The sequence below is a fragment of the Stenotrophomonas sp. CFBP8994 genome (assembly GCF_034044835.1).
GTDB classification, from domain to species: Bacteria; Pseudomonadota; Gammaproteobacteria; order Xanthomonadales; family Xanthomonadaceae; genus Stenotrophomonas; species Stenotrophomonas rhizophila_A.
The window spans coordinates 733,717-791,387 of record NZ_JAXCWT010000002.1 but is presented as its reverse complement, the minus strand read 5'-3'; the positions used below and the strand labels follow the sequence as shown (position 1 = coordinate 791,387).

Below are 57,671 nucleotides of genomic sequence, written 5' to 3'. Positions count from 1 at the left end.
TGGTGCTGGCCAGCGAGGTGTTCTCGGCTTCGCCGCTGTCCAGCGGTGAACGCAACGCGCTGCAGCAGCGTGCGCTGCTCGCTTCGCGGCTGGCCGCCAAGCTGCTGCCCGATTCCAGCGCCGAACTGGGCGCGACCGCCGCACTGCTGGCCGATATCGGCCTGCTGCTGCCCGGCGTGCGCAACGAGCGCAGTGAGCCGGCCGACGACGCCGACCCGCGCCCGGGCCACAGCGAAGCCGGTGCCTACCTGCTGGGGCTGTGGGGCCTGCCGATGCCGATCATCGAGGCGGTGGCCTTCCACCTGCAGCCGCAGCGTTCCAACACGCGCAGCTTCTGGGTGACCGGTGCGGTGCACGTGGCGCTGGCGCTGGTCAACGGCGACCCGGTGGACGAGGACTACCTGCAGCGCGCGGGCGTGCTGGCCAAGCTGCCGCAGTGGCGGGACCATGCCAATGGGTTGATGGGGTTGGCTACGGCTGACGCTTGAGAGATTGAAAGGCCGGCCAACGGCCGGCGCTACCAAAAGCCGACCTTTGCAGGTCGGCTTTTTTCTTTGCCCTGCGGGCAAAGAAAGAGGGCGACCCTTGCGGGCCGCCCTCTTTTTATTGCACCAGCGGTTCGATGGATCAGAACTTCTGGGTGTACTTCATGTACAGGAAGCGGCCGATATCGAAACCGCCGTAGTAGGCGAAGCTCGAGTTCTGCTGCGAGTACATCAGCGGACCCTTGTGGTCGAACACGTTGTTCGCGCCCAGGGCGATGGTGGCATCCCACGGTGCCTTCCAGCTGACCTGCAGGTCGTGGAAGGTGTTGGAGCCGGTCTTGCGCAGCGGAGCGGTCTCGCCGTAAGCGATGCGGTCCGGATCGGTGCAGCCGATCGCGATGCACGGCTCGTTGAGGCCCGAGTAGTAGCGCGCGGTGTAGTTCACACCGAAGCTGCCCAGCGACCAGTTGACGCCCAGGTTCGAGCGTACGCGGAACAGCGCATCCTGACCGACGCGGCCGATCATGATGTCGTCGCCAGCGGCGTTCTGTGCGGCTTCGTCGTACTTGGACAGGTAGCTGGTCTGCCAGTCAATGGCGAACTGACCGATGGCCAGCTCCGGCAGGCGGTACTTGATGCCCAGGTCGTAACCTTCGGTGTCCATCTTGCCGAGGTTGGCGGTGCCGTAGGTGATCGCGCTGATGTGGCCATCGGCCGCACGGGTCACGCTGCCGCAACGGCTGGAATCACCCAGCACGTAGCAATCACGCAGGATGCGATCGACGGAGTCGTCGATGATCATGTTGCTGATTTCGTAGCGGTACCAGTCCAGCGAGATGTCCAGGCCCTGCACCCAACGCGGGCTCCAGACCAGACCGACGGTCTTGCTCTTGGAGGTTTCCGGCGCCAGGTTCGGGTTGGCACCCGAGATGAACTGGTCACCCGACTGGCACGGCGTGGTCGAGCACGGGACGTTGCCCTGGCCCAGCTGCACGTAGTCGGCCGGAGCGCCACCAGCAAGGCAGGCGGCATTGCCGGCCACGCTGCCCGACACGCCAACGGCGCACGGATCGGTGTAACGCTCGAAGCTCGAGCTCAGACCGCCGTACAGGTCGGCGATGGTCGGAGCGCGGAAGCCCTCGGCGTAGGTGCCGCGGACCAGCAGCTCGTCGATCGGACGCCAGGTCAGGCCGAACTTGCTGTTGGTGGTGCCACCGAAGTTGCTGTAGTCCGAATAACGGCTCGCAAGGTTCAGGGTCAGTTCCTTGGCGAACGCCATGTCGGCCAGGATCGGCACGTTCAGTTCGAGGTAGACCTCGTTCAGATCGTACTCACCCTGGGTCGGCTTCTGGCCCAGGCCGGTGGACATGCCCGACTGTGCGAAGGCGTCCGGCACGTAGCTGCCTTCTTCCTTGCGGTGCTCCACGCCCACGGCGAAGCCGAGGTCACCGGCCGGCAGGGTCACGATGGAACCCGACAGGTTGGCGGTGAAGCTGGTGGTCTTGGTCACGCCACGGGTGGTGTAGGTCGGGAACAGGAAGTCCTGCAGCTCCGGATCCGCCAGCGAACCCTGGCCTGCAACGCCGTACGGCAGCAGCGGGTTCCACGGACGGCAGTCGCCCAGTGCGATCGGGTTGGCAGCGGTACCGCACTGTGCCACGCCCTGCGCGTTGATGAAGGACGCACCCAGGGCCTGCTCGGAAGCGATCAGGCTCATGTCGCCGCGCTGGGTCTTGATCGACTCATTGCGGTTCCACAGCGCGCCGACGTCCCAATCGAAGGACTTGCCGGCCAGCTCGAAGTAGCCGCTGATGGTCGGCGCGAAGCGCAGGGTCTTCAGCTGGCTGTCGGTGGTACGCGGCACTTCCCACAGGCGGCGACGGAAGTCGACGTTCTGGCCAACCGGGTTGAAGGCGCTTTCAGCGGTCAGCGGGGTGCCGAACGAGGACGACTGGTACGGGTAGCCGGCGATCTGCTGGAACGTGTTGCGCTCGTTGTAGAGCACATCGGTGTTCAGGCTGATGGTGTCGGTGAAGTCGTAGGTGCCGTTGATGTACAGCGACTTGCGCTCGATACCGGTCAGCAGGCTCATCTGCTCGTTGGAGTTGGCGTACTCCTCGGCGGTCAGCGTGTGGTAGTCGTTCGGGTTGTTCGGGTTGCCACCCTGGTTCAGGGTCTGCCACACGGCGGTCTTGGAATCGGCGCAGTTGACCTGCAGCGGGTTGCACCAGCTGCCGTACTGGCTGATCGGGCTGCCATCGGCGGCCACCGAGTTCGGACCACGGCCGCCATCACGGCTGTACCAACGGTCCTTGGCCCACACCGGATCCTGCTTGGAGTATTCGGCCGACAGGGTCAGGCTGCCGCGTTCGCCGGTAGCACCCAGGGTCATCGAGTACTGCTGGTTCTCGCCGTCGCCCTGGTCGTACTGACCGAAGTAGACGTTGACTTCACCGCCGTCAAAGTTCTTGCGGGTGATCACGTTGACCACGCCGGCGATGGCGTCGGAACCGTAGATCGAGGAGGCGCCGTCCTTCAGGACTTCAATGCGCTCAACGGCCGACATCGGGATCTGGCTCAGATCCTGGTAGCCGCCGGTGGTGGCGCCGAGGCGCTTGCCGTTCATCAGCACCAGGGTGCGCTGGGCGCCCAGGTTGCGGATGTCGACGTAGTAACCGCCCACGTTCTCGCCCGAAGACAGGGAGTCCGAACGCGAGATGGCCGGCGAGCCGGCCGAGGTCAGGTTGTTCAGCACGTCTGCGACGTTCGAGAAACCCTGCTTTTCCAGGGTTTCACGGGTCATCGTCAGGATCGGCTGCTGGGTCTCCATGTTGGCGCCGCGAATACGCGAGCCGGTGACCGAGATGCGATCCAGGTCAGTGGTGCCGGAGGCTGCTTCCTGTGCCGAAGCGAAGCTCGGCACGAGCGCCAGCGCAATGCCGGCCGGCAGAAGACCCAGCCGCACTGCGGGAGTACGAAAATTCATCAATCTCTCCAAGGTACGTTAGTAGCGTGTTAAACCGCCTCGGAAAGTTACGATTGCGTTACCGTTAATTATTTGCGCGATGCCACCGGACTCTTTGCCGACTTTGGCGAAAGCGATCCGCCAGTCTGCCGGAAGCCCGATGCCGACTGGCCATAACGGGCGCGGAACGCACGCGCGAAGCTGCAACAGTTGTCGAAGCCGCTGGCGGCGGCCACTTCGCCGATCATCATGTTGGTGTCGCGCAGCAGGTCCGCGGCGCGCTCCAGGCGCAGGCGCGCCGACAGCGACTGCGGGCTCTCTTCGTACAGGCTCTGGAACGTCTTGGACAGGTACCAGCTGGAGAAGTTGGTCAGCTCGGCCAGTTCGCCGATGCGCACCACCCGGTGGCTGTTGCCTTCCAGGTACAGGCGCGCGCGCTGCATGCGGCCGAACACCTGGCGCTTGCGGATGCGCGAACGGCCCGGGCAGCGCTGCACGCCGGTGGCCATGCCACGCTGCATCGAGGCCAGGTGCAGCAGCACCGGGCGCAGGGCCTGCGCGGGCTGGCCACTGGCCAGCGCATCGCGCCACAGGCGCAGCGCCACCCGCACTTCACCTCGGCTCATGCTGCCGCGGCCGGCGTACAGGCTGCAGTCGGCCAGTTCACCCAACGCGCGCAGGGCTTCCGGGGCCAGGCTCAGGCCGATGCACAGGCCATCGCGGCCGGCCTGGATCATCGGCTTGGATTCTTTCTCGAACGCGATCCACTCGCGCTGGCGCAGGCGGAAGCGGCCTTCCTTGGATTCCACCCACGCACTGCCACGCAGCTGCATCCACACGGTGAAGGTGGTGCCAGCGGTCTGCAGGCTGCCCAGCCGGGCCACGCCCAGGCAGGTGGGCAGGGGACCGTCGTCGACGATCTTGTCCAGGGAGAGCGATTGGCCGCGATCGGCGAGGGAAAGCTGACGCATGACGTACACCGGGGTTTGCCGTTACGGGGCAACCGTTTTGCCAAGTCAGGCGGTCTGCGTCAGGACGTTTCGACGAGATTGATGCGAATTCGTCACGACGCCCTTACGAAAGAAGTACGACGACTACTTTCCTTTCCAGAACAACAGGTTGGGCACCGACGAGAACACCGGGCGGGGCGGTTCGGGCAGCGTCATCACCCCGATGTCGGCGCCGTCGGCGACCGCCAGGGCCAGGTACAGGGCGCTGCCATCGGGCTGCGCGCTGAAGCCGTTGCCGGCGCTGAGCCGATCGGCGTCCAGGCAGTACTCCGCCCCCTGCGACGGGCTGTTGATCCGTGCGAACACGGTGGAGCAGTCGGCCCGGCTGGACAGGTAATCCAGGCTGCCATCGCGGGCCACCGCCCAGGTGCGGTAGCGCCAACGCGACGGCCGGTCCTCGCTGACCTGCTGGATGCTGGCCGGATCCAGGCGCAGATCGGCCGACCACAGCCCGCCCGCGGCCAGCCGGGTGAACAGCACGCGCTGGTGGGCCGCATCCAGCCGCGCCTGGGACACCCCATCGACGTGGCCCAGCAGTTTCCACGGCGTGGTGCGCCGATCGAACAGCGACAGGCGCATGCGCTCGTCGTGATCGCGTTCCACGACCAGCACGTGGTCGTTGTCACCGGCGTACAGGGCCTGCAGGGGCTGCGCCACCGGCACCGGCAGCGCCACGATCTGTTCGTCGCGCGGCGACACCTCGTAGATCACCGGCCGCGCCTGGGCATCACGGCCCGATACCAGCAGATGGGTGCTGTCGGGCGACCAGTCGGCGGATTGCCGGGTTTCAGGACGCAGGCCTTCCACCGGCCGCAGCGAGTCGGGGCGCGACAGGTCCGCCCACCACAGGCCGTAATTGCCGGAACGATCGGAGGTGAACACTAGTTGCCGGCCATCGGGCGCCAGCATCGGCTGGCCATCGCGGCCATTGGAGGGGAACAGGCGTTCGGGCGTGCCGGGACGGCCGTCCTTCACCGGCACGCGGAACAGGCCGAACTGCGCCTTGCGGTGCACGAAGGCCAGCATGTTATTGCTGCGCGACAACGCCGGCGACTGCGCGTCGTCCAGGCCCACATCGCGCAGCGTGCGCGTTTCAGTATCCAGTTCGTACAGGCGTGCTTCGCTGTCCACGCGGCGCCCGAACACGATGTGCCGGCTGTCGCCCCGCCAGGCCCAGCCACGGATTTCGGCCGAATCGTTGGTCAGCTGCTCGGGCACGCCGCCGCTGGCCGGGAGGCGCCAGAGGTCGCCGATCTGCGGGTTGCGCACGAACACGATCCAGCGGCCGTCCGGCGAGAAACGCGGGGCGTAGTCGAAGCTGTCGTCGGCAACCTGGTAGTCCACCGGGGTCCATGCACCGCTGGCGATGTCCAGCACGCGGATGCCGCGATAGGCATGGCGGCCGGACAGCGAGCCGAACACCAGGCCACGCCCGTTGGGCGTCCAGTCGAAGCTGAGCAACTCGGTGCCGTCGCAGCGCGTGACGTGGCGGATCGCACCCCCGGTCGCACTGGCGATCAGCACTTCGCAGCTGCCCTCTGGCCCGAACCGCGCAAACGCGATATCGCGGCCGTTCGGCGACCAGTTCGGGAAGCGGTCTGAATGGCCCGCAGGCGTATCGGTCAGCAGGCGCGCGGGCGCGTTGCCGGAGGTCTGCACCTTGATCGCACTGCCGCCGCCAGTTGCATCGTCGGCCTCGTAAGCCACCTGCGATCCATCCGGCGACACGGTCGGGTAGGTCTCGAAGCCGGCCGTGGCGGTAATCAAACGATACGGGCGCTGCGGGCTGCCGACCACGCGGCTGCCGTCTTCCAGCACGCCACTGCCTTCAGGCCCGCGCGGCGGGCGCTGCAGCAGCAGTGCGGCCATCACCAGCAGGGCGATGAACATGCCCAGGCCGATGGCAAGGAACACATAGCGCCGGTTGCGCCGCCAGCGGCTGCGTGGGCGCGGCGCAGGGGTTGCCGCGGCGAACACGGCGGCCAGCGCATCGCGTTCGTCTTCGTTGGGCGCGGCATCGACGCCCGGGTCGGGCTCCACCAGCACCGACACCGGCTGCAGCAGGCGGTAGCCGGTCTTGGCGATGGTTTCGATATAGGCTGTGCCGCCGTCGTCGTCGCGCGAGAACGCCTTGCGCAGCTGGGTGATGGCCTGGGTCAGCACATCGTTGGTGGGCAGCGTGTCCGGCCAGACCTCGGCGAACAGTTCCTCGCGGGTCACCACCGCACCGGGCACGCGCATGAGCACCTTGAGCACACCCAGCGCCTTGGGCGTGAGCCGGCGCGGACGACGCGCGCCCTCCACCACCACCTCACGCGACGACAGCGTGATGGTGCAATCGCCGATCCTCAGGCGGTCGGCAGCGGGTGTCTCACTATCCAGGCTGATCATTCCGGCGCTACGTAATACAACTGAACAACAGGAACGCAGCATTCATCGAATCAACCACAGATCGAACGAACCGCCAGATTCCGCACACGCCATCAGTGCAAAGGGCAAAGTCACTGAAGCGCGCGAATACTAGCCTATGCCGGTTAACTGCGCCTGTGCGCGCAGAGGACATCAGGCCTCTCTCGCCGACGAATCCACATAAACTGCTTCAACATTCGCGCCACTTGGCGCGAATTTTTTATCTGCGATTCAGCAAATTTTTAACGTTGATTCAGTAACTTTTTATCGACGATTCAGTTTCGGGCGTTGCGGATCATGGTCAATCCGACCAGTCGCGACACCACCAACGCTACGTACATCACGCCTGCGAACTGTTCCAGCATCACCAGTGCGCGTGCTTGTGGATGCACCGGCACCACGTCGCTCAGGCCCACCCCGGACAACAAACTGAAGCTGAGATAAAGCAGCTCCATCCAGGTGCGCAGTTCGCTCTCGCTGGTGGCCACGAAGCTGCCCGGGAACCACTGCTGGCAGACGGCGAACGCGAAGGCGAACGCCCAGGCCAGCAGCGTGAAGGTCGCGCCCGCGGCGAACAGCTCGTCACGGGTCACCTTGTGGTCCTGCAGCATGTAGGCGATCAGGCTGCCGGCCGTATAGAAATACAGCAGGCATTCCAGCAGCTGCGCGGTGGTGACCAGCGCCGGCCGCCCCAGCAGTGCCCCGGACAGGGAGAACACCACGGAGGGAATGGCCAACAGCAACGCCACCCACATGCCCAGCGGGCTGCGCCGCACCACCCACAACGCCAGGCCAAGCACTGCGATGCCGAACGCGCCGAACAGCGCGCGGCCGGCCCCGGACTCGTCCATGGCCGGGTACAGCAATACGCCCAGCAGCTGCACCCCCAGCAACCAGGCCGAAGGGTGCCGACGGGCGATGGCCAGCCATCGGGTGGTGCGCGCTATGGCCATCGTGGTGTCCCTGCCCCTGTGTCGATGGTCGAAGCTTAACGGCTGTCGCGCCCAGGCGGCATGACGGCCGCCCCGGCCGCGTAGTCGCGCACGTCCTGGGTGATCTTCATCGAACAGAAGTGCGGGCCGCACATCGAGCAGAAATGGGCCTCCTTGTGGGCGTCCTTGGGCAACGTTTCGTCATGGAACCCGCGCGCCTTCTCCGGATCCAGGCCCAGGTGGAACTGGTCTTCCCAGCGGAACTCGAAGCGCGCCCTGCTCAGCGCGTTGTCGCGCACCTGCGCACCCGGGTGGCCCTTGGCCAGGTCGGCGGCGTGGGCCGCGATGCGGTAAGCCATGATGCCGTCGCGCACGTCCTGGCGGTTGGGCAGGCCCAGGTGCTCCTTGGGGGTGACGTAACAGAGCATGGCGGTGCCGTACCAGCCGATCATCGCCGCGCCGATTGCGCTGGTGATGTGGTCGTAGCCCGGCGCGATGTCGGTGGTGAGCGGCCCCAGCGTGTAGAACGGCGCCTCGCCGCACTCACGCAGCTGCTTGTCCATGTTCTCCTTGATCAGCTGCATCGGCACATGGCCGGGGCCTTCGATCATGGTCTGCACATCGTGCTTCCAGGCAATCCTGCTCAGCTCGCCCAACGCTTCCAGTTCGCCGAACTGCGCGGCATCGTTGGCGTCGGCGATGCAGCCGGGGCGCAGGCCATCCCCCAGCGAGAAAGTCACGTCGTAGGCCTTCATGATCTCGCAGATGTCCTCGAAATGCGTGTACAGGAAGTTCTCGCGCTGATGGGCCAGGCACCACTTGGCCATGATCGAGCCGCCGCGCGAGACGATGCCGGTCACCCGCCGCGCGGTGAGCGGCACATGGCGCAGCAGCACGCCGGCATGGATGGTGAAATAGTCCACGCCCTGCTCGGCCTGCTCGATGAGCGTATCGCGGAAGATTTCCCAGCTCAGGTCTTCGGCACGGCCATCGACCTTTTCCAGCGCCTGGTAGATCGGCACGGTGCCGATCGCCACCGGCGAGTTGCGCAGGATCCATTCGCGGGTTTCATGGATGTGCTTGCCGGTGGACAGGTCCATCACGGTGTCACCGCCCCAGCGGATCGCCCACACCAGTTTCTCCACTTCCTCGGCAATGCCCGAGGACACCGCGCTGTTGCCGATGTTGGCGTTGATCTTGGTCAGGAAGTTGCGGCCGATGATCATCGGCTCGCTCTCGGGGTGGTTGATGTTGTTGGGCAGCACTGCGCGCCCGCGCGCGATTTCCTCGCGCACGAACTCCGGCGTGATCGAGGCGGGGATGGAGGCACCAAACGACTGGCCGGGGTGCTGCATCAGCAGCGCCTCGTCGCGGATGGCCTCGAGGCGCTGGTTCTCGCGGATCGCCACGAACTCCATTTCCGGAGTGATGATGCCGCGCCGGGCATAATGCATCTGGGTGACGTTGGCGCCGGCCACCGCGCGTCGCGGTTGCAGCCGTGACGGGAAGCGCACCGCGTCCAGCCGCGCATCGATTTCGCGCGAACGCCCGAACGCCGAGCTGGGCCGGGCCAGCAGTTCGGTGTCGCCACGCTCGGCGACCCAGCCGGCACGCAGGGTCGGCAAGCCGGTGGACAGGTCGATGCGGGCCTCGGGGTCGGTGTACGGGCCGGAGGTGTCGTACACGGTCAGCGGGGCGTTGCCGCCACTCAGTGCAATCTCGCGCATCGGCACCTGCAGGTCGCAGCGCGAGCCGGGCACGTGGATCTTGCGTGAGCCGGGAATGGGTCGGGTGACCGACTCGGACAGCTGCTGGGCCTGTTGCTGCAGGGCGGAAGGGTGTGCGTTCATCGGGCATCGTCCTGGGTTGTCGGTGCGAGGGTTCGCACGGCGAGGGACGAAGCGGCGGCGCACGGCCGGCGCACGGCGCGCGGATCCCCGGCGGGGGGCTGGGCGGCGCGGTGCATCGGCTGTTGCGAAGCTTCCCTACGCCGGTATCAACCGGATCAGGTTCGAAGGGACTGTCTCAACCGAGGCCACATGGCCGCGGTACCCCCGCTTCGGGGCGGATTAGACCACACCTGCACCGGAAGTGTGAACAGCCATGTCATGCCGCCTTGGCTAGACTGCCGCGCATGGTATTTCGACTCTCCATCGCCCTGGTGGTACTGCTGGTGCTGGCCGCTGGGGTGGCACCCGACCCGTTCAACGAAATCGTGCGCGGCGGGCTGGTGCACATCGTCCGCAGTGCCGGCTGGCTGTACCTGCTGGTGGTGTTCATCACGCTCTCGTTCCTGCTCTATCTCGCATTCGGGCGGCTGGGCTCGCTGCGGATCGGCGGTGAAGATGCCGAACCGGATTTCTCCAACGCCAGCTGGATGTCGATGCTGTTCGCCGCGGGCATGGGCATCGGCCTGGTGTTCTGGGGCGCGGCCGAACCGGTCTCGCACTTCGTCACCCCACCCGAAGGCCTGCCCCCGCAGAGCATGGAAGCGGCACGCGCCTCGATGCGCTATGCGTTCTTCCACTGGGGCCTGCACCCGTGGGCGATCTACGCACTGATCGGGCTGGCGATGGCCTGGTTCCAGTTCAACCGCAACGGCCGCGGATTGATCAGCGACCTGCTGCAACCGCTGATCGGCGCGCACCACCGGGGGTGGATCGGCACCGTGGTGAATGTTGCCGCGGTGGTGGCCACCGCGATCGGCGTGGCCACCACGCTGGGCTTTGGCACCATCCAGATCGCCGCCGGGCTGGACCGCGTGTTCGGCCTGCACGCCGGCGCGCCGCTGCAGCTGACCATCATCGCCGTCGCCTTCGTGCTGTACATGGCCTCTACCGCCAGCGGCGTGCACCGTGGCATCAAGTGGCTCTCCAACTTCAACCTCGGCCTGGCTGCCGTGCTGCTGGCGCTGGTGCTGGTGCTCGGCCCCACTGCCTTCATCTTCGATACCTTCACCACCACCATTGGCGCCTACCTCAACCAGCTGGTGACCATGAGCCTGCGCATGTCGCCATTCTCGGGCAGCACCTGGGTGGCCGACTGGACGATCTTCTACTGGGCGTGGTGGATTGCCTGGGCACCTTTCGTGGGCTCGTTCATCGCCCGCGTCTCGCGCGGGCGCAGCATCCGCGAGTTCGTGCTCGGCGTGGTGATCGCACCCAGCGTGCTCGGCTTCCTGTGGTTCTCGGTGTTCGGCGGCACCGCGCTGTGGTCGCAGATCTTCGGCCATGTGGACCTGGTGCAGGCACTGGGCACCGGCTACGAAACCGTGCTGTTCACCATGTTCGACAGCCTGCCGCTGCCCACCGTGCTCTCGGTGATCGCACTGGTGCTGCTGATGATCTTCTTCGTCACTTCGGCAGACTCGGCGGTGCTGGTACTGGCCAGCATGTCCACCGACGAAGCCGGCGACCCGCCATTGTCGCGGAAGATCACCTGGGGCGTGGCGATTGCCCTGATCGCCGCCGTGCTGTTGCTGGCCGGCGGCCTGGACGCGCTGCAGGGCATGATCACCATCGCCGCCCTGCCCTTCGCACTGCTGATGCTGGCCGTCATGTGGTCGCTGTACCGCGTGCTCGACATGGAGTACGCGCTACAGCGTCGACGCGCATTGCGCGCGCGGCGGATGATGGATGCCTGGATCGAGCGCGAGATCGCCGCGCAGGAAGAGACGCGTGATGAGGCGTTGCGGGCGGATACTTAGCGCGTAAGAGCAGCGTTTCAGTTCTTACTGGCAGGGGGCGACCGTCGGGTAGCCACGCTCCGGGACACGCCGTAAACCGCCCTCCGGGCCCCGGCCCAGCCGCCAGCGGCTGGGCGTTCAGTCGCACGCGAGGCAGTGCCTCGCAAGCAGTGCGCCTTCACCCTTGGGGGCTTGGCAAAAACATCCATGTTTTTGACAGTCCCTCCGGTGGCTACCCGCCGGCCGCCCCCGACAGATGGTCGCCTGCGGATACGAAAATCAGACACGCATGGCGTGTCCCTACGCGGTGCGCTGGTAGGTTCGGTTCCCGAACGAACGCACGGAATACACCACCGTCCGGTAACGCATGGAAATGATCGGCACTGCCGTTGATCTTCCCGTGGCCACCGACACACCGTCGAGGGTCGGCGGGGGCGGGGTTGCGGGACTGTAGAAAACATGGATGTTTTCTACAAGCCTCCAGGGATGGATTCACGGCGTGTCCCGCAACCCCGCCCCCGCCGGCCCAGCTCAGGGCATGCGAGAACCAAAGGCTGTTCGCAAAGATGCATGAAGCAGCCACGCAAGGCGTGGCTACACCGGACTGCTCAGTATCCGGCTGCTTGCCCATCCTTGCGACTTTCCGAAGCACCGTAATACACCCCGGTTTCCGGGTCGCGCATGATCGCCTGGTACCCACCGTACGGACCGTCAGCGAACGTCACGCGGTGCCCCTTGCGCATCAACGCGCGCACCGTTTCATACGGATAGCCGGTTTCGAGATTCACCTCGCCACCGTCGCTCATCGCCGTGGCCTGCCCGGTCGGTTCGGTCGAGCCTTCATGCTGGATGCGCGGCGCATCGCCGGCTTCCTGCAGGTTCATGCCGAAGTCCACCAGGTTCATCACGATCTGCGCGTGCCCCTGCGGCTGCATCGCACCGCCCATCACGCCAAAGCTCATCCACGGCTTGCCGTCCTTGGTCACGAAGCCCGGAATGATGGTCTGGAACGGACGCTTGCCCGGCGCATAGCCATTGGGGTGGTCCTTGCGCAGCACGAACATCTCGCCGCGATCCTGCAGGATGAAACCCAGCCCCGGCGGCGCCATGCCGCTGCCCATGCCGCGGTAGTTGGACTGGATCAGTGACACCATCATCCCGTCCGCATCGGCCACCGTCATGTAGATCGTGTCGCCCTCTTCCAGCTGCTTCGGCGTGCCCGGCTGCACCTCGCGCAGTGCCTTGTCCATTGAAATCAGCTTGCGCCGCTCGGCCGCGTATTCCTTCGACACCAGCTTGGCCACCGGCGCCGGCTGGAACGCCGGATCGGTGTAGAAGCGCGCACGGTCCGCGAAGGCCAGCTTCTTGGCTTCCACGAACAGGTGCACATGCTCCGGCGAGCCGAACGGAATCTTCGAGAAGTCGTACCCCTCCAGCACGTTCAGGATCTGCAGCGCCGCGATACCCTGGCTGTTCGGCGGCAGCTCCCACACGTCATACCCCCGGTAGTTGCTGCTCACCGGCTCCACCCACTCGCCGTGGTGGCTGGCCATGTCGTCGTAGCTCAGGTAACCGCCATTGGCCTTGAAGTAGGTGCCGATCGTGCGCGCGATGTCGCCCTTGTAGAACGCGTCGCGGCCGCCCTGCGCGATCTGCTCCAGCGTGTTGGCCAGGTTCGGGTTCTTCCACAGCTCACCCTTGCGCGGCGCGTGCCCGTTGATCGTGAACTGCTCCTTGAAGCCTGGGTACTGCGACAGCTTGGGCACCGACCGGTCCCAGTAGTAGGCGATCACCTCCGCCACCGGGTGGCCCTCGCGCGCGTAGCGGATCGCCGGCGCCAGGTTGTCGGACATCGGCTTGCGGCCGAAGCGGTCATGCAGCGCGAACCAGCCATCCACCGCGCCCGGCACCGACACCGGCAGTGGGCCCGTGGCCGGGATGTCCTTCAACCCCCGGCGCTGGAACTCGGCCAGGGTCAGCGACTTCGGCGAACGGCCCGAGCCGTTGTAGCCGTACAGCTTCTGCGTTTTCGGATCCCACACGATCGCGAACAGGTCCCCGCCCACCCCGTTTCCGGTGGGCTCCATCAGCCCCAGCGCGGCATTGGCCGCGATCGCCGCATCCACCGCCGAGCCGCCGCCCTTCATCACATCCAGCGCGATCTGCGTGGCCAGTGGCTGCGAGGTGGCCGCCATCGCGTGCGGGGCGATCACTTCCGAGCGGGTAGCAAAGCCATGCCCGGTGACCCGGTCGGCGGCAGAAGACAGCATCGGCAGGGCGCACAGCAGCGCGGCAGCCAGGGCGGCACGGACAAGGGGTCGGGTCACGGAGGAGTTTCCTGGAGGGGTGGAAAGCGTTCGATGGTGGCGGTTGAGGCGTGCCGCGCACATCCGACAATGGTCATGCACGGGGCCATCCACGACAGCCTGATCCGCGCAGAAACCGGGCTTCAAAACTTGAATTGACGTTCACCGGAACGATTTCACGCGCAACCATCCTTATGCGGCGGGGCTTTGCGCTGGATACAGCCGAAACCGTTGGAAATTGTCCAAACACGGTTGACAGCGGCAAAACCGCTGTGGTTTTCTCGATCACATGTTGCAGCGCCACACGCCCATTCGCGAATCCATCGAGCACGCCGGTCCCGGCGCGGCCTCCATCCGTTCGCTTCTTGTCCTCGTACTTATTACCCAACCAACAGGTGCGGGACGGACCGGCGTGTAAGTAGAACTGCCAGGTATCCATCAAAACCCGCACCCACCCTGGTGCGGGTTTTTTCGTTTCAGAACCCTCCGATTTCTTCCTCCAAAGGACCTCCCCCATGAGCACCAACGACCTGCCCCAGATCAAGATCGCTGTTGTCGGCTACGGCAGCCAGGGCCGCGCCCACGCATTGAACCTGCGTGAATCCGGTTTCGACGTGGTCATCGGCCTGCGTCCGGGCGGCCCGACCGAGGTCAAGGCACAGGCCGACGGTTTCACCGTCAAGGCACCGGCCGAGGCGGTCAAGGATGCGGACCTGGTCGCCGTGCTGACCCCGGACATGGTGCAGAAGAAACTCTACGAAGACGTGCTGGCGCCGAACATGAAACAGGGCGCCGTGCTGCTGTTCGCCCACGGCCTGAACGTGCACTTCAACATGATCGCCCCGCGCGAAGACCTTGACGTGGTGCTGGTTGCGCCCAAGGGCCCGGGCGCGCTGGTCCGCCGCGAATACGAAATCGGCCGCGGCGTGCCGTGCATCTGGGCGGTCTACCAGGACCGCAGCGGCAAGGCCGCCGAGTACGCCCTGGCCTATGCCGCTGGCCTGGGCGGCGCACGCGCCAACCTGATCCAGACCACCTTCAAGGAAGAAACCGAAACCGACCTGTTCGGTGAACAGGCCGTGTTGTGTGGCGGCGCCTCGGCACTGGTCCAGGCCGGGTTCGAAACGCTGGTGGAAGCCGGCTACCAGCCGGAAATTGCCTATTACGAAGTCCTGCACGAACTGAAGCTGATCGTGGACCTGTTCTACGAAGGCGGCATCACCCGCATGCTGGAATTCATCTCTGAAACCGCGCAGTACGGCGATTACGTGAGCGGCCCGCGGGTGATCGACGCCGGCACCAAGGAGCGCATGAAGGCGGTGCTGGCCGACATCCAGGACGGCACCTTCACCAAGAACTGGGTGGCCGAATACGAAGCGGGCCTGCCGAACTACAACAAGTTCAAGCAGGCCGACCTGGAACACCCGATCGAGAAGGTAGGCAAGGAACTGCGCGCCAAGATGGTCTGGTTGCAAAGTCAAGCCGCGTAACCGCGCGGCTCCCCCACCGCTTTCGCAAAGGTCACCGCATGAACACCTCCGCACACAGCACCGCGCCCCGCAACGGCGCACGCTGGTTGACGCAGGCCCTGGAAGCCGAGGGCGTCGATACGCTGTTCGGCTATCCGGGCGGCACCATCATGCCCTTCTACGACGCCCTGGTGGATTCAGGGCTGAAGCACATCCTGGTGCGCCACGAACAGGGCGCGGCCCTGGCGGCCAACGGCTATGCCCGCGCCAGCGGCCGCGTTGGCGTCTGCGTGGCCACCTCCGGCCCGGGCGCTTCCAACCTGGTCACCGGCATCGCCGATGCGATGCTGGATTCGGTGCCGATGGTCTGCATCACCGGCCAGGTCGCCACCCCGCTGCTGGGCACCGACGCGTTCCAGGAACTGGACGTGTTCGGGCTGACCCTGCCGATCGTCAAACACAGCTGGCTGGTGCGTTCGGTCGACGACCTGCCGCGGATCGTCCGTGAGGCGTTCCGCATTGCGCGCGAAGGCCGCCCCGGCCCGGTGCTGATCGACCTGCCCAAGGATGTGCAGATCGCCGACGCCAGCCACCTGCCGGCGCACGTGCCGGAAACGGTCAACCCGCCGGTGGCCCCGGCCGACGCCGCGCTGGCCGATGCCATCGCCGCGATCCAGGCCGCCGAAAAGCCGGTGATCTACGCCGGCGGCGGTGTCGCACTGGGCGATGCGGTGGAGGACTTCCGTGCCTTCGTCGATGCCACCGCCATTCCCACCGTGCTGACCCTGCGCGGTCTGGGTGGGCTGCCGGCGCAGCACCCGCATTACCTGGGCATGCTGGGCATGCACGGCACCCGCGCAGCCAACATGGCCGTGCAGGAGAGCGACCTGCTGGTGGTGGTCGGTGCACGCTTCGACGACCGCGCTACCGGCAAGTTGAACGAGTTCGCCCCGTTCGCCCGCGTCATCCATATCGATGCCGACGCGTATGAGATTTCCAAGCTGCGTACCGCCGATGTGGCGGTGCCGGGCAATGTCGGCACCGCGCTGCGCGCACTGACGGCGGCCCTGCCGCGCGCCGCCGCATCGCAGGAGGCATGGCGCAAGCGCTGCGCCGGGCACCGCGAGCGCTTCGCCGCGCGCTACGACGCGCCGGGCGCGCACATCTATGCCCCGGCGCTGCTGAAGCGCCTGAGCGAAGTGGCGCCGGCCGACGCGATCATTGCCTGCGATGTCGGCCAGCACCAGATGTGGGTGGCGCAGCATTGTCGGTTCAACCACCCGCGCAACCACCTGACCAGCGGTGCGCTGGGGACCATGGGCTTCGGCCTGCCGGCGGCGATGGGCGCGCAGTTCGCCTGCCCCGACCGCACCGTGGTGCTGGTCTCCGGCGACGGCAGCTTCATGATGAACGTGCAGGAGCTGGCCACCATCGCCCGTTGCCGCCTGCCGGTGAAGATCGTGCTGCTGGACAACAGCTCGCTGGGCATGGTCCGCCAGTGGCAGGAGCTGTTCTTCGCCGAGCGCTACAGCGAGATCGACCTGTCCGACAACCCGGACTTCGCCGCGCTGGCCAAGGTGTTCGGCATTCCGGCCACCCGCATCGAGAACCGCGACGACGTCGAAGGCGGCCTGGCCGCGCTGCTGGCCGAACCCGGCCCGGCGCTGCTGCATGTGGCCATCGATGCGCGCGCCAACGTATGGCCGCTGGTGCCGCCCAACAACGCCAACAGCACGATGCTGGAAAGCAACCCCGCCCATCAGCCCCAGGAGTTCCCCCATGCAATACCGGCTTGACCTGGTGCTGGTTCCCGCCGAAGGCGCGCTGCTGCGCGTTATCGGCATGGCCGAACGCCGTGGCTTTGCGCCGCGCGCGATCGTGGGTGCGCCCAATGCGGCCGACGATGGTCGCTGGCACCTGCAGCTGGTGGTGGACAGCACCCGTCCGCCGGAGACGCTGTGCCGCCAGATCGAGAAGATCTATGACTGCGTTTCGGTGCGGATCAGCGCGCTGGAGCCGGGTACTGGAGTAACCGTATGAACGCCCGCGCCGTGGTTCCGGTGCCGGTACGGAGGGGTCTTCTTCAAGGCCCGTCGCCCACGCACGACCGCGTCCGTCATCCCGCGTGCGATCTGCGGAGCCGCCATGCCGGCTAGCCGTGCCCCGCAGGAATCAGAAGTAGGCGACGTAAGCGTCGCCGACGTGCTGGCCGCGCAGGCGCGGCTGCGCCGGTTCCTGCCACCCACGCCGCTGCATTATGCGGAGCGGTTCGGCACCTGGCTGAAACTGGAAAACCTGCAGCGCACCGGCTCGTACAAGGTGCGTGGCGCATTGAACGCGCTGCTGGCCGGGCGCGAACGCGGTGATGACCGCCCGGTCATCTGCGCCTCGGCCGGCAACCATGCCCAGGGCGTGGCGTGGTCGGCCTACCGGCTGGATATCCCGGCCATCACGGTGATGCCGCACGGCGCCCCGGCGACCAAGATCGCGGGCGTTGCCCACTGGGGCGCCACCGTGCGCCAGCACGGCAGCAGTTACGACGAGGCGTACGCCTTCGCGCGCGCCCTGGCCGACCAGCACGGCTACCGCTTCCTGTCCGCCTTCGACGATCCCGACGTGATCGCGGGCCAGGGCACGCTGGGGATCGAACTGGCCGCGCATGCGCCGGACGTGGTGATCGTGCCGATCGGCGGTGGCGGGCTGGCCTCCGGCGTCGCGCTGGCGCTGAAATCGCAGGGCGTGCGCATCGTCGGCGCGCAGGTCGAGGGCGTGGATTCGATGGCCCGCGCGATCCGCGGCGACACGCGCGAGATCGCACCGGTGGCCACCCTGGCCGACGGCGTTAAAGTGAAGATCCCTGGCACCCTGACCCGCCGCCTGTGCAGTGCGCTGCTGGACGACGTAGTGATCGTGCGCGAAGCCGAACTGCGCGAAACCCTGGTCCGGCTGGCGCTGGAAGAACACATCATCGCCGAAGGCGCCGGCGCGCTGGCGCTGGCCGCCGGCCGCCGCGTGGCGGGCAAGCGCAAGTGCGCGGTGGTCTCCGGCGGCAACATCGACGCCATGGTGCTGGCCCAGCTGCTGTCCGACATCCGCCCGCGCCCGCCGCGCAAACCGCGCCGCCGCGCCAGCGAGCGGACACGGCCACCGCTACCGACCGTGCTCGCGCCACCCCCGAATTCCATCGTCCTTCCTTCCCCTGCCTTGCCATCCGACCTTGCCGTCGAGGAGACCTCCTGGTGAATACGCCCAACTCCCCCCGAATTCGAATTTTCGACACCACCCTGCGTGACGGCGAGCAATCGCCCGGCTGCAGCATGAGCCCGCAGCAGAAGCTGGTGATGGCACGCGCGCTCGACGAGCTGGGCGTGGACGTCATCGAAACCGGCTTCCCGGCCAGCTCGCAGTCCGACCGCGACGCGATGGCGATGATCGGCCGCGAAGTGCGCCGGCCGACCTTGGCGGTGCTGTCGCGCTGCCTGGCCGCCGACATCGAAACCTCGGCCAGGGCCCTGGACGCAGCCGCCAATGCGCGCCTGCACGTGTTCCTGTCCACCAGCCCGCTGCACCGCGAGCACAAGCTGCGCATGAGCCGCGAGCAGGTACTGGAATCGGTGCACAAGCACGTGAGCCTGGCGCGCAGCTACATCGACGATGTGGAATTCTCGGCCGAGGATGCCACCCGCACCGAAGAAGACTTCCTGATCGAAGTGGCCCGCGTGGCCGTCGCTGCCGGCGCCACCACCATCAACCTGCCCGACACCGTGGGCTTCACCACCCCGGAAGAGATCCGCGGCATGTTCCAGCGGGTCATCGCCGGGGTGCCCGACAGCGACCGCATCATCTTCAGCACGCACTGCCACAACGACCTGGGCCTGGCCGTGGCCAATTCGCTGGCGGCCATCGAAGGCGGCGCCCGCCAGGTGGAGTGCACCATCAACGGCATCGGCGAGCGCGCCGGCAACTGCTCGCTGGAAGAGCTGGCCATGGTGCTGAAGGTACGCAACGCCTTCTACGAGGAAGACACCCGCATCAACACCCCGCGCATCGTGTCCACCTCGCAGCTGCTGCAGCGCCTGGTCGGCATGCCGGTCCAGCGCAACAAGGCGATCGTGGGCGCCAATGCCTTCGCGCACGAATCGGGCATCCACCAGCACGGCATGCTGCGCCACCGCGGCACCTACGAAATCATGCGCCCGGAAGACGTGGGCTGGGAGAATTCGCAGATGGTGCTGGGCCGCCACAGTGGCCGCGCGGCGGTTGAAGCGCGCCTGCGTGCCCTGGGCTTCTGGCTGGAGGAAGAAGAGCTGAAGCTGGTGTTCGAGCAGTTCAAGACCCTGTGCGAGCAGCAGCGCGTGGTCACCGACGCCGACCTGCAGGTACTCATGCAGGGCAGCTCTACCCAGAATGGGTACCGGCTGGCCTCGATGACCATCAGCGACGTGGGCAGCCGCGCCAACGCGCTGGTTGAACTGTCCGACCCGGACGGCAACCGCGTGGCCGAAACCGCGCAGGGCGATGGCCCGGTGGACGCGCTGTTCGGCGCCCTGTCGGCCGCCACCGGCGTGCAGTTGATGCTGGACAGTTACCACGTGCACAGCGTGGGCATCGGCGCCGACGCGCGCGGCGAAGCCAACCTGAGCGTGCGCCACGACGGCGTGGAGTACGAAGGCACCGGCACCAGCCGCGACATCATCGAAGCCTCGGCGCTGGCCTGGCTGGACGTGGCCAACCGCCTGCTGCGCCAGCGCCAAGCCAGCGCCGAACAACCCGCGGCCACTGCCGCCGCCTGAGGAACCCACGCATGAGTGCCTTCGACAGCCCCTACACCGCCGATGCTTCCCAGCACTGGAACGCGCACGACTACGCCATCGACGCCGGCTTCGTGCCGCTGCTCGGCGGTGCGGTGGCGCGCCTGCTCGACCCAAGGCGCGGCGAGCGGATCCTTGACCTGGGTTGCGGCGATGGCGTGCTGAGCTTCGATCTGGCACTGAGCGGCGCGCACGTGACCGGCGTGGACAGTTCGCCGGAGCTGATCGGTGGCGCGCGTGCGCGTGGGATCGATGCACGGCTGATGGACGCGCATGCGATGACCTTCGAGCGCTGCTTCGATGCGGTGTTCAGCAACGCGGCGCTGCACTGGATGCGGGAACCGGACAGGGTGATCGACGGCGTCCGCCGTGCGCTGCGCCCCGGTGGCCGCTTCGTCGCCGAGATGGGCGGCCAGGGCAACGTGGCCACCATCACCAGCGCACTGCAGGCCGCCCTGTGCAGCAACGGCCATGCGGTGCCGGCGTTCCCGTGGTACTTCCCCAGCGCGGACGCGTACGCCGACCGCCTGCGCGCGCACGGCTTCCAGGTGCGCCATATCGAATGCCTGGCGCGCCCGACCGTGTTGCCTACCGGCATGCAGGGCTGGCTGCGCACCTTCGCCTCGCCCTTCCTGGTGGGGTTGGATGCCGCCCAGCGCCAGCGCGTGCTGGATGACACCGTGGCGCTGCTGGCGCCGACCCAGCGCAACGCGCACGGCCAATGGACCGCCGATTACGTGCGGCTGCGCTTCGAGGCGCGGCTGCGCACTTCCTGACCGACCCGAACCGCCCTATCGTCACATGAACCACAGCAAGGCCATTCCATGACCCCAGCTCCCCGCACCCTGTACGACAAACTGTGGGACGCCCACGTGGTCGTGCCCGAATCGGACAGCGCGCCCGCCGTGCTGTACATCGACCTGCACCTGATCCACGAAGTGACCTCGCCGCAGGCCTTCACCGAACTGCGCGAGCGCGGCCTGTCGCCGCGCCGCCCGGACCGGACCAAGGCCACCATGGATCACTCCACCCCGACCCTGCCGGCCGGTGCCGACGGCAAGCTGCCGTACGCCAGTGCCGCTTCGGAAGCCCAGGTGGCGATGCTGGCGCGCAACTGCGCCGAGCACGGCATCGAGCTGTTCGACCTGCAGTCGGCCAACCGCGGCATCGTGCACGTGATCGCACCCGAGCAGGGTTTCACCCAGCCGGGCATGACCATCGTGTGCGGTGACAGCCATACCTCCACCCACGGCGCGTTCGGTGCGCTGGCGTTCGGCATCGGCACCAGCGAAGTGGGTCACGTGCTGGCCACCCAGTGCCTGCTGCAGCGCAAGGCCAGGACCATGGCGATCACCGTCGATGGCACACTGGCGCCGGGCGTGGGCGCCAAGGACGTGGTGCTGCACATCATCGGCGTGATCGGGGTCAACGGCGGCACCGGCCATGTGCTGGAGTTCCGGGGCAGCGCGATCACCGCGATGGACATGGAGCAGCGCATGACCCTGTGCAACATGTCCATTGAAGCCGGCGCGCGCGCCGGCATGGTCGCGCCAGACCAGGTCACCTTCGACTGGGTAGCCAATACGCCGCGCGGCCCCAAGGGCGCGGAGTTCGACATCGCCGTGGCGCAGTGGAAGCAGCTGCGCAGCGATGCTGGCGCGCGCTTCGACGTGGAAGTCCACATCGACGCGGCCGACATTCGCCCGACCCTGACCTGGGGAACGCATCCGGGCACGGCGATCGCCGTGGACGCCCCGATCCCGGCCGCCAACGACGCGGCCGACCAGAAGGGCCTGGATTACATGCACTTCCACGCCGGGCAGACCCTGGCCGGTACGCCGGTGGACGTGGTGTTCGTCGGCTCGTGCACCAACGGCCGGCTGAGCGACATGCGCGAAGTGGCGCAGGTGCTGCAGGGCCGGCGCGTTGCCAATGGCGTGCGCATGCTGGTGGTGCCGGGTTCGGAGATCGTCAAGCGCCAGGCCGAAGCCGAAGGCATCGATGCCATCGTGCGCGCCGCCGGCGCCGAATGGCGCGAGCCGGGCTGTTCGATGTGTATTGCCATGAACGGCGACCTGGTCGCTCCGGGTCAGCTGGCGGTGAGCACCAGCAACCGCAACTTCGAAGGCCGCCAGGGCCCGGGGTCGCGCACGCTGCTGGCCTCGCCGATGACGGCCGCCTGGGCAGCGGTGAACGGCCACGTGGCCGACCCGCGTGAACTGTACGCCAGCCAGGAGGTGGCCTGATGAGCGGTTTCCGCACCCTGACCTCGACCAGCGTGGTGCTGCGCGAGACCAACATCGACACCGACCAGATCATTCCGGCGCGGTTCCTGTCCACCACTGAACGCGCCGGGCTGGGCAAGCACGCATTCAACGACTGGCGCTGGCAGGCCGACGGCAGCCCGAACCCGGGTTTCGCCTTCAACCAGCCGCACAACGCCGGGCGCAGCATCCTGCTGGCCGGGCGCAACTTCGGCTGTGGCTCCTCGCGCGAGCACGCGCCGTGGGCACTGGCCGACCTGGGCCTGCGCGCGATCGTCAGCAGCGAAATCGCCGATATCTTCCGCGGCAATGCGCTGAAGAACGGCCTGCTGCCGATCGTGCTCGACGAAGCCGACGTGCAGACGCTGATGCAGCGCCCCGACGACGCGTTGACCGTGGACATCGCCTCGCGCGAGCTGCGCACGCCCGATGGACGGGTGTATTCCTTCCCGCTGGACGGCTTCTCCCAGACCTGTCTGCTGGAAGGCGTGGACCAGTTGGGGTATCTGTTGGGTCGTACCCCTGACATTGAACGTTACGAGAGTGAACATGCACGCTGAGATTGTCGTATTGCCCGGTGATGGCATCGGTCCGGAAGTCGCCGCGGCCGCGGTTGCGGTGCTGGGCGCGGTGGCCGAACGCTTTGCCCACACCTTCCATTTCAGCGAACACGATATCGGCGGCATCGCCATCGACCGCCACGGCGAGCCGCTGCCGGCGGACACGCTGGAGGCCTGCCGCCAGGCCGATGCGATCCTGCTGGGCGCGGTGGGCGGCCCGAAGTGGTCCGACCCGAACGCGAAAGTGCGCCCGGAACAGGGCCTGCTGGCCATCCGCAAGGCGCTGGGGCTGTATGCCAACCTGCGCCCGGTGCGGACCCACCCGGCCGCGCTGGGCGCCTCGCCGATCAAGGCCGAGCTGCTGGAGGGCGTGGACTTCGTGGTGGTGCGCGAACTCACCGGCGGCATCTACTTCGGCGAGAAGACGCGCACCGCCGACACCGCCAGTGACCTGTGCAGCTACAGCGTGGGCGAAATCGAGCGGGTGATGCGCAGCGCGTTCCGGTTGGCACGGCAGCGCCGTGGCAAGGTCACCTCGGTGGACAAGGCCAACGTGCTGGAAACTTCGCGCCTGTGGCGTGACGTGGCGGCGCGGATCGGCCGCGAGGAATTCCCGGAGATCGCGCTGGAGCACCAGCTGGTGGATTCGATGGCCATGCACCTGCTGGCCAAGCCGCGCGAGTACGACGTGATCGTGACCGAGAACATGTTCGGCGACATCCTCACCGACGAAGCTTCGATGCTGGCCGGTTCGCTGGGCCTGCTGCCGTCGGCGTCGTTGGGTGAGCCGGGTGCGGTCGGGATCTACGAGCCGATCCACGGGTCTGCGCCGGATATCGCTGGCAAGGGCATCGCCAACCCGTACGCCACGATCTTCAGCGCTGCGATGCTGCTGCGCCATTCGCTGGGATTGGAAGCCGAAGCGGCCGCCGTGGAAGCGGCCGTACATGCCGCGCTGGACGATGGGGTGTTCACCGCCGACCTGGCCGCCAAGGGCCAGGCGGTGAGCACCACGCAGGCCACCGACGCGGTGTTGGCGCGCCTGGGATAAGCGGCGGCGCAGAGGTAGAGCGGACTGTCAGTCCGCTGCTCTCGGCGCAGACCCACACACCGCGCGAACGGCAGCGGACTGGTAGAGCGGACTGTCAGTCCGCTGCTCTCGGCGCAGACCCACACACCGCGCGAACGGCAGCGGACTGACAGTCCGCTCTACCCCTTGTGCATCCCGTTCGGGATACACAAGGCTGCCATGCCCCCTGGGCATGGCAGCGCCGGACGAGGCCCTACCGGGCCTCGTCCGGCTTCACCCGGAACCACGCCGCGTACAGGGCCGGCAGGAACACCAGGGTCAGCACGGTGCCGACGATCAGCCCGCCCATGATCGAAATCGCCATCGAGCCGTAGAACGCACTGCGCGACAGCGGGATCATCGCCAGCACCGCCGCCAGCGCGGTCAGCACGATCGGGCGGAAACGACGTACCGTGGCGTCGATGATCGCGTGCCAGCGGTCATGCCCGGCATCGATGTCCTGCTGGATCTGGTCGATCAGGATCACCGAATTGCGCATGATCATGCCGGCCAGCGCGATGGTGCCGAGCAACGCCACGAATCCGAACGGGGCGCGGAACAGCAGCAGGAACAACGTGGCCCCGATGATGCCCAGCGGTGCGGTCACCAGCACCATCGCGGCGCGTGAGAAGCTGCGCAGCTGCAGCATCAGCAGCGTGGCCACCACGATCAGGAACAGCGGCATGCCGGCCTTGATCGAATCCTGTCCGCGCGCCGAATCTTCCACCGTGCCGCCGGTCTCCAGCAGGTACCCCGACGGCAGCTCGGCACGGATGCCATCCAGCGTCGGCAGGATCTGCTGCACCACGTCCAGCGGCTGCGTGGCGTCGCCGACGTCGGCGCGCACGGTCACCGTCGGAAGCCGGTCGCGGTGCCAGATGATGCCGTCTTCGAACACATACTCCAGCCGCGCCACCTGCGACAGCGTCACCGAGGTGCCACTGGCGGTAGGAATGGCCAGGCTGCCCAGCATGTCCAGCCGAACCCGCTCGTTCTCCGGCCCGCGCAGCAGCATCTCGATCAGGCGGTTGCCTTCGCGGTACGTGCTCACGCTCATGCCCGACAGCGAGGTGCCCAGCAACTGGCTCACCTGCGCGCTGCTTACGCCCAGCGCGCGCGCACGATCCTGGTCGATCACCAGCCGCACCACCTTGCTCGGCTCGCTCCAGTCCAGGTTGACATTGATCACGTGCGGGTTCTCGCGCACCTTGGCCTGCACCTGCCGCGCGATCGCCTGCACCTGGTCGATGTGCTCGCCGGAAATGCGCATCTGCACCGGGTAGCCCACCGGCGGTCCGTTTTCCAGGCGGGTCACGCGCATCTGTACGTCGGTGAATTGGGGAATCACGTCCTTGATCAGCCAGTCGCGGGTGGCCTCGCGCGCGTCGGCGTCTTCGGTCAGCACCACGAACTGCGAGAAATTGGTGGCGGGCAGCTGCTGGTCCAGCGGCAGGTAGAAACGCGGCGAACCGGTCCCCACGTAGGCCACGTAGTTGCTGATGCCCTCACGGCCGTGCAGCAGCTTTTCCAGCTTTGCCGCCTGCGCCTTGGTCGCCTCCAGCGAGGCGCCTTCCGCCAGCTCGATGTCCACCATCAGTTCCGGCCGGGTCGAGTCCGGGAAGAACTGCTGCGGCACGAAGCGGAAGATCAGCAGGGAGAACACGAACAGCGCCGCGGTGGCCCCGATCACCCACCAGCGATGGCGCAGGCAGGTATCCAGGAAGCGCCGGAAGCGGGTATAGAACGGACGCTGGTACGGGTCGTGGTCGTGTGCGTGCTGCTTGGGCACGATCCAGCGTGCCAACGCGGGGTAGCGGTCGCCCCATGCCGCGCGGCGGGCCTGCCAGCGCGCGGCGACGCTGCCCGGCTTGGGCGGCTGCGGATTGAACAGGTCCGGCAGCATCTTGTCGCCCAGGTACGGAATGAACAGCACCGCCGCGATCCACGACACCACCAGCGCGATGGTCACCACCTGGAACAGCGAACGGGTGTATTCACCGGTGCTGGACGCCGCGGTCGCAATCGGCAGGAAGCCGGCGGCGGTGATCAGCGTACCGGTCAACATCGGGAACGCGGTGCTTTCCCACGCAAAGCTGGCCGCGCGCAGGCGGTCGTAGCCCTGCTCCATCTTGGTGGCCATCATCTCCACCGCGATGATCGCATCGTCCACCAGCAGGCCCAGCGCCAGCACCAGCGCGCCCAGCGAGATCTTGTGCAGGCCGATGTCGAAGTAGTGCATGACGAAGAACGTCATCGCCAGCACCAGCGGGATGGTCACGCCCACCACCAGGCCGGTGCGCAGGCCCAGCGAGAAGAAGCTCACCAGCAGCACGATCACCACCGCTTCGGTGAGCACCTGCACGAACTCGCCCACCGATTCTTCCACTGCATGCGGCTGGTCGGAGACCTTGCGCAGCTGCATGCCGGCGGGCAGCGTCTTCTGCAGGCGCTCGAACTCGGCATCCAGGGTGGTGCCCAGCTTGAGGATGTCGCCGCCGTCCTTCATCGCCACCGCGATGCCGATGGCGTCTTCGCCCATGAAGCGCATCTTCGGCGAGGCCGGGTCGGCAAAGCCGCGCTTGACCTCGGCGATGTCGCCCAGGTGCACGGTGCGGTCGCCGGCCTGGATCGGGAAGCGGCGGATGTCGTCCACGCTCTGGAACTGCCCGGTGACGCGCAGCTGCACGCGGTCGGTAGGGGTTTCAAAGAAGCTGGTGGCGGCAATCGCATTCTGGTCGGCCAGCGCCTGCTGCACCTGCTGCAGCGACACGCCCAGCGTGGCCAGCTTGGTGTTGGACAGCTCGATCCAGACCTTCTCGTCCTGCAGGCCCTCCAGCTCGATCTTGCCCACGTCCGGCACCCGCTGCAGTTCCAGCTGGATGCGGTCGGCATAGTCGCGCATCACCGCGTAGTCGAAGCCCTGACCGGTCAGTGCGTAGATGTTGCCGAAGGTATCGCCGAACTCATCGTTGAAGAACGGGCCGACGATTTCGCGCGGCAGGGTCGGCTTGATGTCGCCCACGCGCTTGCGCACCTGGTACCACAGTTCCGGGATCGCCTTGGAACGCAGGCTGTCCTTGGCCGCGAAGATCACCTGCGATTCGCCCGGGCGCGAGTACGAGCGGATGAATTCGTACTGCCCGGTATTGAGCAGCGCCTTTTCGATCGGCTCGGTCACCTGCCGCGAGACCTGCTCGGCGGTGGCGCCCGGCCACATCGTGCGCACCACCATCACCTTGAAGGTGAACGGCGGATCCTCGGACTGGCCCAGGTGCTTGTACGACCAGGCGCCGATGATGGCGAAGGCGAGCATGGCAAACAGCACCAGCGCGCGGTTGCCCAGCGCCCATTCGGAAAGATTGAACCGGCGCACGAGCTCAGTGCCCCTTGGCCGTGGCAGCAGGCGCGGCGGCCGGCTTCAGCACCGGGCGGTTCTGCCGGTCCACCGGGGTGACCGCCTGGCCTTCGCGCAGCAGGTGCCCGCCGGCGGCCACCACCCAATCCTGTGCGGCCACGCCGGACAGCACCGGCACCGCGTCGGGGCCATAGGCACCCACGGTCACCGGCGTGGCCTTGATCGCGCCATTGGACGGGTTCACCACCCACACGCTGGCCTTGCCATCGGCGCCGCGCAGCACCGCGCCCAGCGGCAGCTGCAATGTGCCGGTGCGGCCAGCGGCGGCGAACACGCGCGCGCTCTGGCCCAGTTCCACTTCAGCGGCCGCCTCCGGCGCCAGGCTGACCCGGGTGGCGTAGGTACGCGCCTGTGCATCGGCAGCCGGGGCGATCTCGCGGATCGTGCCCGGCAGCATCTGGCCCGGCTTGTTCCACAGCTCCACCTGCACGTCCTGGCCAACCTGGTAATCACGGATGTTGCTTTCCGGCAGGGCGATCAGTACCTCGCGGCCGCCATCGGCGGCCAGGGTGAACACCGTCTGCCCGGCGCCGACCACCTGCCCGGCTTCGGCCTGGCGGCTGGCGATCACGCCATCGGCCGGCGCGCGCAGCTGCGCGTAGCCGGTCTGGTTGCGGGCCACCGCCAGGTTGGCGCGGGCGGCATTGGCCTGCCCCTGCGCGGCCTTGAACGCGGCGGTCTGTGCATCCAGGGTGGACTGGCTGACCAGCTGCTGTTCGGCCAGCGTGGCGTAGCGCTTCTGGTCATCGCGGGCGCGCACCAGGTCGGCTTCGGCTGCGGCCAGCTGCGCCTGCGAGGCGCTTGCCTGCGAGGCGAAATCGGCGGCATCCAGTTCGGCCAGCAGCTCGCCCTTGCGCACGCGCTGGCCGGCATCGACGTGCCGCTTGACCAGGTTGCCCCCGACCCGGAACGACAGCGGGCTTTCCTGCAGCGCATGCACCTCGCCCGGGTAGGCCGCCACTTCCTGGCCGCTCACCGTGCCCGGCTGCACCACCAGCACCGGGATCGGTGCGGCCGGCTCGGCATCCTGTTTGCCACACGCCGCCAGCATCAACGCCAGCAGGCTACCGCCCATCCATCGCAAGTTGTTCATGAGGTCCTGGACCTTGAATTACCGGGGGAAACCGCCTGGAAGCGACACTCTATTCCATGACGGCTAATAGTGAACCAGTCGGTATAGTATAAATATCGAACCGATTGGTCTAGTATTGTTTGCATGACCGATCCGACCACTTCCGCCGTGCCGTCCAAGCCTGCCGCCAAGGCAGCCGGGCCCGGCCGCCCCAAGGATCTGGGCAAGCGCGCGGCCATCCTTGATGCGGCCAAGGCATTGTTCGTGGACCAAGGGTATGGCGGCGTCAGCATGGACAGCATCGCGGCCCAGGCCGGCGTGTCCAAGCTGACCGTTTACAGCCATTTCGGCGACAAAGAGACGCTTTTCACCGAAGCTGTGAAGTCAACCTGCGTCGAGATGCTGCCGGACGCGCTGTTCGTCACCGACGCCGATGGCGCGCTGCGCGAGCAGCTGCTGGGCATCGGCCGGGCCTTCTTCACCATGATCACCTCGCCGGCGGCCGTCGCCGTGCAGCGGGTGATGATGGCCCCCGATACCGACGACCGTATCCGCGAGATGTTCTGGGTGGCCGGCCCGCAGCGCACCAGCGATGCCCTGGCCGAGTTCCTGCGGGCCCGCACCGAGCGTGGCGAACTGGAGATCACCGACTTCCAGACCGCCGCCCTGCAGTTCTTCACCCTCATCAAAGGTGAGCTGCATACGCATATGATGTGCGGGCTGCGAACGGCCCCGGCCGAGTGCGACGCCGACGCCCATGTCGAGGCCAGCGTGACCTTCTTCCTGAGGGCTTACGCCACCCGCCCCGGGCGGTGATGACAACATGAATGGACCGGAGGTCGCGGTGACTTCCGGCACTGCGACCCCGGCGCGACGGCAGCGATGCTCTCAGCGCGCCGCCGGCTCCCGGCACCGGTAAAATGGCCGGCCCACTGCGCTGGATTAAGAACCTCATGACGATCGATTACGCCCACGCCCGCGAACTGATGGTTGAACAGCAGATCCGTCCCTGGGACGTGCTGGACATCCGTGTGCTCGACGTACTGGCACGTTTGCCGCGCGAGGCGTTCGTCGCCGATGCGAACCGTACCCTCGCCTATACCGATGTCGAGCTGCCGCTCGGTAACGGCCAGAAGATGATGAAGCCGGTCATCGAAGGCCGCACCCTGCAGGCGCTGAACCTGCAGCCGGGCGACGAAGTGCTGGAAATCGGCACCGGCAGCGGCTACCTCAGCGCCTGCATGGGCGCCCTGGCGCGCGAAGTGCTGAGCCTGGAAATCGACCCGGAACTGGCCGTGGCGGCGCGTGCGCGCCTGGATGCAACCGGCCTGGGCACCAATGTCCGCATTGAAACCGCCGACGCGTTGACCTGGGATACCGAGCGCCGCTTCGATGCCATCTGCGTCACCGGCGCGGTGGAGACCATCCCCGCCCGCTTCACCCAGTGGCTGCGTACCGGTGGCCGCCTGTTCGTGATCCGTGGCCATTCGCCGGCAATGGAAGCGGTGCTGGTCAAGACCGATGGCAGCATCAGCGATTCGCTGTTTGAAACCGATATCGATTACCTGCGCGGTGCCGCGCCGGCACCCCAGTTCCATCTCTGAGTCCAAGGAAGCCGCAATGATCCGCCGATCCCTCGCTATTGCGCTGGCCGCCGCCCTGCTGCCCATGACCGCCTCTGCCGCCGACCTGCTGCAGGTCTACGAAATGGCGCGCAACGGCGATCCGCAGCTGTCTGCGGCTGAATCGACCCGTCTGTTCGACAAGGAAGGCGCCGTGCAGGCCCGTGCCGCACTGCTGCCGCAGATCAATGGCGAAGCCTCGCTCACCCGCAACCGCACCAACCCGAACCACGATGTGAGTTCGACGTCCTACACCACCAAGAACCGCAATTACGGTATCAGTGGTTCGCAGACGCTGGTCAACTTCACCCAGTTCGCCAACCTGCGTGCGCAGCGTGAGCTCAGCAAGGCGGCCGACTTCAACCTCGATTCGGCCAACGACGACCTGATCGTGCGCAGCTCGGCGGCGTACTTCAACGTGCTGGTGGGCATTGAATCGCTGTCGGCGGCGCAGACCAACGAAGCGGCGGCCAAGAAGCAGTTCGACTTCGCCGACAAGCGGTTGGAAGTGGGCCTGGCCCCGATCACCGACGTGCATGAAGCCCGCGCCCAGTACGACCAGGCTCGCGCCAACACGATCATCGCGCAGAACACCCTGGCCGACGCCTACCAGGCGCTGACCGAACTGACCGGCCAGCCGGTTACCGACCTGCGTGCACTGCCGGCCGACTTCCGCCCGGAACTGCCGGCCAAGTACGCCACCGTTGACCAGCTGGTCAACGAGGCGGTCGCCCAGAACCCGGCGCTGAAGGCGCAGGAGCTGCAGGTGAGCGCGGCTGAAGCCAGCGTGTCGGCGGCGCGTGCGGGCCACCTCCCCACCCTCTCGCTCGGCGCCAGCGTCGGCCGCCAGGCCAGCTGGGGCGACGTGGTCGGCAGCGGGTCGAACTTCAGCCCGGATGCGCGCAGCAACAGCGTCGGCCTGACCCTGAGCGTGCCGATCTTCTCCGGCGGCGCCACCCAGTCCGGCGTGCGCCAGGCGCTGGCCCAGCGTGACATTGCCCAGGATGGCTACGAGCAGCAGAAGCGCGCCCTGGACCGCAACACCCGCAACGCCTACCAGACCCTGGTGGCCGGCATCAGCGAAGTGGAAGCGCGCCGCCTGGCGGTGGTCTCGGCACAGAGCGCGTACGACGCGTCGCAGGTCGGCCTGGAAGTGGGTACCCGCACCGTGCTGGACGTGATCCAGAACCAGCGCATCCTGTTCTCGGCCCAGCTCGAGTACGCCAACGCCCGTTACACCTTCCTGCAGAACCGCCTGCAGCTGGGCCAGGCCGTCGGCACGCTGGACATCGCCGACCTGCAGGACATCAACCGTCTGCTGACCCAGCAGGCCGCGACCCCCAGCACCACGGTCAACGGCCAGTAACCCAGGCGTAACCGGAAACGAAAAAGCCACCTGCAAGGGTGGCTTTTTTCATGGGTCCAGCGGCGGCGGAAGCTGCGGAGCAATCAGCTCCACCGTGCGTTTGAGCGCACCACGTCCGTTGCTGACCAATGCACAGCCTGCGCTGGCCATGTCCTCGCGCGCCTCGGGATCGCGCAGCAGCGTCAGCAGGGCGTCGCCCACCCCGGCCACGTCATCGGCAATCAACACTGCGCCCGCTTCGCGCATGCGCCGGGAGATCTCGGCGAAGTTGTGCAGGTGCGGGCCGGTCACCGTGGCGGTGCCCATGGCCGCCGGCTCCAGCAGGTTGTGCCCGCCGATCGGCTGCAGGCTGCCACCGACGAACGCCACCTGCGCGCAGCCATAGAACGCCATCAGTTCGCCCAGCGTATCGATCACGAACACGTCGCTGTCGGCCTGCGGCCAGTGTTGCTGGCGGCGCGTGCTGACCTTCCAGCCCTGCTCGCGCGCCAGCGCTTCCACGCGCGGGAAGCGCTCGGGATGGCGCGGCGCCCACAGCAGCAGCAGGCCGGGTATTTCAGCACGCAGGCGACGGTGCAGGTCGATGGTGGCCTGCTCCTCGCCCTCGTGCGTGCTGGCCGCAATCCATACCGGGCGCGTGCCGGGCACGGCGGCATGGAAGCTGGCAGTGAACTCGCGCACGTTCGGCGTGGCGATGTCGAACTTCAGGTTGCCCAGCGGCTTGACCTGTTCGGGCAGCGCGCCCAGTTCGATGAAGCGCTCGGCGTCGTCGGCCGACTGTGCGGCCACGCAGGTGACGGTGCGCAGCGTGCGCCCGATCAGCGGGCGCAGCAGGCGGTAACCGCGCAGCGAGCGCGCCGACAGCCGGGCGTTGAGGATGTACACCGGAATGCCCCGGTCGCGGCAACCGAACAGCAGGTTCGGCCACAGCTCGGTTTCCAGGATCAGCGCCAGGCTGGGCTTGAAGTGGCCCAGGAAGCGGCCGACGCTGCCTGGCACGTCATACGGCAGGTACACGTGGTCCACCGCATCGCCCCACAGCGAGCGCACCCGTTCCGACCCGGTCGGGGTGATGGTGGTGATCACCCAGCGAATGTCCGGGCGCAGCTGGCGCAGCGCGTTGACCAGCGGCGCGGCCGCGTTCACCTCGCCCACCGAGACCGCATGCAGCCAGACCCGCGGCTGCGCGGTGGAATCGGGATAGGAAGCGTAACGCTCGTCCCAGCGCTGGAAGTACTCGCGCACCCGGAATCCGCGCCAGACCAGGTGGTACACGGTGATGGGCAGCAACAGGTACAGCACGACCGAATACAGGCCGCGCAGGATCCATTCGACGGGACTTTTACGCATGCGCAGAGGATACGGGAGCGGCACCGGGAAAAACATGCGGGAGCGGGCCGATCCCCGCTGACGCACCTGCGGGGACGCATGACTTAGAATCGGGGCATGTCAGATAACGCTTCCACCGCTACCCGGCCGTCCCTGCGCAATCCCCGCCACTGGCCGACCTTCGCCTTCATCCTGGCCGCCTTTGTGGTCGCCCGGCTGCCTTGGGGCCTGCAGCGCGCACTCGGCCGGGGCGTGGGCACGGTGGCCTACCATGTGGCCAGCAGCCGCCGGCGCGCGGCTGAGGTGAATCTCAAGCTGTGCTTCCCCGAAAAGGACGACGCCTGGCGCCAGCGCCTGCTGCGTGACAGCTTCGACGCGTTGGGCGTGGGCATTTTCGAATTCGCCCGGGCCTGGTGGGGCAGCATCGACAGCATCCGCCCGAAGGTGCAGGTGGAAGGCCTGGAGCACCTGCATCGCATGCAGGCCGAAGGCCGTGGCGTGCTGCTGGTATCGGGCCATTTCATGACCCTGGAGATGTGCGGGCGGCTGCTGTGCGACCACGTCGACCTGTCGGGCATGTACCGCAAGCACCGCAACCCGGTGTACGAATGGGCGGTGAAGTTCGGCCGGCTGCGCTATGCCAAGGCGATGTATGCCAACGAGGACATCCGCGCCACCGTGCGGCACCTGAAGAAGGGCGGCTTCCTCTGGTACGCGCCGGACCAGGACATGCGCGGCAAGGACACCGTGTTCGTGCCGTTCTTCGGGCACACCGCCTCGACCATCACCGCCACCCACCAGCTGGCGCGGATGACCGGTTGCGCGGTGATTCCGTACTTCCACCGCCGCGAAGGCGGGAAGTACTTCCTGAAGATCGGCGCGCCGCTGGAGAACTTCCCCAGCGAAGATGTGGAAGCCGATACCGCGCGGGTCAACCAGGCCATCGAAGCAATGGTGCGCGAGGCCCCTGACCAGTACCTGTGGATCCACCGCCGCTTCAAGCGCCAACCGGGCGGCCGCAGCGATTTCTACAAATAACGCGCGCCCCGCGTAGCGACACGCCATGCGTGTCCCACGTACTGCCGGCTACCACGCGCTGACGCCCTGACACGCAAGGCGTGCCCCTACGCCTGGCTGTGGCTTCTGCCGATACCCGGTCCGCACCCACGGCCCCACGCTGCTCCCATGTCCAGCTCACGCCTTCAACGCGGGCGGGTGTCGGCGGTCGGGGCCCTCTACATCCTCACCACGGTCACCCACCATCGGCGGCCATGGTTCGAGGTGCCCGAGAACGCCCACGCCGTCATCGAAGCAATGCGCCACGTGGAGCGCAGCGGTCGCAGCCGCACGCATGCCTGGGTGGTGATGCCCGACCACGTGCATTGGTTGATCGAACTCAGATCCGGCACCCTCGCCACCTGCATGAACATCTTCAAATCGCGCAGCAGCCGATTGATGGGTGGCGACCGGGTCTGGCAGCGCGGGTATCACGACCATGCGTTGAGGCGGGAAGAATCGCTGTTGCAGGCCGCACGTTACATCGTTGCCAACCCGTTGCGGGCAGGGTTGGCGGAGCAAGCGGGCCAGTATCCCTACGCATGGTGCAGAGGCCTGTAGAGACACGCCATGCGTGTCTGCGCGGGGTGTCGGGGATCGCGCTGGACACGCATGGCGTGTCTCTACGAAGTGGCCGGCGTTACGTGGGACACGCATGGCGTGTCTCTACGAAGTGGCTGACGTTGCTTGAGACACGCAGGGCGTGGCTCTACGGGTCGTCGCTGGCCAGCAGGCTGCCTGCGTAGAGGGCGGCGAGCAGTAGCGTTAGGCCGCCCCAGAAGGTGGAATAGAACGCCAGGTGGGTGTTGATCGGGAACACAGTGAACGCCAGGGCGAGCATCGCCGGGCGGGCCCGCTCGCGTGCCGGCAGCGGTGCGAAGCGCCACGCGCGCCACGCCTGCGCCGCGGCGGCCAGCCATAGCAGCAACCCGAGCACGCCGGTTTCGGCCAGGATCTCCAGCAGGATCTGGTGCGCGTGCAACGCCGGGCCGGCGCCCCACACTTCCTGTTCTTCAGGGCGCGGATTGCAATCGGGGTAGGCATCGCGGAAACCCCGTGCGCCTACGCCGTTGATCGGATGCTGCTCGATCATGCAGCCCGCCGCGGCCCAGATCTGCGCGCGCCCGGACAACGCCTGGTTCACGCCATCGCTCTCGCCTTCCCACGCCATCGCGGTACGCTCCAACCGATCGCGCACCTGGTGCGAGCCGGCGGCCAGTGCCACCGCCGCCACCAGGCCCACCGCCAGGCACGCGAGCAGGCCGCGCGCGCCGAGCAGGCGCCAGCCGGAAAACACCAGCACCAGCGCATAGGTCAGCCACGCCGCGCGCGAACCGGCCAGCACCAGCACCACGCCCACGGCAGCCGCCACCAGCATCCAGCCCCAACGGCCGAAGCGCGCGGCGGCGGCAAACAGCAGGAACGGTGACAGGCTCGCCAGCACCTGGCCGAATTTGAGATTGCACGGCCCCAGCACGCCGCTCAGGCGATCGGCTGCCGCCATCTCCGCCGGTGAACACAAGCCATGCCCACTGATCGCCCACTTCAACTGGTCCATCGACCAGAACAGCGGGCTGGTACCGAGTACGGCCTGCGCCAGTCCGTCCAGCGTCCAGACCCCGGTAATCAGCGCAATGCCTTTGAGGGTCAGTGCGCGTCGCTCCGGCGTGGCCACCGCGATCGCCACCAGCCACATGAAGGGCAGATAGCGCAGGCCGGCAGCGGTCTTGCGCCACGCCGCGCCCGGATCGATCGCATCGAAGGCGGAGAACGCCTGTGGCAGCCAGTAGCCCAGGAACAGGATGCTGGTCAGCGCCCAGGCCGGGCTGCTGAGCATGCGTTGCTTGCCCTGCAGACGCAGCTGGACCATGCGCGCGGCGGCGTAGATCGCGCCCAGGCCCAGTACGGTTTCGGCAACGCCGGGCAGCGGCAGCAGTGCCACGAATGCAATGACCCACCACGGCGCCCAGCGGCCCGCGCGGAAGCCCGGCGAACCGGGCGCCTTGACCGGCTCAGCCAGCGAGGGAGGTATAGAGCTGGAGCGTGTCACGTTGCATCGCCTGCAGGGTGAACGGAATACGCGAGGGCAGCGACGGCGGCTGCGCCAGCAACTGCAGCGCACGCGCCTGCAATGCCCCGGCGTCGCCCAAGGGTACCGCGCCGGATGGCTGCAGGTGTTGCAGCAGCTCGCCCACCCCGCCCTGGTTCCAGCCCAGTACAGGTCGGCCCACCGACAACGCTTCGACCACGGTGCGGCCAAAGGCCTCGGGCTTGTCGGACAGCTGCAGCACCAGATCGCTGGCGGCGTAGGCCTCGGCGATGCGCGAGGTCGGCGCGGTCATCAGCACCGCATCGGCGATGCCCAGGCTGCGCGCCTGCGCCTCCAGCTCGGCCACGTAGCGCTCACGCCCCGGCTCGCGGGTGCCCGGCATCCACAGCAGCGCCCGCACCCCGGCCGCATGCAGCGCGGCCAGCAGCCCCAGCGCATGGCGATGCCCCTTGAGGCGGGTGCCACGGCCCGGCAACAACAGCAGCGGCGCATCGCCGGCCAGCGTTGGATGCTGCGCGGCCACCGCCAGGCGCGGGCGCCGGTCCTGGCGGCCCACGCGCGGGAACTGCGCGGTATCCACGCCACGGGGAATCACCTGCAGGCGCTCCGGGGGCACGCTCGGGTAATGCTGGAGCACGAATTCGCGCACGCAGTTGGACACGCAGATGACCCGTTCGCCGCTGGTCATCACCGCGCTGTAGCGGCTGGGCGAATTCAAGCCATGCACGGTGGTCACCCAGTGCGGGCGGGTGGCCGCCGGCAGGTTGCGCACGGCGTAGTAGCCCAGCCAGGCCGGCAGGCGCGAGCGCGCGTGCACGATGTCCGCGCCGGTTTCGGCCAGCAGGTTGCGCAGCGTGCGCACGTGGCGCAGCGTCCACAGCGATTTGCGGCCGATATCCAGGGTGAGGTGTTCGGCGCCGCTGGCCAGCAGCGGCTCGACCAGCCGGCCACCGGCGGAAACCACGATGGCGCGGTGCCCGGCCGCGACCAGCGCGGCGGCAATTTCCAGCGTCGAGCGCTCAACCCCGCCGGAGTGCAGCGCCGGCAGCAGCTGCACCACGGTCAGTCGGCGCACGTTCGGTTCCGCCCGCTCAGTCGGCCAGCACGAAGACCGAACCGCAGTACGGGCACGCGGCTTCGCAGTTCGGCTCGTCTTCGATCGGCAGGTACACGCGCGGGTGCGAGTTCCACAGCGCCATCTCCGGCGTCGGGCAGCTCAGCGGCAGGTCGCTGCGGTGCACGGTGTAACGCTTTTCGGCATTGGCGGGCGCGGTGGCGGTATGGCTCATGGCGGGGCACGGAAAGGAATTGCGAGGGGCTCGATTCTAGCACCCGGGGCGCCGCGCGCGGCGCGGCCGGTTCCGTGCGGGACGCCGCCAGCAAAACGCCGATATGCGATTTTTCCGGGTTTAGATCGAACTAATTTCACTTGCCAAGCCCGCTCCGGGTGTTGCAGGATCGGGTGCGTTCCGATCAAACACCCGATCGCATGGCCCGTCCCCCGCCGGACCTGCATCGCTTCGACTGCCCTTCCAGGCGGCCGGCGTGATGCTGTCTGCCGAAGTCGCCGATGCGGGCTCCGCCTGCCGCCTGTCCCACCCGGGAGATCCCTGCATGACCCTGCCGCACCCCCGCCCTGCCCGCCGCGCCCTGCTTCCGCTGGCCCTCGCCCTGGCCTGCGCGCCGGTTGCCCTGCCCGTCTTCGCGCAGGGCCTGCAGACCTCCTTCGAGCCCGGCGAACCCGCCCCGCAGGCCAGCAAGAGCGACGTGCAGGTGAAGATCGGCAAGGGCCCGGAAGCGCCGTATGCGGCCAAGCCCGGGGTGGGCTACAGCGGCCTGCGTGCCCTGCACTACGCCAGTGCCGGCGGCACCGCCAGCACCACGCTGTTCAGCACCGATGTGACCATCGACGCCGACACCACGCTGTCCTGGCTGGTGCTGCCGGAGATCGTGGGCGAGGACACGGTGGCCTCCACCTACGTTTCGCTGGACCTGGTGCTGGACGATGGCAGCCGGGTCTCGGCCAGCGCCGCGCGCGACCTGCACGGGATTGCGCTCGGCGCCAAGGCCCAAGGGGATTCCAAGACCCTCTACCCGCAGCAGTGGGCGCACAAGTCGGTGCGCCTGGGCGATGTGGAAGCACTGCGTGGCCGTCGCGTGGTCGCCATCGAACTGGATCTGGACAGCGCCGCCAACGCGCCGGTGTCCGGCTGGATCGACGATGTACGCCTGGACAGCCAGCCGCGCACCGCCCCGGCCCGCCCGTCCGACTGGGTGCTCACCACCCGCGGCACCCAGGCCAACGGCACCTTCTCGCGTGGCAACAACTTCCCCGCCACGGCGGTGCCGCACGGGTTCAACTTCTGGACCCCGGTGACCGATGCCGGCGCGCTGAACTGGCTGTATCGCTGGAACGAACAGAACAACGCTGCCAACCGCCCGCAGCTGCAGGCACTGGCCCTGAGCCACCAGCCCAGCCCGTGGATGGGCGACCGCCAGACCTTCCAGGTGATGCCGTCGGCCACCCGTGGCGTGCCGGAAGCGGACCGCGCCAAGCGTGCGTTGTCGTTCTCGCGCGATAGCGAAAGCGCGCGCCCGTACCGCTATGCGGTGCGCTTCGACAACGGCATTGCCGCCGCCATCGCGCCGACCGACCATGCCGCACTGTTCCAGTTTGATTTCCCCAAGGACGGCGATGCCAACCTGCTGTTCGACAATGTCGACGCGCGTGGCGGACTGACCCTGGATGCGGCCACGCAGACGCTGTCGGGCTACACCGATACGCGCAGCGGCCTGTCCAACGGCGCTACCCGCATGTACGTGGTGGCCAGCTTCGACCGACCCTGGCGCAGCAGCGGCACCATCAACAGCGGCCGGCCCACCGGCTACATCAAGTTCGACCCGGGCAGCGACCGTCGGGTGACCATGCGCATCGCCACCTCGCTGATCTCGGTCGAGCAGGCCCGCCACAATCTGGCATTGGAACTGGCAGCTGACGACACGCTCGCTACCGTCGCCGCCCGCGCACAGGACGCCTGGGACCAGCGCCTGGCCCGCTTCGACATCGGCCAGGCCAGCGACGACCAGAAGACCACGCTGTATTCCAGCCTGTACCGCCTGTACCTGTACCCGAATTCCGGGTTTGAGAATGCCGGTACCGCTGCCGCCCCCGACTGGCGTTACGCCAGCCAGGCCAGCGCCGCCGACGACAACACCGATGGCAGCGCGGTGCGCAGCTTCGCACCGATCCGCGATGGCAAGGTGTACGTCAACAACGGCTTCTGGGACACCTTCCGCACCACCTGGCCGGCGTATGCACTGTTCACCCCGGACGATGCCGGGCAGCTGGTGCAGGGCTTCCTGGAGCAGTACCGCGCCGGTGGCTGGGTGGCGCGCTGGTCCTCGCCGGGCTATGCCGATCTGATGGTGGGCACCAGTTCGGACGTGGCCTTCGCCGATGCCTACCTCAAGGGCATCAAGGGCTTCGATCCGGATGAGGCCTACCAGGCCGCCTTGAAGAACGCCACCGTGGTGCCGCCGGACCGCCATGTCGGCCGCAAGGGCATGGATAAATCCACCTTCCGTGGCTACGCCAGCGCCGACGTGCACGAAGGCATGTCGTGGACGATGGAAGGCGCGCTCAACGATTTCGGCATCGCCAACATGGCCACCGCGCTGGCGAAAACCGCCGGCAGCCCCGCCGCACGCGAGCGCTACAGCACCGAAGCGGCGTATTTCCGCGCCCGCGCCGGCACCTACGCCACCGTGTTCGACCCGGCCGCCGGCTTCTTCCAGGGCCGCAAGGACGATGGCAGCTGGCGCGTGGCTGCGAAGGACTACGATGCGCGCGTGTGGGGCCACGATTACACCGAATCCAACGGCTGGACGTTCGCCTTCACCGCCGCGCACGATGGCGAAGGCCTGGCCGGCCTGTACGGTGGCCGCGAAAAGCTGGCTGAAAAACTGGATACGTTCTTCAGCACCCCGGAAACCGCCGACCCGAAATTCTCCGGTTCCTACGGCGGCACCATCCATGAAATGACCGAAGCACGCGATGTGCGCATGGGCATGTACGCGCACAGCAACCAGCCCTCGCACCACATTCCGTGGATGTACCTGTACGCCGGGCAGCCGTGGAAGACCCAGCAGCACGTGCGCGAGATCCTGTCGCGGCTGTACGTGGGCAGCGAGATCGGCCAGGGCTACCCGGGCGATGAGGACAACGGCGAAACCTCGGCGTGGTATGTGCTGGCCTCGCTGGGCCTGTACCCGCTGCGCATGGGCTCGCCGGAATATGCGATCGGCTCGCCGGCGTTCAGGCATGCCAAGGTGGAACTGCAGGGCGGCGCGGTGCTGACCGTGAATGCCCCGGAAAATTCGGACCGCAACGTCTACGTGCAGTCTCTGAAGATCAACGGCCAGCCGTGGACGAAAACGTGGGTGCCGCATGAGGTGATTGCCAAGGGCGCCACGCTGGACTTCGAGATGGGTCCGGCGCCGTCCAGGTGGGGCACCGGGCCGGACGATGCGCCGCGCTCGTTGACCGCGCGCGGTGAACGCCCGGCGATTCTGCATGACCTGCTGGGCAGCGGCGCGCGTGCGCAGCTGGATGATGGGAAGGTGCTGGCGGCGCTGACCGATGATGACGCCGGCACCGTCGTGCCGTTCGGCGGCAAGGGCAGCGTGGTGTTCACCGGGGTGTCTGACGGCACGCCGTCGATGTACACCCTGACCAGCGGCAATGCGCCGATCCGGGGTGGCAAGTGGACCCTGGAAGCACGCACGGCCGGTGGCAGCTGGGTCACGCTGGACCAGCGCAGCGGTGAAACGTTCGAGTGGCAGCAGCAGACCCGTCCGTTCCGGATCGCCAAGCCGGGCCGTTATGCCGAGTACCGGTTGCGGATTGAAGGGCCGGGCCGGATGCAGCTGGCAGAAGTGGAGTTGCTGGCGCCTGCCGCACCGTGAAGAAAAGGGGGCGCGATGCGCCCCCTTTTCGGTTTACCTGCCGCTTACAAGACCCGCATACAACGCGAACAACTGCTTGAAGTACCGCTTTGCAGGACGAGTGCGCATGGCGCTGTTCCAGAGGGGGGAAGTGGTCGGGCCCAGGGTGGCGGGGTCCAGCGGACCACCGCCACGGCCGGGCCGCGTGGGGGTATTTGGCCCGTTGGAGGTTGCAGGCGGGTGACGCCGGGACTGCGGAGAGATTGCGGCCGTGAAGCACGGACGACGTGCACACGGTAGGTGCCGACCGTTGGTCGGTACACGGGGAAACATCAAATGCAAAAGGGACCGGTGCGGTGCACCGGTCCCTTCTTCAAGGTCTACCGACCAACGGTCGGTAGCTACCCATTCGCGTTTCCCGCCGGATGCAGCGAAGGCGCTTAAGCCTTCTCTGCTTCCAGCTGCTTGCGGATCTGCGCATCCACCGCGGCAATGGCGGTCATGTTGAGCACGCGGCGCGAGGTGGCGCTGGTGGTCAGGATGTGCGCCGGCTTGGCCACGCCCATCAGGATCGGGCCGATCGCCACGCCGTCGGTGAACACGCGCACCAGGTTGTAGGCGATGTTGGCCGCTTCCAGGTTGGGCAGCACGAACAGGTTGGCGCGGCCCTTCAGCGTGCTGTCGGGCAGCAGCTTCTGGCGCAGCGCTTCATCCCACGCGGTATCGCCCTGCATTTCACCGTCCACGTTCAGACGCGGGTTGCGCTTGAGCAGCAGCTCGCGCACGGTGCGCATCTTCAGTGCGTCCTTGGAATCGTGGCTGCCGAAGTTGGAGTGCGACAGCAGCGCCACCTTCGGCTCGATCCCGAACAGCTTCATGCGGTAGGCCGCCTGCAGCGTGGCTTCGCAGATCTGCTCGGCGGTGGGGTCTTCCTGCACGTGCGTATCCACGAAGAAGAACACGCCCTGCTGGTTGATCACACCAGTCATGGCCGAGGTCGAGGTGACCTTCGATTCCAGCGGCAGCACGCTGCGCACGTAGCCCAGCTTCTTGTGGAAACGGCCCACCACGCCGGTGAGCAGCGCATCGGCTTCGCCGCGTGCCACCATCACCGCCGCGATCAGGGTCGGGCGCGAGCGCATCAGGTTCTTGGCCGCCGCCACCGTCACGCCGCGGCGGCCGGTGAGGTTGTGGTAGTACTGCCAGTAGTCGTTGAAACGCGGGTCGTCGTTGATGTTGGTGACGTCGAAATCAACGCCGGCCTTCATGCGCAGGCCCATGCGCTCGATGCGCGATTCGATCACGTCCGGGCGGCCGATCAGGATCGGGAAGGCCAGGCCTTCGTCGACCACGTTCTGCACCGCGCGCAGCACCACTTCTTCTTCGCCTTCGGCGTACACCACGCGCTGCTTGTCCGCGCGCGCACGGTCGTACACCGGCTTCATCATCAGGCTGGTGCGGTAGACGAACTGGGCCAGCTTCTCGCGGTAGGCACCCATGTCGGCCACCGGGCGCGTGGCCACGCCCGAATCCATCGCGGCCTGGGCCACGGCGGCCGACAGCTCCACCAGCAGGCGGCGGTCGAACGGGCGCGGAATCAGGTAGTCGCGGCCGAAGCTCGGGGTGTCATCGCCATAGGCCGAACCCAGGTCGCTGGCTTCGCGGCGTGCCATCGCGGCGATCGCGTGCACGCAGGCGATCTTCATTTCTTCGTTGATCGCCGTGGCGCCCACGTCCAGCGCACCGCGGAACAGGTACGGGAAGCAGAGCACATTGTTGATCTGGTTCGGGTAGTCCGAACGGCCGGTGCCGATCAGCGCATCCGGGCGCACCGCGCGCGCCACTTCCGGCATGATTTCCGGGGTGGGGTTGGCCAGCGCGAAGATCACCGGGTCCTTGGCCATGGTCTTGACCATGTCCGCGGTGAGGATGCCCGGGGCCGACAGGCCCAGGAAGATATCGGCGCCATCGACGATCTCGGCCAGCGTGCGCTTGTCCGTATCACGGGCATAGCGCTTCTTTTCCGGGTCCAGGTCGGCACGGCCGGTGTGGATCACACCTTCGCGGTCGAACGCCAGGATGTTTTCCGGCTTCAGGCCCAGCGAGACCAGCATGTTCACGCACGACACACCGGCGGCGCCCATGCCGGTGGTGGCCAGCTTCACTTCTTCGATCTTCTTGCCGGTGACGACCATGGCGTTGAGCACCGCGGCGCCGACGATGATCGCCGTGCCGTGCTGGTCGTCATGGAACACCGGGATGTTCATCCGCTCGCGCAGCTTGCGCTCCACGATGAAGCACTCCGGCGCCTTGATGTCTTCCAGGTTGATGCCGCCGAAGGTCGGCTCCAGCGAGGCGATGATGTCGACCAGCTTGTCCGGGTCGTTTTCATTGATTTCGATGTCGAACACATCGATACCGGCAAACTTCTGGAACAGCACGCCCTTGCCTTCCATCACCGGCTTGCCGGCCAGCGGGCCGATGTTGCCCAGGCCCAGCACGGCGGTGCCGTTGGAGATCACGGCCACCAGGTTGCCACGGGCGGTGAGCTCGCTGGCCTGCTGCGGGTCGGCCAGGATGGCTTCGCAGGCGTGGGCCACGCCCGGCGAATAGGCCAACGACAGGTCGCGCTGGGTCAGCATCGGCTTGGTCGCCGTGACCTTGATCTTGCCCGGCGGCGACATGCGGTGATAGTCGAGGGCGGCCTGTTTGAAATCTTCGTTGGACATCGCTTTCTGCAGATGAATGGGCGAGAGGAACAGGGGATCATACCCCCGTTGGCGGTGTTGGACCTGTCGCTACGCTGTCGCGATCATGCTGCGACCGCACATCAGGCAGGCCGTGCGCCGGCGTATGCCACGCCAGCCTGACGGGCTCCGATGACAACTTACATCACCGGAAACCCCTATGAAAAAGCAGGCCGTGCCGCCCAAGGGGGGACGGCACGGACCTGCTGCACACACATCAGGGGGAGGGGCGTGTTCAGCGCGCCGGGGCGGTCAGCGGCGAAGGCAGGTCGTCGGTGGCCAGCGGCGGCAGCTCGGCCTCGCGGCCATCCAGGGCCAGCGCCAGGCGGTTGCGGTCCAGCGCGCCTTCCCAGCGCGACACCACCACCGTGGCCACCGCATTGCCGATGAAGTTGGTCAGCGAGCGGCATTCGCTCATGAAGCGGTCCACGCCCAGGATCAGCGCCATGCCGGCCACCGGCACTTCCGGCACCACCGCCAGGGTGGCCGCCAGGGTGATGAAGCCCGCCCCGGTCACGCCGGCGGCGCCCTTGGAGCTGAGCATCGCCACCAGCAGCAGCGCGATCTGGTGGCCCAGGGTCAGCTCGGTGTTGGTGGCCTGGGCGATGAACAGCGCGGCCAGGGTCATGTAGATGTTGGTGCCGTCCAGGTTGAACGAGTAGCCCGTGGGGACCACCAGGCCCACCACCGACTTGCTGCAGCCGGCCTTTTCCATCTTTTCCATCAGCGACGGCAGCGCCGATTCCGAGGACGAGGTGCCCAGCACCAGCAGCAGTTCGGCCTTCAGGTAGCGGGCCAGCTTGAACACCGAGAACCCGCACAGGCGGCAGACCACGCCCAGGATGACTGCCACGAACAGGAACGCGGTGAGGTAGAACGAGCCCACCAGCCAGGCCAGGTTGATCAGCGAGCCGACCCCGTACTTGCCGATGGTGAAGGCGATGGCACCAAACGCACCGATCGGCGCGGCCTTCATCAGGATGTGCACCAGGCGGAACACCGGGGCGGTCAGCGCCTCCAGGAAGGTCAGCACCGGGCGGCCGCGCTCACCCACCAGGGCCAGCGAAATGCCGAACAGCACCGCCACGAACAGCACCTGCAGGATGTTGCCATCCACGAACGCGCTCACCAGCGTGGACGGGATGATGTCCATGACGAAGCCGGTGAGGGTCAGCTCGTGGGATTTTTCCACGTAGCTGTGCACCGCCGTCTGGTCCAGGTCGGCCGGGTTGATGTTCATGCCGGCGCCGGGCTGCACCACGTGCGCCACCACCATGCCCACGATCAGCGCCAGGGTGGAGAAGAACAGGAAGTAGGCCATCGACTTGGCGAACACCCGGCCCACGGTGCGCAGGTGGGTCATGCCGGCGATGCCGGTGACGATGGTCAGGAAGATCACCGGGGCGATGATCATCTTCACCAGCTTGATGAAGCCATCGCCCAGCGGCTTGAGCGATTCGGCGAAGGCCGGCTCGTAATGGCCAAGGATGGCGCCCAGCACGATCGCCACCACCACCTGGAAATACAGCTGGCGGTAGAACGGCAACGGCTTGGCTGCAAGCGGGGCAGCGGTGGGAACGTGCATGGGAAACTCCGGCAGTGTCACGGGGATGCCGGCCGCAGGCGGCGGCATCGGGCGTGGTCTTTTTACGCCCGCTGCATCGCCACGCAGATAACCTATTGGTACTAGCCCCCCTGTTCAGCCAAGCCCAGTGCCTACACTGCACGGGCACCGCGCCCCCACGGCGGCGGGTGGCCGTGTCGTTCCGGGCCTTGTGGCCCAACAGTTTTCCCGCTCGCGGCCGTTGTTGTTCTGCCCCACTTTTTAGAAGCCAGACCATATCCATGCGCCTGACCCCCCTGTTTATCGCCCTCACCGCCCTGTCCGCCCCCCTCGCCGCGTCCGCCGCGGACTGGGACAACTGGCCGACCAAGGTGTCCTTCAGCGACGGCACCGAACTGGCCGCCACTGCCAACATCGCCTACGACCTCAACGACTTCTCGGGCGCCGACGCGTTCGAAGATGACGATGCGGTGCGCCGCAAGGAGTTCGGCGCGACCCTGAAGAAGAAGGGCGTGTACGACGCGATGGTGTACTACGACTTCCAGGCCGACACCTGGCTGGACGTGTTCTTCCGCTTCGAGAGCAAGGCGCTGTTCGGCAAGGACGTGGGCCGCTTCCGCTTCGGTTACATGAAGACCCCGGTCGGCCTGGATTCCAACACCTCCTCGCGCGCCGGCAGTTTCGTGGAAACCGCCCTGCCCGTGCAGGCCTTCTACGCCGGCCGCCGCACCGGTGCCGAGTGGGTGCTGGAGCGCCCGCAGTACCTGATGCAGGTGGGCGCCTATGGCGGCAAGGACCTGCAGGGTGACAACCCCGGCACCACCCAGGCCGTGCGCGGCGTGTGGACCCCGGTGAAGGCACCGGGCGATGTGATCCACCTGGGCCTGGCCTATTCGCAGGAAAACCCGCGCGGCTACCGCGACGGCCGTGATGTGCACTTCAATGCCAGCGCCCGCCTGCGCGCACGCCCGGAAGCCGGCCTGACCGACATCCGCCTGGTGGATTCGGGCTCGCTGGTCACCGCCGACCAGATCCGCCGCACCGGCCTGGAGGGCATCTACATCCATGGCCCGTTCTCGGTGCAGGCCGAAGCGCTGCGCACCACCGTCACCCGTGATGGCAAGCCGGATTACACCGGTGATGGCCAGTACGTGATGGGCAGCTGGATTGTCACCGGCGAATCGCGCCCGTACAGCGCGGGTGCGGTGGCCAACGTGAAGCCGGCGCACGATTACGGCGCGGTGGAACTGCTGGCCCGTTACAGCCGCATCGACCTGGACGACGCCGACGTGTTCGGTGGCCGCCAGCACGACTGGACCGTGGGCGCCAACTGGTACCTGACCAGCCACTTCAAGTTCCAGGCGAACTACGTGTGGGCTGATGCCAGCCGTCGCGGTGTGCGGACCAAGCCGGAGATCTTCGAGCTTCGGGCGCAGGTTCACTTCTGATGTTCAACGGCGGGTGCGTGCAACGCGCACCCGCCGGCACGCCGTAAACTGACGCCATGTACCGCGTCTCCCGCTACCGCCCGTTGCTGTTGACCCTGCTGGTCATGGTGGGCGGTACGCTCCTGGCTGGCCTGGTTGCCGGCCGCTATGCCCAGCAGCGCGCCCTCGCGGCCGAAAGCAGCCAGGTGCGGCGGCAGCTGGACCTGTACGCGCAGACGCTGCAGCAGCGCATCGATCGCTTCCGCACCCTGCCCCAGCTATTGGCACTGGACCCGGAACTGCTGCAGGCGGTGAGCAACCCGCTGGATGACGCCGAGCGTCACCGGCTCAACCTGAAACTGCAGCAGGCCAACAACGTCACCCGCGCCTCCACCCTGACCCTGATCGACCGCCATGGCGTGGCCGTGGCCGCCAGCAACTGGGACCAGCCCACCACGAATGTGGGTGAGGACTACAGCTACCGGCCCTACTTCCAGCAGGCCATGGCCAAGGGCACCGGGCGCTTCTACGGCATCGGCATGACCACGGCGGTGCCGGGTTACTTCCTGTCGCAGGCGATCCTCAACCACGACGGCGACGTGCTGGGTGTCATCGCGATCAAGATCGAGCTGCGGGCGCTGGAGCAGGAATGGCTGCAGAGCACCGACATCGTGATGGCCAGCGATGCGCATGACGTGGTGTTCCTGGCCAACGGCGACGCATGGCGCTACCGCCTGCTGCGCCCGCTCTCCCCGGCCGAGCGCAGCGAGATGCTGGCCACCCGCCAGTACGCCGACCGTTCACTGCAACCGCTGCAGGCGCGCACGCTGGATGTGCTGGCCGATGGCGGCCGCATGGTGCGGCTGGAGCAGCCCTCGCTGCCGCGCCCCATGCTGTGGCAGACCTACGTGCTGGATGACCCGCAGTGGAAGCTGCACCTGCTGCACGATGCCGGCGCCAGCGCCGCCGTAGGCCGCAGCACTGCCCTGGCCGCCGGCGGCATCTGGCTGGCGCTCTGTTTCCTGGCGCTGTTCGTGCAGCAGCGACGCCGCCTGGCCTCGCATCGGCAGCGCAGCCGGCTGGAGCTGGAGGCGGTGCTGCAGCAGCACGCACAGGAACTGCGCACCGCGCAGGACGGCGTGCTGCAGGCCGCCCAGCAGGCCGACAGCGGGCTCAGCCGCAGCCTGGCGCACCTGCCGCAGGGCGTGGTGGTGATCGACAGCGAGCAGCGGCTGGTGGCGTGGAATGCGCGCTACCTGGAGCTGTTCCGGTTCCCGCCGGACCTGATCCGGGTGGGTGTGCCCATTGCCGAGGCGTTTCGGTACAACGCCCGCCGTGGCCTGCTCGGCCCGGGGCCGATTGACGAGGCCATCGAGCGTCGCCTGAACCACCTGCGCAGCGGCCGGCCGCACATGCGCGAGAGCGAGAAGGACGACGGCACGGTGCTGGAGATTCGTGGCAACCCGCTGCCCGATGGCGGCTTCGTCACCAGCTACGCGGACATCACCGCCTACAAGAACACCGCACGTGAGCTGCGCTCGCTGGCCGATGCGCTGGAACACCGCGTGGCCGAGCGTACCCGCGACCTGGACGAGGCGCGGCGCGAGGCCGAGCGCGCCAACCGCTACAAGACCCGCTTCGTGGCCTCGGCCGTGCATGACCTGCTGCAGCCGCTCAATGCGGCGCGCATGTTCGTCTCGGTGCTGCGCGGCAAGCTGAGTGGCGATGCGCGCGAGCTGAGCGAGCATGTGGATGCTGCACTGGCCGCGCAGGATTCCATCCTCAACAGCCTGCTGGATATCTCGCGGCTGGAATCGGGCACGCTGCAGACCCATGTGCGCGCGTTTGCGCTGTCGCCGTTGCTGGAAACACTGGCGCGCGAGTTTGGCATTGCCGCCAAGGCGCGTGGGCTGCGGCTGGATTGGGTGGACACCCGTGCGGTAGTGGTAAGCGATGAGGCGCTGCTGCGTCGCATCCTGCAGAATTTCCTTTCCAACGCACTGCGCTATACGCCGCGTGGGCGGGTGCTGATCGGGTGCCGCCGGGTAGGCGACCAGCTGCGCATTGAAGTGCATGACCAGGGCCCGGGTATTCCGGAGAGCCTGCAGGGCGAGATCTTCGAGGAATTCCGGCGGCTGGATGATGGCGTGGACCAGGAGCGCGGGGCCGGGCTGGGCCTGGCGATCGTGGAGCGCATCGGGCGGCTGCTGGGGCACCGCATCAGCCTACGCTCCACACTGGGCAGCGGTAGCGTGTTCGCCGTGACCGTGCCGCTGGGCAGCGCCGACGCGATACCGGCGCCCGCCCCTGCCCCGGTGGTGTCTGCGGATTCGGGTGATGACAGCCCGCTGCGGCAGTGCCGGGTGTGGAGCATTGATGATGACCCGCGTGTTTGTGCGGCTACCCGCGCCCTGCTGGAACGCTGGGGCTGCCGGGTGGAGCTGGCCGATGGCCCGCATGCCGCGCTGGAGATTGCCTCTGCATTGAACGTGCCGCAGCTGGTACTGCTGGATGTACGCATGGGCCAGTGGCATGGGCCGGACCTGTACGAGCAGCTGTGCGAGCTGTGGAAGGCACGGCCGCCGGTGATTCTGGTTACGGCCGAACGCGATGATGCGTTGAAGGCGCAGGCAGCGGAGAACGGCTGGGGCTTCCTGTCCAAGCCGGTGCGCCCGCCGGCCTTGCGGGCGCTGATGACGCAGTTGCTGGTGCGGCACCGGGCGTAATCCAGTGTAATTCACCAGCGCGAAATGCTGTTCTTCGTTGATGGTCATGCCATTACCGAACGTTCGAACGAGGTCGGTGGTCGATCGGGATGCGACCCTACCGGGATCCGCCGGCTGCTTCGGTAGGGTCGGACCCCGGTCGACTGCACGCAACGTTGCTACGTGCGACGAACGCATGACCTCTGAATTAAATGCGCTTCTTCGCTGACGGTCATACCATTACCGAACGTTCGAACGAGGTCGGCGGTCGATCGGGATGCGACCCTACCGGATGCATCCCGAGACATCGGCCCAAGCCGGGTTACTCCGACGCCTCTTTGGCTGTCGTATCCGCCACCCGGCGACCCTTCCTCGGGGTGTGGTCCAGATACCGGTACGGCACCGGAATCGGCGTTTCATCCAACGTCAACGTGATGCGCTTGCTCTCAACTTCCACGATCACACGGCTGCCCACCGGCAGCTCAAACCGGTCCATCCACATCCCGCGCAGCACCAGGCAAGGAATGCGGCCCCCGTCCGGCAGGGGATGACCACCGGGATGTGAGAAGGATCCGACACGCAGACTCTCCGGCACATGCATGCCGATGCGGGTTTGGGGCTGTTCGTTGGAATGCAGATCCGAACTTAAACGACGCATTTGCCACCTCCAAGGAAGTCTCCCTCGCCGGAATGGCGAGGGAGTCGGGAGGTTGAAACCGCTCGAGTACACACGGCATGACGTATTCCCGCGAGGGTGTTGTATTTCGCCACCCTCCCGACATAGGACGTCCACAATCGTTGTACTCGAGGAGATTTCAAGCTCCGAGGCAACACCATGCACCATGCAGCGCGCAAAGTTAAATCGCTTGTTTTGAATGATATCCGGGTGTTGATAGGCGCACACTTTGGTTCGTCGCAATCAACACGGAAAGGGATACTATTCGCGCAGAAACCGAGGCTGGGTTGCGCACCTGCCGACTGCACGGACAGATGATCGGCGCGGCAAAGGAATGCCCCGCCTGGAAGACGCAGCTCCGGCCAGGTCAATACCGACACCGCGCAGCCGGACAGGGTCGGCGGTCGATTGGAGAGAGAGATGAAATGAACAGAGTTCAGGCATCTACCATCATCTACCTCGGAGCCATCGCATCCACGCTGGTGGTCCTGTTCGTGCTGATGTTCGACAGATTTACCTACTACGACTACGAGGACACGCAGTGCGCGGCTGGCGATGCGACGTTGCATGTAAGGCTCACCGGCTCCTACGACCCGAGCAGACCACGTACCCGCGCGTCCCCCTATAACCTTTTTATCGAGGTTTCCGGCGTCGACGACAAGCACGCTATTACCAGCGTCTCCGTAAGACCAGCGTCGCCTGGCCTGTCGCAGATGTTTCCTTCCATGGAGCGATTTGAGGGAGGAGGATCTGGCGCAAGCGACGTGTCTTTTCGCCTTCTTTCAACCGGGCTCCCGCTCGGGTACGACGACCAGTTGATTGAGGGAACGATTATGGGAGAATTGCCCGGCGAACAACCTAGACGCTTTTCCTGCCTGGTCAGGCGGGACCTCCATAGCGAGTGGCGTGCGCCGTGGATGGATGCCTTCATGAGTGTCTAGGCGCGGCGGGACTCCCTCGCACTACACGGAACACGTGGGAAGAAGGTCAGTGTTTCTGGCGTTCCGGTGGGATCAATCGGCAACTGACAGAAGGCCGAGGGAGCTCCCTCGGTTGGATTGGGTTGCGCCCAGGCCGACTGCACGAATGGAGTATCGGCGCGTAGAAGGCGCAGTCTCAACCGCAAGATCTGCCTTCGGTGCGAATCATCCTGACACCGCGCTGCCGGACAGGGTCGACGGTCGCTCCGGATCCGAGCCTACTGGTTGTCTGCGGCCCGCCACCGCTTTGGGTGGCCTGACCACACCTCCGGGAAGCGGTCGTGCCGCGCCAGCCAAGCAGCGAGGGTAGGATCGACCCATTCGATCAAGGCTACGCCCGTGCTGTGCTGCTCATTGAGGCTCGGTGTCAGCCATAGCAACGGTTCGTGATGGAAGACCCGATTGCGAAGTGCTCGAACTTGATTCAGCGCGCCGGAGACGGTTCTTCTGCGTCGTTCATCGCGAGGGCAAGCAGGAAATGCGAGGCGCAGATGCTTCCAGAGCTCGTCCTGGTAGCTTGCATTGAATAGACTGCACCAGAAGCCAAAGGTCAGCTCCGCCAGCACTTTGTCGGAAGTGACTCGTTCACGACGTGCTATCAGCTTGCTTTGGGCTTCATTGACTGAGCCGAGCACTCTGGCGAAGTCCGAACGACCCGACCATTCACGCCACCAGTCCTCCTTTCGATACAGCTGCGTCAGGCGTCTATGAACCGCGTTGCGAAGCCCAATCTCCAGAACATTCAACATTGGCATCATCGACTCGGCCAGTTGCAGATTGCGGGCGTAGTCCGCAGCTGCCAAGACTCTATCGCCGGCACGAGCCGCACGGTATCGCTCAATCCGTGCGGATGAGAAGTTCCGCTCCATCTGGTGCCATTCCATGTTTCAGTTCACTTTTCTTCAATGGGAAGTTCTGCTAGCCTTCGTTTGCAGCCCTAGGAACACGTCCTCTCCCAGCCACCATTACTGGTGATGACACTAGGTACGTACTGGCCCCGCTCGCGGGGCCAGTCTTTTTTCAGGAACCCGCCGCTGGCGGGTTTTTTGCGTTTGAGTTGGGTGATTTCGAGACTGGAGGCGACCGATCCGCACAGGCATTCTGCGTACAGAACTGTCTCTTCACCATCGGGCGCTCCCTACGTTGCACGTAGAACTAGCCTGACGCGTCAATCGGCTCGGCTGGAACCGGGAGCGGCGCTGGTGCCGTTGGTACGTGTTTGGCTTCTAGCGAAACGCCGTCTTTGGTTGGGATCATGCCGAGATCGCACTGCCGAACAAGGTTGGCAGTCATTGGGATGCGACCCTACCGATGGTTTACGGGCGGCCGGCTTTCAACGGCGCTTGCGTTTCGCCAACGCGCGACTGACACCGAGCTTCCATCGGCGCTGGGTCATGCTCTACACGGCAGGTCGCAGATCTTAACGGGACGCAATGCGCGCACCAAGAATAGCTGCATTCACTACGACTCAATGGCCCCCGATGCGAGCTGCACCGCTTTTGTGGAAGCTATTTGCATTTCAGGCTCTCCTTTGATCGCATACCTGCCCCGGGAGTCTGGAACCCCAGGGAATTCGTGCGCTGTCGTTTGCGTGGTCTTTGGCCCTGCGCGGAGAGCAGCGGACTAACAGTCCGCTCTACCAGTCGCTTTAGCCCTTCCCGGGCTATCGCCGACGCTTCCTTTTGCGGCGCTGAGTGCGGGGTTGTATGGCAACTGGCTGTGACCCATCGGGGTTCAAAAAGTCGAACGGTCTTCTTCCGCGGCGGAGCACATGGCGAATCACGCCCAGCCAGCCGTCTCCGAACAGCAGTGAAAGCGCTATCGCCGTGTAGAGCATCAGGAAAGCGGCCGGGGGAACCATCGCTCCTTCGTTCATGCCCTTGCAGGATGAGAGTTGGGCACCCAGATGCGCGGCGACTGCCACTTCGATTGATAGCAGACATGCAGCGGCTATGCGCACGTAGGTTACGTTGGCCTTGAAGAGCCCCTTCGGCAGGAGGTCGACCCTTGAGTACAAACCTACGAACGGCAGCGAGAGCAGCCATGACCACATGAAGGCGCCTGAGGGGCCGGTCGGTGTGCACGACATCGTGACCATCAAGCTGCCTAGTGCGAACAGGAAGTAGCCCGTTCCCATCAGGAGCACTGCTTTCAGGCATTTTGCGAAGATCTGCTCGCCCGTCGGTGGCATGGTTTGGCTCGTCCTTGAGATCGTTACCGGGTTCTCGCGACCTGAGGTAAGAGCGCGCCTTCGGTTTGGGTCATGCCGTTATCGTGATGATCGGCCGTATCGGCGGTCGATTGGGATGCGACCCTACCGGTTGGGGCAACGCATGGTTTGCACCGCGTTGCCACGTGCGTAGTGCCTAGGTGAGGTCTGCGCCTGCGTCGCCTTCTGGTTCGAGGGCCTTTACCAGTACCGCTGCCTGGGTGCGGCTGACACACTCGAGCTTTTTCAGGATGGCGGTTACGTGGACTTTTACGGTGTTCTCAGCAAGCCCCAGTTCGTAGGCGATCTGCTTGTTGAGCAGGCCATCGGCGAGGCACAGGAGCACGCGGAATTGCTGGGGGGTCAGCTGGGCGAGGCGGGCTGCGAGCAATGCGTCGGATTCGCTGCGCTCTGCTGCCATCGCCGGGAACCAGAGGCCGCCGTCGAGTACTGCGGCCACCGCCTGGCCGATGGTTTCGGCCGGGGCGGATTTGGGGATGAAGCCGGCCGCGCCGAACTGCTGGGCGCGGCGGATGACGCGCGGGTGGTCGTTGGAGGAGACGATGACCACCGGGATGTCCGGGTGGGAGCCGCGTACGTGCAGGAGTGAGGAGAAGCCTCTGGCGCCAGGCATCGTCAGGTCCAAGAGGACCAGTTCGATTTCCGGGTGCTGGTTGAGGGCGGCCTCAAGGGCTTGTGCGCTTGCAACCTCGATGACCTGGACGGCCGGAAGAGCCTGGCGCAGGGAGTGGACGACGGCGGCGCGGAGTAGCGGGTGGTCGTCGGCTACGAGGATGGTGGTTTCGCTCATGGGGGGATTGTAGGGGGGAATCTTGGATCCCGCGAAGAGCGGACACGCATGGGTGGGGTTGCCACCCAGCGGTAGGGGCACGCCATGCGTGTCCGCGCGGAAAGGAGCGCAACCCGTGCACCCCACGTGGTTCCGTTCAGCGCGGCTGGGTACTGCCCTTCCAGGCGTCGAGGAACTGGCGGCGTTTCAGGGCATCCAGGTAGACCAGCAGGCCCGGGCCCAGCAGGATCGGGCGGTAGCTGCGGCCGGGGGCGCGGCCGCGTTGGGTGGGGACGATCGACATCAGGCGCGCTTCGCGGGAGAGCACCTGCTGGCCGCGGGGGGATAGCAGGTAGTCGAGGAAGCGACGGGCTTCTGCTGCGTTCTGGGCCGTGCGCGGGATGACGGCGGTGCGCAGGACGACGAGGGTGTAGTCCTCGGGCTCGACGATGCCCAGCGGAGCGCCGGCGTCGATGCGGGCCTGGGCGTAGGAGCCGAGTACGTTGTAGACCAGCGAGAGCTGGCCGCTGCTTGCGCGGTCCAGCAGTACACCGGTGCGCTCTTCGAGCTGTACCTGGTTGTCGCCCAGCGCGCCGAGCAGCGCGCCGGCCATGCTGCCGCGCTGGCCATCCTGGGTGGCGAGCAGGTAGCCCACGCTGCTGCGTTCGACGTCATAGGTGCCCACCTTGCCGGCCAGCGGGGCGTCCGGGGCGCGCAGCAGTTCGAGCAGCTGGCGGCGGGTTTTCGGGACGCGGGCCGCTGGCAGGGTACGGGTGTTGTAGACCATCGCCACCGGTTCGTAGCTGATGCCGAATGCTTCATGCCGCCATTGCGCCCACGCGGGCAGTGCGTCGGTCTGCGGCGAGCGGTGTGGCAAGGCGTGGCCGTCGTTGACCAGCTTGGCCTGCAGGTCCATGCCGCTGCTGATCAGCATGTCCGGACCGGTGGGGCTGTGGCGCTGGCGCAGGTACTGGGCGTACATGTCCTGGGTGATGACGTCCTCGTAGACGATCTCGGTGCCGGGGTGCAGGCGCTGGTAATCGGTGATGACAGTGGCGAACACTTCGATGTCGGTGGAGCCGTGGATACGCAGCTCGGCCGTGGCGGTGCCCTTGGCCGGGAAGCGCTGCACATCGCCGGGGGCGGCGAACGCCGGCCCTGCCGCCAGCAGCAACAACAGGAACACGGTGCGCATCATGCGTGCAGCCTCGGCAGACGGATGGTGGCCACCAGCCCGCCGGTTGGCCGGTTGCTCAGGTCGATCTGGCCGCCGTGGCTGTCCACCACGCGCTTGACGATGGCCAGGCCCAGCCCTGCCCCGCCCGGTGCGGCATCTTCACCACGCGCGAAGCGCTCGAATACGCGCTCGGCATCGCCCGGCGGGATGCCGGGGCCATGGTCGGCGATGGTGATCACGCTGTACTTGCCCTCTTCGGTGAGCGCGACCTGCAGCGGGCCGTCACCGCCGTACTTGATGGCGTTGTCGATAAGGTTCTTGATCGCTTCGCGCAGCAGCAGCGCATCACCCTGCACGCGCGAAGACGCCACGCCCACGGCGAGCTGCACGCGTGGTGCAGGCAAGGCCTGCGGCAGCGCTTCGTGCAGCGCCTGGTGCACGGTTTCCACCATGTCCACCGGGGCGAACCGCTGCAGGTTGGAGCGGTGGATCACGCTCGCATCGCTGAGCAGCTGGTTGAGCAGGCGGCTCATATGGGTGGCGTTGCGGTCGATGGCGGCCAGGCTGCGGCGCATGTCTTCGGGGTCGTCGTCGTCCAGCGCCAGCTGTGCCTGCGCACGCAGGGCGGCCAGCGGGGTGCGCATCTGGTGGGCGGCTTCGGCCATGAAAGCGCGCAGGGTTTCATTGCTGCTGGACAGGCGCGCCATGAAGCGGTTCAAGGCCGCCACCATCTGGTCCATCTCGCGCGGCACGCGCGCATCCAGTGGGCTGAGGTCGGACGGCTCACGCCGCGACAGTTCGCGCTCCACCTTCACCAGCGGGCGGAAGGCGCGGTGCACGCCGAACGCAACCAGCCCCAGCGACAGCAATGAGAGCACGCCAATGGCGAGCAACGCGCGGTTGACGATGTCCTGCGCTACCGCTTCGCGCGCGCGGCGGGTCTGGCCAACCTGCACGCGCACTTCAGCCTGCGCCGAGGGCGAAGAGACGCGGCGCGACACCACCACGAAGCGCACGGTTTCACCGCTGTACTGGGCATCAAACAACTGCGGTTCGTCCGAAGGCGTGCGTGGCGGCAGAGGGAGATCGGCGTAGCCGGTCACGGTGCGGTTCTGGCCGTCGAACACGCGGTAGAACACGCGGTCGTCCGGCGCCATCGACAACAGATCCAGCGAGGCATACGGCAGGTCTACCTGCCACTGTGCATCCACCAGCGCCACCGAGTCGATGATGGAAAGCGCCGACGACACCAGCAGGTGGTCGTAGGAACGGTTGGCGGCACGCTGGCCGTAATCGCGGGCGGCAAACAGCAACGCCACGGCGAACACCGCCAGCAGCACGCCCAAGTACAGGGTAAGCGTGCGCCGCAGCGAGCTGGGCGCGCGGGTTTCAGCCTTCGGCATCGGGCGTGCCGTCGATGGCTTCAAGCAGGTAACCGCTGCCACGCACCGTGACGATGCGCAGCGGCGCGTCGGCCAGCTTCTTCCGCAGGCGGCCCACATACAGTTCGATGGCATTCGGACCGGCTTCGTCGTCGAAGCCGAACAGCCCGTTGCCGATCTCGTCCTTGCCGACCACGTGGCCCAGCCGGCCCATCAGGATTTCCAGCAGGCGGTACTCGCGGTTGGGCAACTCAATCGGCTGGCCATCCAGGCTGACCCGGTGCGAGGCGTTGTCGAACTGGAAGCCGCCAATCTGCACCACTTCGCTGGCCTGCCCGCGCGTGCGCCGCAGCAGCACGCGGCAGCGCGCTTCGAATTCGCGGAAGTCGAACGGCTTGCCCAGGTAATCGTCGGCGCCTACATCCAGCGCCTGCACACGGTCTTCGATGCCATCGCGCGCGGTAAGCATCAGCACCGGGGTGGCATCGCCACGCTCGCGCATGCCCGCCAGCACGCGCAGGCCATCGAGCTTGGGCAGGCCGATATCCAGCACCACCAGGTCGAAGCTCTGGTAGCGCAGCACGCTGGCGGCGGCCAGGCCGTCGTTCTGCCAATCCACCGCGTGGCCACTGCGGCGCATGCGGCGGACGATGGCGTCGGCCAGGTCCGGGTTGTCTTCTACCAGCAGGATGCGCATCGGGCGGAAACAGGCGGGGGTGCGGGAATCCTAGCGCGAGCGGGGTGTGCCGTGGGTTGCGCTGCGCTGCAGCAGGCGCCGACAGGTGGATGACAGCTTCCCCGCACTAGGCTGCGCCATCGCCAGGCACCCCCGTGCGGACGCGTCCCGACAACCTGCGGGCTGGCATGGCCCACACGCCCTGCCCGCCCACCGCCATGTACCTGGGAGGGTTCATGCACTTCAATCTCCTGCGTTGCCGCGGGCTGGCCGCCTGCGCCCTGTTGTTGCCCATCGCCCCGCTCTGGGCCGCCGATGAGGCCGATGCGGACCGCCCGGTCACCGCCACCTTCGGCGGCCGCCTGCACCTGGATTTCGCCGATTTCAACAACGATGCGCGCGGCACCCCGAACAAGGACGACACCGAGATCCGCCGTGCCTGGCTGGACATGTCGGGCAGGTTCTTCGTGGTGGATTACAAGCTGGAAGCGGACTTCTCCGGCGACCAGGTGGAAGCCA

Annotated in this window: 43 protein-coding genes and 1 riboswitch (2 of these 44 only partly in view); of the genes, 21 read left to right on the top strand and 22 right to left on the bottom strand. The window is 66.8% G+C overall.

Annotated elements, in window-relative coordinates:
- Window positions 1-488 carry the 3' end of an HDOD domain-containing protein gene (locus SOM39_RS08235; RefSeq protein ID WP_095363564.1) on the top strand. It extends 634 nt beyond the left edge of the window, so 488 of the gene's 1,122 nt are visible here — the last part of the coding sequence; its start codon lies off the left edge, out of view; the stop codon is at window positions 486-488.
- A gap of 139 nt (window positions 489-627) precedes the next feature.
- On the opposite strand, the gene SOM39_RS08230 is transcribed toward SOM39_RS08235, so the two are convergent.
- The 5 genes from SOM39_RS08230 to thiC all read right to left on the bottom strand — a co-directional run bounded on the left by SOM39_RS08230 (window position 628) and on the right by thiC (window position 9,651).
- Window positions 628-3,471: a TonB-dependent receptor gene (locus SOM39_RS08230; protein WP_320458029.1), complete on the bottom strand. Its 2,844-nt coding sequence runs from the start codon at window positions 3,469-3,471 to the stop codon at window positions 628-630.
- A 68-nt stretch (window positions 3,472-3,539) separates the two neighbouring features.
- Entirely contained in the window at window positions 3,540-4,421 is an 882-nt protein-coding gene (locus tag SOM39_RS08225) for a helix-turn-helix transcriptional regulator (protein WP_320458028.1), read from the bottom strand.
- 123 nt (window positions 4,422-4,544) lie between these two features.
- Window positions 4,545-6,851, bottom strand: coding sequence for a winged helix-turn-helix domain-containing protein (locus tag SOM39_RS08220; RefSeq protein ID WP_320458027.1), 2,307 nt, complete (start codon window positions 6,849-6,851; stop codon window positions 4,545-4,547).
- 293 nt (window positions 6,852-7,144) lie between these two features.
- Window positions 7,145-7,822 (bottom strand): ion channel, encoded by a 678-nt coding sequence (locus tag SOM39_RS08215; protein WP_068853930.1) that lies wholly within the window; start codon window positions 7,820-7,822, stop codon window positions 7,145-7,147.
- Window positions 7,823-7,857: 35 nt separating this feature from the next.
- On the bottom strand, window positions 7,858-9,651 hold the full coding sequence (gene thiC, locus SOM39_RS08210; protein WP_320458026.1) for a phosphomethylpyrimidine synthase ThiC: 1,794 nt from the start codon (window positions 9,649-9,651) through the stop codon (window positions 7,858-7,860).
- Window positions 9,652-9,765: 114 nt separating this feature from the next.
- Window positions 9,766-9,867, bottom strand: a riboswitch (TPP riboswitch).
- Between the two features lie 68 nt (window positions 9,868-9,935).
- On the opposite strand from thiC, the gene SOM39_RS08205 reads away from it, so the two are divergent.
- Window positions 9,936-11,507, top strand: a complete 1,572-nt coding sequence (locus tag SOM39_RS08205; protein WP_320458025.1) for a BCCT family transporter — start codon at window positions 9,936-9,938, stop codon at window positions 11,505-11,507.
- 587 nt (window positions 11,508-12,094) lie between these two features.
- Here the strand turns inward: SOM39_RS08205 and ggt are convergent.
- A complete protein-coding gene (gene ggt, locus SOM39_RS08200) occupies window positions 12,095-13,813 on the bottom strand; it encodes a gamma-glutamyltransferase (RefSeq protein ID WP_320458024.1) in 1,719 nt (572 codons plus the stop codon).
- A 73-nt stretch (window positions 13,814-13,886) separates the two neighbouring features.
- Window positions 13,887-14,231, bottom strand: a complete 345-nt coding sequence (locus SOM39_RS08195) for a hypothetical protein (RefSeq protein ID WP_143584396.1) — start codon at window positions 14,229-14,231, stop codon at window positions 13,887-13,889.
- Between the two features lie 76 nt (window positions 14,232-14,307).
- Between SOM39_RS08195 and ilvC the strand changes: the two genes are divergently transcribed.
- The 9 genes from ilvC to leuB all read left to right on the top strand — a co-directional run bounded on the left by ilvC (window position 14,308) and on the right by leuB (window position 23,947).
- On the top strand, window positions 14,308-15,282 hold the full coding sequence (gene ilvC / locus SOM39_RS08190; protein WP_320458023.1) for a ketol-acid reductoisomerase: 975 nt from the start codon (window positions 14,308-14,310) through the stop codon (window positions 15,280-15,282).
- A 38-nt stretch (window positions 15,283-15,320) separates the two neighbouring features.
- The gene (gene ilvG / locus SOM39_RS08185; protein WP_184125506.1) at window positions 15,321-17,057 is read left to right on the top strand and encodes an acetolactate synthase 2 catalytic subunit; all 1,737 of its coding nucleotides are present in this window, start codon (window positions 15,321-15,323) and stop codon (window positions 17,055-17,057) included.
- Window positions 17,041-17,301 carry an ACT domain-containing protein gene (locus SOM39_RS08180; protein ID WP_068853936.1) on the top strand — a complete coding sequence of 87 codons (261 nt, stop codon included), beginning with the start codon at window positions 17,041-17,043 and terminating at the stop codon, window positions 17,299-17,301. Before ilvG ends, SOM39_RS08180 begins: the two co-directional genes overlap by 17 nt.
- A gap of 105 nt (window positions 17,302-17,406) precedes the next feature.
- The gene (locus SOM39_RS08175) at window positions 17,407-18,504 is read left to right on the top strand and encodes a threonine dehydratase (protein ID WP_093533609.1); all 1,098 of its coding nucleotides are present in this window, start codon (window positions 17,407-17,409) and stop codon (window positions 18,502-18,504) included.
- A complete protein-coding gene (locus SOM39_RS08170; RefSeq protein WP_179197343.1) occupies window positions 18,501-20,054 on the top strand; it encodes a 2-isopropylmalate synthase in 1,554 nt (517 codons plus the stop codon). The genes SOM39_RS08175 and SOM39_RS08170 overlap by 4 nt, the downstream gene beginning before the upstream one ends.
- Window positions 20,055-20,065: 11 nt before the next feature.
- Entirely contained in the window at window positions 20,066-20,848 is a 783-nt protein-coding gene (locus tag SOM39_RS08165) for a methyltransferase domain-containing protein (RefSeq protein WP_320458022.1), read from the top strand.
- Window positions 20,849-20,896: 48 nt separating this feature from the next.
- Window positions 20,897-22,318, top strand: coding sequence for a 3-isopropylmalate dehydratase large subunit (leuC, locus tag SOM39_RS08160; protein WP_217538629.1), 1,422 nt, complete (start codon window positions 20,897-20,899; stop codon window positions 22,316-22,318).
- Entirely contained in the window at window positions 22,318-22,896 is a 579-nt protein-coding gene (gene leuD, locus SOM39_RS08155) for a 3-isopropylmalate dehydratase small subunit (RefSeq protein WP_320458021.1), read from the top strand. The genes leuC and leuD overlap by 1 nt, the downstream gene beginning before the upstream one ends.
- Window positions 22,886-23,947 carry a 3-isopropylmalate dehydrogenase gene (gene leuB / locus SOM39_RS08150; protein ID WP_320458020.1) on the top strand — a complete coding sequence of 354 codons (1,062 nt, stop codon included), beginning with the start codon at window positions 22,886-22,888 and terminating at the stop codon, window positions 23,945-23,947. The genes leuD and leuB overlap by 11 nt, the downstream gene beginning before the upstream one ends.
- Window positions 23,948-24,179: 232 nt before the next feature.
- Here leuB and SOM39_RS08145 read toward each other — a convergent pair whose 3' ends face one another.
- Complete coding sequence (locus SOM39_RS08145) at window positions 24,180-27,338, bottom strand: efflux RND transporter permease subunit (protein WP_320458019.1); 3,159 nt, start codon at window positions 27,336-27,338, stop codon at window positions 24,180-24,182.
- 4 nt (window positions 27,339-27,342) lie between these two features.
- The gene (locus tag SOM39_RS08140; RefSeq protein ID WP_320458018.1) at window positions 27,343-28,473 is read right to left on the bottom strand and encodes an efflux RND transporter periplasmic adaptor subunit; all 1,131 of its coding nucleotides are present in this window, start codon (window positions 28,471-28,473) and stop codon (window positions 27,343-27,345) included.
- 123 nt (window positions 28,474-28,596) lie between these two features.
- On the opposite strand from SOM39_RS08140, the gene SOM39_RS08135 reads away from it, so the two are divergent.
- The 3 genes from SOM39_RS08135 to SOM39_RS08125 all read left to right on the top strand — a co-directional run bounded on the left by SOM39_RS08135 (window position 28,597) and on the right by SOM39_RS08125 (window position 31,440).
- The gene (locus SOM39_RS08135; protein ID WP_068853945.1) at window positions 28,597-29,268 is read left to right on the top strand and encodes a TetR/AcrR family transcriptional regulator; all 672 of its coding nucleotides are present in this window, start codon (window positions 28,597-28,599) and stop codon (window positions 29,266-29,268) included.
- Between the two features lie 137 nt (window positions 29,269-29,405).
- Window positions 29,406-30,056, top strand: coding sequence for a protein-L-isoaspartate O-methyltransferase family protein (locus tag SOM39_RS08130; RefSeq protein WP_093533828.1), 651 nt, complete (start codon window positions 29,406-29,408; stop codon window positions 30,054-30,056).
- Between the two features lie 16 nt (window positions 30,057-30,072).
- Window positions 30,073-31,440, top strand: a complete 1,368-nt coding sequence (locus tag SOM39_RS08125) for a TolC family outer membrane protein (RefSeq protein ID WP_320458017.1) — start codon at window positions 30,073-30,075, stop codon at window positions 31,438-31,440.
- Between the two features lie 48 nt (window positions 31,441-31,488).
- Here the strand turns inward: SOM39_RS08125 and waaA are convergent, their stop codons facing one another.
- Window positions 31,489-32,790 (bottom strand): lipid IV(A) 3-deoxy-D-manno-octulosonic acid transferase, encoded by a 1,302-nt coding sequence (gene waaA / locus SOM39_RS08120; protein WP_068853948.1) that lies wholly within the window; start codon window positions 32,788-32,790, stop codon window positions 31,489-31,491.
- 96 nt (window positions 32,791-32,886) lie between these two features.
- Between waaA and SOM39_RS08115 the strand changes: the two genes are divergently transcribed.
- Together SOM39_RS08115 and SOM39_RS08110 are read left to right on the top strand one after the other, a co-directional pair.
- Window positions 32,887-33,807 carry an LpxL/LpxP family Kdo(2)-lipid IV(A) lauroyl/palmitoleoyl acyltransferase gene (locus tag SOM39_RS08115; protein ID WP_306987580.1) on the top strand — a complete coding sequence of 307 codons (921 nt, stop codon included), beginning with the start codon at window positions 32,887-32,889 and terminating at the stop codon, window positions 33,805-33,807.
- Window positions 33,808-33,954: 147 nt separating this feature from the next.
- Window positions 33,955-34,386, top strand: a complete 432-nt coding sequence (locus tag SOM39_RS08110; RefSeq protein WP_320458016.1) for an REP-associated tyrosine transposase — start codon at window positions 33,955-33,957, stop codon at window positions 34,384-34,386.
- A 148-nt stretch (window positions 34,387-34,534) separates the two neighbouring features.
- Here SOM39_RS08110 and SOM39_RS08105 read toward each other — a convergent pair whose 3' ends face one another.
- From SOM39_RS08105 to SOM39_RS08095, 3 genes are read right to left on the bottom strand one after another with little or no spacing between them, the layout of a single operon-like run.
- Window positions 34,535-35,857, bottom strand: coding sequence for an O-antigen ligase family protein (locus tag SOM39_RS08105; protein ID WP_414715864.1), 1,323 nt, complete (start codon window positions 35,855-35,857; stop codon window positions 34,535-34,537).
- On the bottom strand, window positions 35,838-36,950 hold the full coding sequence (locus SOM39_RS08100) for a glycosyltransferase (RefSeq protein ID WP_320458015.1): 1,113 nt from the start codon (window positions 36,948-36,950) through the stop codon (window positions 35,838-35,840). The genes SOM39_RS08105 and SOM39_RS08100 overlap by 20 nt, the downstream gene beginning before the upstream one ends.
- Window positions 36,951-36,966: 16 nt before the next feature.
- The gene (locus SOM39_RS08095) at window positions 36,967-37,164 is read right to left on the bottom strand and encodes a zinc-finger domain-containing protein (protein WP_068853951.1); all 198 of its coding nucleotides are present in this window, start codon (window positions 37,162-37,164) and stop codon (window positions 36,967-36,969) included.
- Between the two features lie 325 nt (window positions 37,165-37,489).
- Here SOM39_RS08095 and SOM39_RS08090 point away from each other — a divergent pair, with 325 nt between their 5' ends.
- Window positions 37,490-40,840: a GH92 family glycosyl hydrolase gene (locus SOM39_RS08090; protein WP_320458014.1), complete on the top strand. Its 3,351-nt coding sequence runs from the start codon at window positions 37,490-37,492 to the stop codon at window positions 40,838-40,840.
- A 419-nt stretch (window positions 40,841-41,259) separates the two neighbouring features.
- On the opposite strand, the gene SOM39_RS08085 is transcribed toward SOM39_RS08090, so the two are convergent.
- Both SOM39_RS08085 and SOM39_RS08080 read right to left on the bottom strand, forming a co-directional pair.
- Window positions 41,260-43,548 (bottom strand): NADP-dependent malic enzyme, encoded by a 2,289-nt coding sequence (locus SOM39_RS08085; protein ID WP_068853953.1) that lies wholly within the window; start codon window positions 43,546-43,548, stop codon window positions 41,260-41,262.
- A gap of 253 nt (window positions 43,549-43,801) precedes the next feature.
- Window positions 43,802-45,151, bottom strand: coding sequence for a dicarboxylate/amino acid:cation symporter (locus SOM39_RS08080; RefSeq protein WP_095363097.1), 1,350 nt, complete (start codon window positions 45,149-45,151; stop codon window positions 43,802-43,804).
- Window positions 45,152-45,411: 260 nt separating this feature from the next.
- Between SOM39_RS08080 and SOM39_RS08075 the strand changes: the two genes are divergently transcribed.
- On the top strand, window positions 45,412-46,578 hold the full coding sequence (locus SOM39_RS08075) for an OprO/OprP family phosphate-selective porin (protein WP_217538612.1): 1,167 nt from the start codon (window positions 45,412-45,414) through the stop codon (window positions 46,576-46,578).
- A 56-nt stretch (window positions 46,579-46,634) separates the two neighbouring features.
- Window positions 46,635-49,283 (top strand): hybrid sensor histidine kinase/response regulator, encoded by a 2,649-nt coding sequence (locus SOM39_RS08070; RefSeq protein ID WP_320458013.1) that lies wholly within the window; start codon window positions 46,635-46,637, stop codon window positions 49,281-49,283.
- A 301-nt stretch (window positions 49,284-49,584) separates the two neighbouring features.
- Here the strand turns inward: SOM39_RS08070 and SOM39_RS08065 are convergent, their stop codons facing one another.
- Window positions 49,585-49,920: a hypothetical protein gene (locus SOM39_RS08065; RefSeq protein ID WP_320458012.1), complete on the bottom strand. Its 336-nt coding sequence runs from the start codon at window positions 49,918-49,920 to the stop codon at window positions 49,585-49,587.
- Between the two features lie 443 nt (window positions 49,921-50,363).
- Between SOM39_RS08065 and SOM39_RS08060 the strand changes: the two genes are divergently transcribed.
- Window positions 50,364-50,879 carry a hypothetical protein gene (locus tag SOM39_RS08060; protein WP_320458011.1) on the top strand — a complete coding sequence of 172 codons (516 nt, stop codon included), beginning with the start codon at window positions 50,364-50,366 and terminating at the stop codon, window positions 50,877-50,879.
- Window positions 50,880-51,136: 257 nt separating this feature from the next.
- On the opposite strand, the gene SOM39_RS08055 is transcribed toward SOM39_RS08060, so the two are convergent.
- The 6 genes from SOM39_RS08055 to SOM39_RS08030 all read right to left on the bottom strand — a co-directional run bounded on the left by SOM39_RS08055 (window position 51,137) and on the right by SOM39_RS08030 (window position 57,173).
- The gene (locus SOM39_RS08055) at window positions 51,137-51,802 is read right to left on the bottom strand and encodes a hypothetical protein (RefSeq protein WP_320458010.1); all 666 of its coding nucleotides are present in this window, start codon (window positions 51,800-51,802) and stop codon (window positions 51,137-51,139) included.
- Window positions 51,803-52,581: 779 nt separating this feature from the next.
- Window positions 52,582-53,109 (bottom strand): hypothetical protein, encoded by a 528-nt coding sequence (locus tag SOM39_RS08050; protein WP_320458009.1) that lies wholly within the window; start codon window positions 53,107-53,109, stop codon window positions 52,582-52,584.
- 175 nt (window positions 53,110-53,284) lie between these two features.
- Window positions 53,285-53,938, bottom strand: coding sequence for a LuxR C-terminal-related transcriptional regulator (locus SOM39_RS08045; RefSeq protein ID WP_093533592.1), 654 nt, complete (start codon window positions 53,936-53,938; stop codon window positions 53,285-53,287).
- A 136-nt stretch (window positions 53,939-54,074) separates the two neighbouring features.
- Window positions 54,075-55,115, bottom strand: coding sequence for an ABC transporter substrate-binding protein (locus tag SOM39_RS08040; RefSeq protein WP_320458008.1), 1,041 nt, complete (start codon window positions 55,113-55,115; stop codon window positions 54,075-54,077).
- On the bottom strand, window positions 55,112-56,497 hold the full coding sequence (locus tag SOM39_RS08035; protein WP_320458007.1) for a sensor histidine kinase: 1,386 nt from the start codon (window positions 56,495-56,497) through the stop codon (window positions 55,112-55,114). Before SOM39_RS08035 ends, SOM39_RS08040 begins: the two co-directional genes overlap by 4 nt.
- The gene (locus SOM39_RS08030) at window positions 56,484-57,173 is read right to left on the bottom strand and encodes a response regulator transcription factor (RefSeq protein ID WP_068853962.1); all 690 of its coding nucleotides are present in this window, start codon (window positions 57,171-57,173) and stop codon (window positions 56,484-56,486) included. Before SOM39_RS08030 ends, SOM39_RS08035 begins: the two co-directional genes overlap by 14 nt.
- 215 nt (window positions 57,174-57,388) lie before the next feature.
- On the opposite strand from SOM39_RS08030, the gene SOM39_RS08025 reads away from it, so the two are divergent.
- A protein-coding gene (locus SOM39_RS08025; protein WP_320458006.1) for an OprO/OprP family phosphate-selective porin crosses the window boundary here: on the top strand, window positions 57,389-57,671 show its 5' portion. The gene runs 899 nt beyond the window's last position; the window shows 283 of its 1,182 coding nt (coding positions 1-283); its start codon is at window positions 57,389-57,391; its stop codon lies off the right edge, out of view.

Excerpts from the sequence above, each read along its gene's own strand:
- SOM39_RS08085 (WP_068853953.1), bottom strand. The coding sequence starts at position 43,548 with ATGTCCAACGAAGATTTCAAACAGGCCGCCCTCGACTATCACCGCATG.
- SOM39_RS08065 (WP_320458012.1), bottom strand. The coding sequence starts at position 49,920 with ATGCGTCGTTTAAGTTCGGATCTGCATTCCAACGAACAGCCCCAAACC.
- SOM39_RS08230 (WP_320458029.1), bottom strand. The coding sequence starts at position 3,471 with ATGAATTTTCGTACTCCCGCAGTGCGGCTGGGTCTTCTGCCGGCCGGC.
- SOM39_RS08125 (WP_320458017.1), top strand. The coding sequence starts at position 30,073 with ATGATCCGCCGATCCCTCGCTATTGCGCTGGCCGCCGCCCTGCTGCCC.
- SOM39_RS08095 (WP_068853951.1), bottom strand. The coding sequence starts at position 37,164 with ATGAGCCATACCGCCACCGCGCCCGCCAATGCCGAAAAGCGTTACACC.
- SOM39_RS08175 (WP_093533609.1), top strand. The coding sequence starts at position 17,407 with ATGCCGGCTAGCCGTGCCCCGCAGGAATCAGAAGTAGGCGACGTAAGC.
- SOM39_RS08050 (WP_320458009.1), bottom strand. The coding sequence starts at position 53,109 with ATGCCACCGACGGGCGAGCAGATCTTCGCAAAATGCCTGAAAGCAGTG.
- SOM39_RS08135 (WP_068853945.1), top strand. The coding sequence starts at position 28,597 with ATGACCGATCCGACCACTTCCGCCGTGCCGTCCAAGCCTGCCGCCAAG.
- SOM39_RS08180 (WP_068853936.1), top strand. The coding sequence starts at position 17,041 with ATGCAATACCGGCTTGACCTGGTGCTGGTTCCCGCCGAAGGCGCGCTG.
- thiC (WP_320458026.1), bottom strand. The coding sequence starts at position 9,651 with ATGAACGCACACCCTTCCGCCCTGCAGCAACAGGCCCAGCAGCTGTCC.
- SOM39_RS08040 (WP_320458008.1), bottom strand. The coding sequence starts at position 55,115 with ATGATGCGCACCGTGTTCCTGTTGTTGCTGCTGGCGGCAGGGCCGGCG.
- waaA (WP_068853948.1), bottom strand. The coding sequence starts at position 32,790 with ATGCGTAAAAGTCCCGTCGAATGGATCCTGCGCGGCCTGTATTCGGTC.
- ilvC (WP_320458023.1), top strand. The coding sequence starts at position 14,308 with ATGAGCACCAACGACCTGCCCCAGATCAAGATCGCTGTTGTCGGCTAC.
- ilvG (WP_184125506.1), top strand. The coding sequence starts at position 15,321 with ATGAACACCTCCGCACACAGCACCGCGCCCCGCAACGGCGCACGCTGG.
- SOM39_RS08075 (WP_217538612.1), top strand. The coding sequence starts at position 45,412 with ATGCGCCTGACCCCCCTGTTTATCGCCCTCACCGCCCTGTCCGCCCCC.
- SOM39_RS08080 (WP_095363097.1), bottom strand. The coding sequence starts at position 45,151 with ATGCACGTTCCCACCGCTGCCCCGCTTGCAGCCAAGCCGTTGCCGTTC.
- SOM39_RS08225 (WP_320458028.1), bottom strand. The coding sequence starts at position 4,421 with ATGCGTCAGCTTTCCCTCGCCGATCGCGGCCAATCGCTCTCCCTGGAC.
- SOM39_RS08055 (WP_320458010.1), bottom strand. The coding sequence starts at position 51,802 with ATGGAATGGCACCAGATGGAGCGGAACTTCTCATCCGCACGGATTGAG.
- SOM39_RS08070 (WP_320458013.1), top strand. The coding sequence starts at position 46,635 with ATGTACCGCGTCTCCCGCTACCGCCCGTTGCTGTTGACCCTGCTGGTC.
- SOM39_RS08220 (WP_320458027.1), bottom strand. The coding sequence starts at position 6,851 with ATGATCAGCCTGGATAGTGAGACACCCGCTGCCGACCGCCTGAGGATC.
- leuC (WP_217538629.1), top strand. The coding sequence starts at position 20,897 with ATGACCCCAGCTCCCCGCACCCTGTACGACAAACTGTGGGACGCCCAC.
- SOM39_RS08035 (WP_320458007.1), bottom strand. The coding sequence starts at position 56,497 with ATGCCGAAGGCTGAAACCCGCGCGCCCAGCTCGCTGCGGCGCACGCTT.
- SOM39_RS08165 (WP_320458022.1), top strand. The coding sequence starts at position 20,066 with ATGAGTGCCTTCGACAGCCCCTACACCGCCGATGCTTCCCAGCACTGG.
- SOM39_RS08130 (WP_093533828.1), top strand. The coding sequence starts at position 29,406 with ATGACGATCGATTACGCCCACGCCCGCGAACTGATGGTTGAACAGCAG.
- SOM39_RS08060 (WP_320458011.1), top strand. The coding sequence starts at position 50,364 with ATGAACAGAGTTCAGGCATCTACCATCATCTACCTCGGAGCCATCGCA.
- SOM39_RS08110 (WP_320458016.1), top strand. The coding sequence starts at position 33,955 with ATGTCCAGCTCACGCCTTCAACGCGGGCGGGTGTCGGCGGTCGGGGCC.
- leuB (WP_320458020.1), top strand. The coding sequence starts at position 22,886 with ATGCACGCTGAGATTGTCGTATTGCCCGGTGATGGCATCGGTCCGGAA.
- SOM39_RS08195 (WP_143584396.1), bottom strand. The coding sequence starts at position 14,231 with ATGGATACCTGGCAGTTCTACTTACACGCCGGTCCGTCCCGCACCTGT.
- leuD (WP_320458021.1), top strand. The coding sequence starts at position 22,318 with ATGAGCGGTTTCCGCACCCTGACCTCGACCAGCGTGGTGCTGCGCGAG.
- SOM39_RS08140 (WP_320458018.1), bottom strand. The coding sequence starts at position 28,473 with ATGAACAACTTGCGATGGATGGGCGGTAGCCTGCTGGCGTTGATGCTG.
- SOM39_RS08045 (WP_093533592.1), bottom strand. The coding sequence starts at position 53,938 with ATGAGCGAAACCACCATCCTCGTAGCCGACGACCACCCGCTACTCCGC.
- SOM39_RS08115 (WP_306987580.1), top strand. The coding sequence starts at position 32,887 with ATGTCAGATAACGCTTCCACCGCTACCCGGCCGTCCCTGCGCAATCCC.
- SOM39_RS08030 (WP_068853962.1), bottom strand. The coding sequence starts at position 57,173 with ATGCGCATCCTGCTGGTAGAAGACAACCCGGACCTGGCCGACGCCATC.
- SOM39_RS08205 (WP_320458025.1), top strand. The coding sequence starts at position 9,936 with ATGGTATTTCGACTCTCCATCGCCCTGGTGGTACTGCTGGTGCTGGCC.
- SOM39_RS08090 (WP_320458014.1), top strand. The coding sequence starts at position 37,490 with ATGACCCTGCCGCACCCCCGCCCTGCCCGCCGCGCCCTGCTTCCGCTG.
- SOM39_RS08215 (WP_068853930.1), bottom strand. The coding sequence starts at position 7,822 with ATGGCCATAGCGCGCACCACCCGATGGCTGGCCATCGCCCGTCGGCAC.